We start from the raw sequence: 49,856 nt of genomic DNA, 5'->3' as shown, positions 1-49,856 counted from the left end.
CCGCTGAGGAGATCCTCGACTCCCTCGCCCGATATATCCAACGTATTTCAGGCGCGGAACACTAGGGCTTCCGGATTGTGTGTCATGGGTACTCCTCTCAGGGGCCAGATGATCGTAAGAACTTGCCGCCTCACCCACAAGAGGACCTGTCAACGGTCTGGTTTCGTCCTGCATTCGGAGCGCTCCGAGGGAGAGAACAGCTGTGATCGCGGGCCGCCGGTCGGCGATATCGGGTGATCAGAACTCGATGTTCAGGTTCTCGCTGATCGGTCGCGCCTGGCAGGCCAGGATGTAGCCGTCGGCGATGTCTTCCTCGTCGAGGACGGATGTGTTGCCCAGGCCGACCTTGCCCGCTCTCAGCGTGCAGACGCAGGAGCCGCATTCGCCCTCGCGGCACGAGAACGGCACATTCAGCCCTTCGGACAGCAGCACATCGACCAAGCTCGCTGCCCGCGGCCAGCGCAACTCGTGCTCCACTCCGTCGAGGCCGACCGAGACGGTCGCCGAGACGGTCGCCGTGTCGGCGCCGGTCCCGGTGAACACGACCTCGGCGAAAGTGTCCCCCGACAGTGAGGTGAAGGCTTCGGCGTGCACACGGTTGCGGGCAAGGCCTGAGCGGGTGGTCGCGTCGTGGACAGCCTCTTCCGCTTCTCCCAGCACAAACAGCAGGACTACACCGCCCGCGTCGCCGAGACTCCGGACGAGCTGGGGGTGCTTCTCGGATCGCTCGTCGATGCCGGTGCCGACGTCTTCGACGCCAATAGCCGGCGCTTCGACCTGCCGGCGTTCGAGGGCAGTGACCTGTCGCCGGCCGGATGGGCCAAGAAGCTCACCGGCGCCCATCCGGAGCTGCGTGCCGCACACCTGCCCGCCCGCTGCGTCGACTGGAGGTGGACTGCGTGGCAATATCGCGGCGAACGAGCTACTCGGCCGGTTTCGAGCGTTGCGACAACATCGCCATCCGGCGGCGGTGATCTTTCGCTACGAGGTGATCCGCTGGCGGAAACCGCCGAGTCCCGGCCGGAACCGGGTGCTGACGACACGGCTGACGCGCGGTCCCCGTTCACCGACGGCTAATCATCAGCAATTGACTGTCGCCGTCATATCATGCCTCCATGACATCCAGCGAAACACAGTACGAGGGGCCGCTGCATCAACTGGCACGTCGCGCGTGGCAGGCGATGCTGATCATCGGCTCGGCGTCGGTGGTCGTCGGTGTCCTGGTTCTGCTCTGGCCGGGACCGACGATCGTGGTCCTGGCCATCCTGTTCGGTATCTACCTGCTGGTTTCGGGCATCTTCCAGCTGGTCGCGGCGTTCGGCAGTCATGTGTCGAGCGGTTGGCGGGTCATGCTGATCGTCAGCGCCGTGCTGTCGTTCATCCTGGCCTTCTTCGCACTGCGCCATCTCGGCGACGCTGTGCTCCTGATGGCCCTGTGGATCGGTATCGGCTGGATGTTCCGCGGCGTTGCGGTACTGGTCGCCGGCGCCGACGTGCCCTCGGGCACCCCCGGGCGCGGCTGGAATATCTTTTTCGGCATCGTGCTGCTGATCGGTGGCGGGATGTTGATCGTCTGGCCGTTCAACTCGGTCGCGGTGCTGACCCTGGTGGCCGGCTGGTGGTTGATCTTCATGGGCATCGTGGAGGTCGTCAGCGCTTTCCACGTGCGCAGCGGGGCGAAGAATACGCCGAGCGCCATATGAGTTCACGCCGAACTCCCCTCCGGATATGAACTCTTGCGCCGGGTCGGCTCGCGGCGGTGCCCACAAGGGCTACCTACCGGAGCGCGCGGTGACCCGGATCGAACGGTGACTTGAATCCTGTCCGGTCGGTGCGCTTTCATGGGTACGGAAGGTGTTGATCAGCGAGTATCCGGATATCGAGTCCGGGAGGAGGCGCGGTCGTGCGCGTCGCGCCTCGAGCAAGCCTCGACTCTCAGCAGTGTCGCCGGAGCTGGGAGTGCCCAACCAGGCGTCGAGGCCCCGCGATCGTCATACGCGCGGGTGCACGGTGAGGTAGCGGGCCCGGCCTGTGGAAAAACGGCGAGCCGACAGCACTCCGTTCCGGAGGTTGATGATGACCAGCAGGTTCGACGGGCATATCGCACTCGATATTCGTGATTCGGTCGCCGATTGGGCGCCCTTCATCGAGCCCGGGGCGCCGCCGGGCGCGCCGAACGTTCTGTATCTCGTGTGGGACGATATCGGGATCGGCACCTGGGACTGCTACGGCGGTCTGGTCGAGATGCCGAATATGAAACGTATCGCCGACCGCGGCGTCCAGTTCACGCAGTTTCACACCACCGCCCTGTGTTCACCCAGCCGTGCCTCGCTGCTGACCGGGCGGAACGCTACCTCGGTCGGTATGGCGACCATCGAAGAATTCACCGACGGGTTCCCGAGCATGTGTGGCCGGATACCGGACGACACCGCGTTGTGCTCGGAGGTCCTGGCCGAGCGCGGGTGGAACACCTACGCGGTCGGGAAATGGCATCTGACCCCGCTCGAGGAGGGAAACCTCGCGGCGTCGAAGCGGCATTGGCCGCTGGGGCGCGGGTTCGAGCGGTTCTACGGTTTCCTCGGTGGCGAGGCCGATCAGTGGTTCCCGAATCTGGTCTACGACAATCACCCGATCTCGCAGCCCTACGCGCCGGAAGACGGCTATCACCTGTCGAAGGATCTGGCCGACAGAACGATCGAGTTCATTCGCGACGCGAAGGTGATCGCACCCGACAAACCGTGGTTCACCTATCTGTGCCCGGGAGCCGGTCACGCGCCGCACCATGTAGCGCGGGAATGGGCCGACAAATACCGCGGCCGATTCGATATGGGCTACGAGAAGTATCGCGAAATCGTGCTGGAGAACCAGAAACGCATGGGCCTGGTTCCGGCGAACACCGAACTGTCGCCCATGAACCCGTATACGGCGGAGAAGAGTGCGGAGGGCATACCGTGGCCGGCGCAGGACACGGTGCGGGAATGGGATTCACTGTCGGAGGACGAGAAGCAGCTGTTCGGCCGGCAGGCGGAAGTGTTCGCGGGGTACCTGTCCTACACCGATGCGCAGATCGGACGGCTCCTCGACTATCTCGAGGAGAGTGGTCAGCTGGACAATACGATCATCGTCGCTTTCTCGGACAACGGCGCGAGTGGCGAGGGAGGCCCGAACGGGTCCGCCAACGAGATGAAATTCTTCAACGGCTATATCGATACGATCGAGGACAGCCTGGCCAAGCTCGGCGAGCTGGGTTCGCCGACCACCTACAATCACTACAGCATCGGGTGGGCGATGGCGTTCAATACGCCGTACAAACTGTACAAACGGTATGCCTCGCACGAAGGCGGTATCGCCGACCCATGCCTCATGTCGTGGCCGGCCGGGATAGCTGCCCGCGGCGAGTTGCGCCACCGATACGTCAACGTCTGCGATATCACCCCCACCGTCTACGAGCTGCTGGGTATCACGCCCCCGGACACGGTGAAGAATGTGGTGCAGCGTCCTTTGGAGGGGGTCAGTTTCCGGGGGTTGCTCGATAACGCGGATGCCGATGTCGGCAAGCACACCCAGTTCTATTCGATGCTCGGCACACGCGGCATCTGGTATCGCGGGTGGTTCGCCGACGCGGTACACGCCGCGTGCCCCTCCGGTTGGGGACATTTCGACGCCGACCGCTGGGAGTTGTTCCATATCGAGGAGGACCGCAGCCAGATACACGATCTGGCCGAGGTTCACCCCGAGAAGCTGGAGGAGATGAAAGCGCTGTGGTTCTCGGAGGCACGGAAGTACAGCGGAATGCCACTCAACGATCTCGACATAGTCTCCACGATGATGCGCGATCGCCCGTCGTTCGCCAAGAGCCGGGACCGCGCTGTCTATTACCCCGGCCTCGCGGAGGTGGGGCCGGGTGCGGCTCTCGAGATCCGCGGCCGGTCGTTCGCGTTGCTCGCGGAGATGACCGTCACCGGCGGTGATGCGCAGGGGGTGCTGTTCGCCCACGGCGGGCGGCTCGGTGGGCACGCCTTGTTCGTCCAGGACGGTCGCCTGCAGTACGTCTACAACTTCCTCGGTGAAGAGGAACAGGCAATCATCTCCGACCGCCCGGCACCGCTCGGCGATCACATCTTCGGGATTCGTTACGAACGACGCGGAACCCGGCCCGACAATTTCACGCCGACCGGTGAAGCCACCCTCTACATCGACGAGGATCCGGTGGGTTCACTCGACGATATGCGGATCCAGCCCACCGTGTTCTCCGGTGTGGGAGAAGGGGTCCGCGTGGGCCGGGACAGCGGACAATCGGTTACCGGTCGCTATCGGTCGCCGTTCCCGTTCACCGGAGGAACCGTGCATCAGGTCATCGAAGATGTGACGGGCAAGCCGTACCACGACCTGGAGATGGCGGCGGCCGCCGCGTTCTCGCGCGATTGAGGCGACCTCCCATGACCACCGAAACCGACGCCGCAGCGCGCCGCGGCATGGTCCGGATCTCCGGCGGGGATTTCGCGATGGGATCGAACGACTTCTTCCCCGAGGAGCGGCCGGTGCGCCGGGTGCGAGTGGACGCGTTCTGGATCGATGCGCATCCGGTGACCAACGCCGCGTTCCGTCGCTTCGTGAAGCAGACCGGATACGTCACCGTCGCTGAACGAACTCCCGCAGCCGAGGACTATCCCGATGCGAGCCGGCAGAATCTGACCCCCGGTGGGCTGGTGTTCAGGCCCACCGGGGGGCCGGTCCCGATGGACGATTGGCGCCGGTGGTGGCGGTATGTCCCAGGTGCGTGCTGGCGCCACCCCCGCGGGCCCGGCAGCACGCTGGACAGGCGCGACCGCCACCCCGTTACCCAGATCGCCTACGGCGACGCCGCGGCATACGCGGCGTGGGCCGGCAAACAACTACCGACGGAAGCCGAATGGGAGTACGCGGCTCGCGGTGGACTGGACTCGGCCACCTACACCTGGGGTGACGAGTTCGAACCCACCGGCCGGCGCATGGCCAATGTGTGGGTCGGTGCCTTCCCCTGGCAATTCCACCCCGGCCGGGGGCAAGCGGGTACCCCCGGCACCACGGCGGTCGGCACCTACTCACCCAATGGCTACGGGCTGTCCGATATGACCGGCAACGTGTGGGAGTGGACCGTCGACAATATCCGTGCGCATCGCCCGGCCACGACCTGCTGCGCCCCGCGTAGCCCCCTCATCGATGATCCCGAACCGGATACAGCGCAGCGGTTTCCGCGCCATGTGGTCAAGGGCGGCTCGTACCTGTGCGCCGCCAACTATTGCCTGCGCTACCGACCCGCTGCCCGGCAGAGTCAGACGGTGGACACGGCCACATGTCACCTCGGCTTCCGCTGCGTCGTGCCCGATACGGATTCGTGATCGACTCCGGTCGTCGGCGACCGGACGCGACGGACACCGGCGGTGTACGCGCGCCGGCGGCGTGCGCGCCCGGCTCATCGCGCGGGCGAGCGCACGGCCGCGCTCATCATCCCCTACATCGCGGCGTTGCAGCCGGCGAACTGGTCGCTGCCTGTCCTGCGCGCCGATATCACTCCGGCGGCCGAGGCCGGTGCGGAGGCGACGGCGATCGTCGCCGCGCAAACCGGAGGTAGTCGCTCGCGCGCACCGAAATGGGCGGTACGGCTGATACGTCGGTTGTTACCCGCCCTTACCCCATTCGATCCGGACCGCTATCTGAATGTCCACTTCACCAAGGTGGCCGATCAGACCGAACTGATGCTCGACGGCTGGATCGCGGAGGGGGAGTCCCTCGGGTTGCCGGTGGCTCGGCTGCGCAGGCTCCGGACCGATTTCGCGGCCGGGGTCGCGCCGTGACCTCCGCGGCCGACGGCATCCTGGCTACGTTCGCCTCGTGCCGGCCGCTGTTCAGGGCGTTGGGCGACGACCGGCGGCAGGCGATCATCGCGCTGCTCGTGAAGGCGGATCGGGCCGATTTCGATGCCGGACGGCACTCGATATGGGGCACTAGCGCAGAACGTCTCATATGTAGCAGACTGGTCGGACACAGGACGCCCCGCGGTACGGCATCCGTGGCGGAGCTCGAGGAGATGGCGCATCGATGGTCCACGACGAAAGTGACCGACCGGCAGTCCCGAGTGTCGCCGCCGGTATCGATATCGAGCGGGTCACCTCCTGGTTCGCCGAACACATCCCAGTGGCCGTGCCACCCCTGCGGTTCGAGCTGATCACCGGCGGCCGGTCCAATCTCACCTACCGTGTCCACGACGAGTCCGGCGCTCGCTGGGTGCTGCGCCGGCCGCCCACCGGACACGTGCTCGCCTCCGCGCACGATGTCGTCCGTGAGTTCCGGATCCTCGACCTGCTCGCCGGCAGCCCGGTTCCCGTCCCCCCGGTCCTGGGTTGCTGCACCGACCACGCCGTGACCGGCGCCGATTTCTACGTCATGGAGAACGTGGACGGAATCGTTCCCGACGACCCCGCGACCGCCGCCGCGATCCCCCAGGAGATACGCGACGCCGCCTCCCGCAATATCGTCGATACGCTCGCCGCCGTCCACGGCGTCGACACCACCACCGGGCCACTTGCCGAGCAGCGGCGACCCGGTAGCTATCTGGAACGCCAGCTGCGCCGCTGGCACCGTCAGCTCACCGCCGGTGGCGTCGGACCCGGGCCCCTCCGGGAGGTCCATGACCTCCTCGCCCGGCGGATGCCGGACGAGCGCTGGACCGGGATCACCCACGGCGACTTCCGCCCGGGCAACCTGCTGATCGGGCCCGACGGAACCGTCCGGGCAGTTCTGGACTGGGAGCTGTGGTCCGTCGGCGATGTCCTGGCCGATATCGGCTGGCTCACCGCCGCCTGGACCTCGGCCGAACCGTTCGGCTGGGCTCCCGACCCCGCCGAGGGCTACCTCGATATCGACACGGTGCTCGCACGCTACGCCGATGCCACCGGCCGGGCACTCGACGACCTGCCCTACTACCAGGCATTCGCGCTGTGGCGGCTGGCAGCCATCGCGGAGGGCGTGGCGGCGCGTTTCCGCGCCGGAGTGATGGGTGAACAGGACATCGACGTGACGGAGATGTCGGAGCGACCCGCCCGGCTCGCCGAATCCGCCCGCGCGGTACTCATCGGCTGAACATACACATCCAACAAGTTTCACCTGCGTGCTCCCGCCCCGGCGGATGAACCCGTAGGGCGGCGTCCGGCATGTTCCGGTTCAGAATCCGGCGTGGAGTCGCGCCCACTCGATATCCCATTGATCCAGTTGACGTAATCGGATGCGGCGGGCGGCTATCGCTGCCGGAACGCTGTAGAGCAGGATCTGACCACTCCAGGTGAATACGGCGATGAGGGTGGCGTCGAACAGGACCGACGATTCACTCGGAGGTGCCGTGGTGTGCGCGCCGGCGCGGTCCACCCAGATCTCGACGACCTCACCTCGGCGGTAGCCTGCCGGGGCGTAGACGGCGCCGGTGTGGTGTGTACCCGCGGCGGTCCAGGCGGCCGCGGTGGTGGGGCAGAGGTCGTATTCGCTGGGGAAGGGTGCGGATTCTCGAAGAGTTGCGGGCACGCGGTACCGCCCGGCTGCCTGTTCGGCGGCGGACTCGCTCAGTGCTCCGTGCGCGTGGATCCCGACCGCGGTGGCTATCGGGACGGCCCAGCCGGTAACGAGCAGCGCGCCACATACGAGCCAACCGATGAGGCGATCTCCGGGACGCGACAACGGACTTTCGCGCCATGGGCGCAGGCGCCACAGCCGCGTCGCGGCGGTGGGATATCTGCTCGGTTGAGGGACCATTCGTTCTATCCGGATGGGTGCAGGGTCGGTGCTGTTCCCTTCGACTATCCCAGGATCTGCTCCGGTTACCTGTACTGAAAGCCTGTGATACGCATCATGTATCGCCGATGCGGTCGCTGGAACCAGCAGGCGCGGACAAGGAGAATCCTCCGATGCTCAGTGGAGGACGTCCGCGATCTTGCGGGCGGTGACCTTCGCGAGGTCGACGAAGAATGGAACCCGTTCGTCGATCATCAGCTCGACAGGTCCGCGCAGCCCGAGGGCGAACCGGACCTGTCCCGGTTCATCACCGATTGGTACGCCGATGGTCCGGAATCCGCGCACGAGCTCTTCGTCGTTGAACGCGTAACCACGTTCGCGCGTATGGGCGAGTTCCTTTCCGAGCTCCACCGGCCCGGAAATCGAACGTGCGGTGCCACTGTCGTACGGCAACCAGGTCAACTCTTCCTCGCTGGTCTGCGCCCAGGCCAGAAGCGCTTTACCGAGTGCGCTCGCATGCAGGGGGAGTCGGAGTCCCTGTAGCTCGTGCCCATCCGCTTCGCGCCAACTGCTGGTTCCCAGCAGCACGGCATCGTTACCGTGCCGCGTCGCGATGGAAGCTTTCGCGCCGGTGATCGTCGCCAGCTCTTCGAGGCGTGGTTCAGCGAGGTGGATGCGGTGCTGCCGATAGGCGAGCTGACCGTATTCGGCCAGCGTGGTCCCTAACCGGTACCGGCTGGGCGAGTCCACCTTGTCCAGGAAGCCTGCCTCGACGAGTGCGGAGAGCAGGCGATGAGTAGTGCTCACCGGCAGGTCCAGCTGCCGGGCGATCGCGGAGACACCGAGGTTTTCGCCGTTGCGGAAGCAGGCGAGGACGGACAGAGCGCGCGTGACGGACTGGAGTCGGCCATTGGCTGAGGAAGTGGGCTCCACGTGCTGACGCTAACACGGGACGCGGCCAGCTCGGTCATAGAATTTTCCGGATTGTGGAAAGTGTGGATTCATTCGGATGTGACCACGCGACTTCCAGCTATGACCTCTATCTGGGAAATGTCGCCAATTCCGCTTCCAGAGGCGAACAAACATGCCCTCAGCTCTCCCGTCAAGCTTTCCGGTCATAGGAAAAGTAAGGGTGGGCGCCTCTACGGATGCCGCCTAGCTTCCTTAAGCACCCCGCCATCTCTGGACTAGGAGCCAACACGATGCGTCCCCACCGCCGCCTATCTCGAGTGCGCGCTGCTCTCGCAATCCTCCCCGTCGTTGCGTTGGTTGCCGCCGCGTGCGGCTCCGGTGGAGATAGTGCGGACGGATCCGTAGCGGGCGGCGAACCCACCTTCGTTCTCAAGGTCACCGACGAAGGCAACTCCGGTCCGCTCGCGGTGGCCAAGCGAGACGGTACTTTCGACGAAGCGCTCGCCCCGTTGGGCGCGAAGGTCGAGTGGGTCAACGCTCCGCCTTCGTTCAGCGCGAACCTCAAGTTGTTCAACGCCGGCGAGCTCGATGTCTCCGGTGGTGCCTACAGCCCGGTCGTCGGAGCGCTCTCGAAGGATGTCGGTGTTCGAATTATCGCGGTCGCCGATCCGGTGGATCAGGATCAGGCCGGCATCATCGCCTCACCGGACTCGGGTATCAGAGAGGTCGAGGACCTCGTCGGCAAGCGAATCGCCGTCAATCCGGCGGGGAAGGGAGAGTACATCACGCTGAAGGCGCTGGAGCAGGCAGGGATTCCATTCGACCAGGTCGAGCGGGTGCCGCTACAGATATCGGACGCCGCCTCCGCCTTCTCCACCGGGCAGGTCGACGCGTGGGCGTCGTTCAATGATCCGTACGCGGAAGCCAAGGCCCGCGGGGCCATCGAGATCGCGACCGAGGCCACCGTCGGCTCCACGGACAATACGATCGTCGCGTTCCGCACCGAGGTGCTCGACGCGCGGCCCGACGTCGCCGCGAAGTACCTCGAGACGCTGCAGCAACTGGTCGAGCGTCAGCGGGCCGATCCCGCGGATTTCGAGAACGTGTTCGAGAAGGCCGGGCCGAGAGCGCTGTCCGGTGAACGGCTCGAGCGTGCGATCGACCTCGGGCGCCGGGCGACGGTGCCGCACTACCCGACTGCCGAGGACACAGCCGACCTGCAAGGAGTTGCGGATCTTTTCTACCAGAACGGTGTGATCACCCGGGCCGTCACCGCGGCGGACGTCTTCTACCCGCTCGAGGAGAAACTCGCCGCCGCCGGGAACCGGCCCGCACCGACCACGGGGAAATGAGATGGCGATCGTGACGCCACCGCGCGCGAAAGGTGCACCCGATCAGAGCATCGGGGAACCCGACCTGGAGGTGCCGCGATACCGGGCCGGCCGTCGCCGGCCCCGGTGGGCGTCGATCCCGCTGCGCTTTCTCGTGCCCGCCCTGCTCGTTGCGGTGTGGTGGATCGGCTCGGCAGCCGGTGTGATTCCCGAGGAGATCCTCGCCGGGCCCCCGAAGGTGTGGACGGCTTTCTCGGAGTTGTACCAGACCGGACAGCTCGTCGACTTCTCGATCGCCTCGTTCAATCGCGCCGCTCTCGGAGTGTTGTTCGGGGTCGTGACGGGGCTGATCCTCGGTGCCGTCTCCGGGTTGTCCAGCCTCGGTGAGGAGCTCGTGGACTCCACGATGCAGATCAACCGAGCAGTTCCGTTCCTCGCGTTGGTTCCCCTCTTCATCGCCTGGTTCGGTATCGACGAGACGTTCAAGGTGCTGTTGATCGCGTTTGCCACTGTCGGGCCCATGTACGCCTACACCTACCTCGGCGTCCGCAACGTAGATCGCAAGATGGTCGAAGCGGCGCGGAGCTTCGGATCGACAGGCCCGCGACTGGTGTTCGAGGTGATCCTCCCCTCGGCACTTCCCGGGGTGCTGATGGCGCTGCGGATATGCCTTTCCATCGCGATCACCGGCCTGATCGCGGCGGAGCAGGTGGGAACCAGGGAAGGGATCGGATATCTGGTGACCCTCGCACAGGAGTACAACCGCACCGACTACATGGTGCTCTGCGTAGTGCTGTACGCGTTGCTGGGCTTGATCTTCGACGGTGTGGTCCGGATCATCGAACGGTTCGCGATGCCGTGGCGCGGGCAAGTGGCTGCCCGATGAGCCCTGAAGCACCTTTACCTCCGTTATCCACCCGCACCCAGAGCCCCGCGTCGGCAACCGCCCGCCGAGCGGGCGAACCGATTGCGGTGTCGATCACCGGTCTGCACAAGAAGTTCGGTGACAACACCGTTCTCGACGGGATCGACCTGGAGATCCGCCGTGGCGAGTTCGTCGTCCTCCTCGGGCCGTCCGGGACCGGGAAGACCACCCTGCTGCGGCTGCTGACCGGTCTCGAGAAGCCGGACGGCGGAAAGATTCTCGTACCGTCCCGCCGGACAACCGTCTACCAGGAGCCGCGACTGATCCCGTCGAAGCGGGTGCTCGGCAACGTCACCATCGGACAACGCCGCACCGCCGAGACGAAGGAGCGCGCGACCCGCGCGCTGGCCGAGGTCAACCTCGAAGGTAAGGCGCGCCAGTGGCCGGCGACTCTGTCGGGTGGCGAGGCACAGCGGGTGGCGCTGGCCCGGGCACTGGTTCGCGAACCCGAACTGCTGCTGCTCGACGAGCCGTTCGCGGCTCTCGACGCGCTGACCCGACTACAGATGCAGGATCTGGTCGGTGACCTCGTCGCGCGGCACCGGCCGGCGGTCCTACTGGTGACCCACGACGTCGACGAGGCGGTCCGGCTGGCCGACCGGGTACTGATCCTCAACGAGGGCCGGTTCGCCGTCGATACCGATATCGACCTTGCCCGCCCCCGGGACCGCACCGATCCGGAGTCGCTGCGCTACCGCGCGGATTTCTTGGCCGAGCTGGGTGTCGGCCGCACACCTTCCCCCACGACCACCTGAAGGAGCACGCGATGACCGCTGCAACCCACACTGTCCTCGACACTCTCTGGTACACGCGTTGCCCCGTGCCCACCGCGAGCGGCTTGGCCCACAGTCTCGGCTGGCTGAGCGAGACCGCCGCCGAGGCGGGGATCGGTCTGGGAGTGTTGCAGGATGCCGGTCCCGAACTGGCGCCGCGGCACTTCGACCATCGGCTACTGGGCCTGATCCGCGAGGGCGGCAATGTGCCCGCACTCGCGGCACGGGCCGAGGGCTCACCCACCCGACTGATCGGCCTGACCTGGATCGACGAAGCGCAAGCGATCCTGGTGGCACCCGATTCGCCCGCTTCCGGACCGAGTGATCTGGCCGGGCTGCGGATCGCGGTCCCCGCGTGGGCGCAGGACCGGGCACGCAGCTTTCCCCGGGCGATGGCTCTGCACGGGTTCGCGAACGCGCTCGTACTCGGTGGGCTCACCTTCGTGGATGTCCGGCCCGTCGAGGTCGCGGTCGAGCGCAATCCGCAGGTGCGGGGCGAGGACGCTGCCGGCCGGAGAGTCACCACCTGGGGTGTGGAGGCGCTGCTTGCCGGTGACGTCGATGCGATCTACGTCAAGGGCGCTCGCGCTCAGGAGGTAGCTCGCGAGCACGGCCTGCGTATCGCAGTGGACCTGGATGCCACCGAGTCGAAGCGCTCACGCGTCAACAATGGAACCCCGCGCCCGATCACAGTGCACGCAGACCTGCTGGAGTCGCGCCCCGATTTGGTCGTCGGGTTCCTCACACAGACGCTGCGGGCCGCGAACTGGGCAGCAGACAACCTCGACGAGGTCCGCACCGTACTGGCTCGGGAGACCTTCTCCGGCGCGGCGGGAGTCGAGGCCGCGTACGGCGACACATTCCACCGTGGCCTGCACCCGACGCTGTCCGACGAGCGGATCGAACTGCTCGACGTTCAGAAACAGTTCCTCTACACCCACGGCTTCCTCGCCACCGACTTCGATCTCGCATCGTGGGTCGCCCCGGAGCCGCTGCAGCAGGCGAGCGCGCGGCTCGCCGCCGAGCGAGAGGTGTCGTCGTGACCGAGTTCCGCTGGGAGCTGCCGACTCGCGGGGACGGGCGCCATGTCGACTCCGTCTCCGCACACCGCGGCGGATTCGAGTTCCTCGATCAGGTCGTCCTCGCCGCCGAACTGTCCGGACTCGACGGTGTCCTCGCCCCGTACGATCCGGAGGGGGAGGAGTCGTGGGTGGTCGCCGGCTCGGCCCTGCGGCAGACTCGACACCTGCGGGTCGGCGTCGAATTCCATCCCGCCTTCGGGACACCTGTGTACGCAGCCAAGGTGTCGGCAACCCTGCAACGACTCTCGAACGGCCGGCTCGACTGGCGGTTGCGCGTCGAAACCGGTGCCGCCGACGCCGCGGCTCGCGGTGACCGGGTCACCGGCGCCGATCGCTACCGGCGGGCAGCCGAATTCCTCACCGTCGCACGTGGCGTGTGGAATGAGGAACAGGTGCTGCCCGGACGGTTCGGCGGTACCGGTTTCGAGTTCGCCGGCGAATACTACGACGTCATCGACGGCGGATTCCGTGGCATCCTGTCGGGTCTGCCATTTCCCATCGTGCACCTGTCCGGCAATTCGCTCGAGGTGATAGAACTGTCGGCCGAGCATGGCGACGTACACGTGTTCGACGAGACCATCGACGGTGTCGATGATGCGGTGGCGTCCTTGCGGGATGCGGCGAGCAGGTCCGGGCGCAACGTGCGCGCGGGACTTGCCTTGCCGGTCATCGCCCGTGAGACCGAGGACGAGGCGTGGGCGCGCGTACTGCGCCAGTGGCGCGAGGTCCATCCGGAGGCAGACGATGCCGAGATCCGGGCGCTCGCACTCGACGGCTCCCGCTGGTCGGGCTTCGACCGCATCGGCTACAACCGTTCGATCGGCCTGGTCGGTAGTTATGAACAGGTGGCGCAGGCGCTTTCGGACTACCGTTCGCGCGGCATCGAGTTGTTCGAACTGACCGGGCACCCGCATATCGAGGAATTGCACCGAGCAGGAGAACACCTGCTGCACCTCGCCGACCCTGCCGGCCGCACCCTCGTAGGACAGGAGAACCAGGCGTGAGCACGGACTTCTATTGGCGCATCGGTATGGAGGGAGACCATGCGTCGTTGCGCACCCCACGGCGCTACAACCGTGGGCACGCCGGTGGCCACCGGCCGGGCAATATCGCGCCCGCGATCCGCGGCGGCAGGTTGGACGGATACAGCTACATCGACCATATGGCCGCGGTGGTGAAGGCGTCGGAGTCCGCAGGATTCGTCGGTGGGCTGTTGCCCTCCTTCCCGATCACCGAGGACCCGTGGGCCACCACGTCCGCGCTCGCCCGGGAAAGCGATACCTACCGCTTCATGGTGGCGTTCCAACCCGGCTTCCTGCACCCGCTACAGGCCGCCCGGATGTCCGCGAGTCTGCAACGTGCCACTGGGGGACGCCTGGTCTACAACATCATCAGTGGCGGCGGTGGAGCGCCGCAGTTGTGGTGGGGCGACAAGGTGCAGCACGACGACCGCTATGCGCGAACCTCGGAGTTCCTCGACGTTCTGCGCGGAGTGTGGGAGGGCACACCCTTCGACTACGACGGGCGATTCTTCGAGACCGCGGGCGCGGCGCTGCCGCCGCTGCTGGCGGGCCAGCCTTTCCCCGAGGTGTACTTCTCCGGGTCGTCCGGTGCTGCGGTGGACGCCGCGGGCAGACACTCCGACTACTACTTGTCGTGGCTCGAACCGTTCGACGACCTACGGGTGAAGTTCGACGGCGTCCGTGCACATTCCGCGAAGTCGGGCCGCGCACCGAAGTTCGCGGTCCGGATCGACATTGTCGCCAGGCATACCGAAGAGGCCGCGTGGGCAGAGATCGAGAAGGGCTGGGCATCCGTAGACCGCGCGGCAGCCGACCGGGCCGCCCAGGGCGACTCCGTCGGCGCGGCCCGTATCAAAGGCTGGGTGCCGCAGCACATCACCGGTTTCCGCGACCTCGAAGTCCAACCCAACGTGTGGTGCGGATTCAGCCTCATCCGCGGCGGGCCGGCGTTCGGGCTCGTGGGCAGCTACGAGCAGATCGCCGAACGCCTCGACCAATTGACCGACCTCGGCGTGGACGCGTTCATCCTCGCCGGAAATCCCCACCTCGAAGAGGCTTACCGCGTGGGCGAAGAAGTGCTGCCGCTCCTACAGCGCACCACTCCCACCCGGGTCCGCACCCTTTCCACCCGTTAGGAGAGCAATCATGACCAGCACCGAAACCCGCGTCACCCCCACGATCGAGGCTTTCGTCGACGACGCTCGCCGCGCAGCCGATACTGCGTTCCGCGTGTTCCGCGAGACCGGCACCGTTTCTGCCAACGGCACCGTGAACTTCGTCGAGCGGGTCCCCGGGGAAGAACTGGCCCTCGCTCTCAACGAGCCGGGCCCGTGGGCGCAGGACCGGAACGCGAAGCCGATCCTCGCGACATTCGACGGAGAGGTACTGGCCGGCGACGGTCCGGCCGGATTCGTCACCGGTTACGCCGAGGTGTTCCGCAAGCATCCCGAGATCACCTCGATCGTGCACGTACATACGCCGTGGCTGGGCGGGTGGGCACAGACCCACCGCACACTGCGCATCACGTACGCGGCCTCGCAGCGCCTGACCCTCTCACGTGACATCCCCGCACATATCGACCGCAGCCGGGCACCCGGCGATTTCATCCTCGACCGCCTCGTCGACGACCCGGATCTCGTCGCGATCTTCGAGGCCAACGGCGGCGTCAACGTGATCGGCCGGTCGGGCCTGCTCGACCTCGCCAAATTCGTGGTCCTGCTCGAAGAAGGCGCCCAGTACCAGGCACTCGGTGAACTCGTCGGCGGCTCTGTCGACTTCGACCCGACGAACCTCGTGGCGCAGTGGGGTCGCAGTGGATTGCTCGACGAGGCCCGCCGCCGCGGTCTCGTCTGACATATAGCCGAAAAGGAGCTCTCCCATGACTATTCGTATCGGCTACTTCCCGAACAACAACTCCTTGTTCGTGCTGCGCCACAACGGCCTGCTCGAACGCCACCTTCCCGACGTCGAATGGGTGGATCTGCGCGAGCTACCGGCCCCGCCTCGGGCCGATCCCCGCACGGGGCTGCCGACGCTGCACTCGGACTGGTTGTTCGAGGAAGGTGGATACGATTTCATCGGCACCGGGTTCACCCCGCCGATCACCGGCCTGGGGCAGGAACGCGACCTGGTGTATGTCGGGATCTCCGGCCCTCGTATCGAGAACGGGCGGTTGGTGAGCCTCGCCAACTCCGGTATCCGTACCGTCGCTGATCTGCGCGGCAAGCGGGTCGGGATCGCGCACGGTTCATGGCAGACCACGCTGGCCCTGCTCGCTCTCGACCGTGAGGGGCAGCGCTGGTCCGATATCGTCCCGGTCGATATCGACGTGAACAAGGGTGGTGCCGCCCTGCTGCGTGGCGATATCGATGCCTGGGTCGGCGCCTACCCTGCGTTGGCGGAGGTCGAGGCCACCGCGCAGGTACACACGCTCGTCGACACCGACGGTCTCTTCAGCCACCCGTCGCTGTGGTTCGTCCGGCGCGAGTTCGCCGAGAATCACCGCCGGGAACTCGAAGCGATCATCACCGCCCTGCAGGAATCGGACGCGTGGATCGTCGCCGACCCGCGCGCAGCAGCGCGTTTCTTCGTCGACGACGCGCGGCGGCGCGGCGGCACCGCGGATCTCGATCGCTGGGAAGCCGCGTTGCGTGGACGACCTTTCGGGGTCAACCCGGTCACCGATGAATTTCTCGACGAACAGCAGCGTTCCGCGGACCTGTTGCACGCCAACGGTCTGCTGCCCCGAACGGTCGACGTCCGCGCCGCGGTTCTGCCGTGGATCGGCGAAGTCGTCGAGGCACATCGGTCGGTCACATCGGGCTGAGACTCGCCCAGTTTCCACCCGGAGCAGGCCGTAGGCGGAGCAGATGGGGGGCTGGTGGGGTCGAGGGCAAGAGCGGCTGTCCACCGCGAGGCATCGAGCGATGCCGGGATCCGCCGACGGCTCCTGGTCCGAACCTCGGCCAAGTCCGAACAATGCCCGAGCAGCGAAAGGGGAACGCCGGCGCTCCTTACCGACCGGCCGGGCCGCTCCCTGAAACAGGTGGAAAAACCTGTACTGTATGTGGTCGGCGGACAGCCCGGTGCCGGAAAATCGACACTGGTAAACAGTATTCGCGATCGACCGTCCGATATGGGTGGCGCGGCATTGATTCAGGCCGACGAGCTGGAAAAATTCTATCCAGAATATTCACGCCTTTATCAGGAAAACGATTTCACGGCACACGACTATCTGTATCCGACGCCAGAGGATCGCAATCGTTTTCGGCGTCATCCCTCGATCTCTGACAGTTCCTGTCGTTCGACTTCTCGCCCGTGGCGGCGCTACCGAGGTTGCGTGTGGATATCGGCGTCAGGAGGCATGAACTGCTGCATGGTGTGGACGGCGCCCCCTGGTGTTGCCGGCGGAATCGGGAGAGAAGTACACGATCGGTCTCCGCAGTTCGGTTCTGTCGCTGGAGTATCCGCTGGATCCACTCGGCGTGGGCAACAGCGAGTCAGTAGGGTCCGTCCTGTGGCCCTGCTTGTGCACCTGACACCGGAGAAGAACGCTCGGCGGATCCGTCGCGCGGGCATCGCTGCGGGCGGACCCCGACGCGGAGTGTTCTGTATGCCGGTGACGCCGTCTTATATGCTCTCGCATCAGTGGCTGCGGGAGCTTCGGCGCGGCGGGCAGCGGCTGATCGTCGCGGTGGATTTCCGAATCCCGGACGACGAACCGGTTCTCGTCGGACACTACCGCGCCCCCGAGACAGAAATGCCGGTAGCCGAGGCTGTTTCGGTCATCCTTCACGCGGAGGACGCGCGCGGGTACGAGATCGTGGTACCTCGCTCGATCGCACCCGCCGAACTGCATCGGATTCGGCATGTGCGGCAGGTGACGGGTTGGCGGTATCGCCCCGATGCGCACGGTCAGCGGCCCTGCGCGTGTCCGGCTTGTCTGGGACGTGGTGAGTTCAAGGCCGCCGACCTACGTCGCCGGTTCACCACAGACCCTTCGGAGCCCACGAAACCTCAACTGCTGGCGCAACTGCGCGAAGCGGACAATGACGACGATCTGATCGACGCACTGTACGGCTTGGGCAGTAAGAGCCGCGGCGATGTCACCGATATCGCCCACCTTGTCGACCATCCCAACCCGGACGTTCGATACGCGCTCGCCTCGGCGCTGCACAGATACCGCGGGGGCGAGGCTCGTCGACTCCTGGAACGCCTTTTCACCGACCCCGATCTCGAAGTGCGTGACGCGGCGCGGACGTGACCATCGCCATCAACAGCTCTGACCGCCGAATCCGGCCGGGCGCGAGGTATTGCCGCAATGGGGAGCAGGGTGACGATTCGTTCACCCATCCCGACGACCTCGCCGGAATCCGCAGTACCCGGCTGCCGGACCTGGAGTCGCCGGCCGGTGCGAGCGCCGAGAAGCCGGCGGATATGGCACTGGAACAGCACCCCGGTCAGCGAGAACGCGGTCGAGGAGGTCCGCAGGCTCAAGGCCGGAGGCGATGGCGTCATGGAGGTCGGTGGCGCGAGCCTCGCGGCCTCGCTGATGCCATCCGGGCTCATCGACGAGTACCAGCTGTTCCTCTCGCCCGTGGTGCTCGGCGGCGGCACACCGTTGTTCCCATCACTGGACAAGCGCATCCAGCTCCGATTGGCCGAGACGAGGCACTTCGACAGCGTGGTGATGCTGCGCTACCTCGCCGACTGAGGTCCGGTCGACCGGAGTGGCCCGCGCTCGAGCGCGGGCCGTCACCGCGGCGATGCGATCGTCGACGTCGAGCGTGGTGAACGCGTGCACCGGGTGCGTCTCGACGGTCGCGTCGGACCTCTGCTGTCGGCGAGATCGGTTCGGCGGGCGTCGGCGGCATCCAGTTCGCCGTGTCCTGGCACCTTCGGCCCGAGCGCGCGGGTTCGTCGATTCCCGGAGGGTGTCGCCGGGGGAACCTGGGTGGGTCTCGGCTGAATTCCATCGGTGAGGCGCGGGTTCGGTAGTCGGCCGGAGCCCGGGCTCAGGGGCGGTCGACGTCGGGGAGGATGGTCTCGGGCTTGAAGATCACCTTGTAGTGGTAACGGCTGACGTTGGCGTCTTCGAGCTGTTCCACGAAGTAGCTCACGTTGTCCGAGAGTCCGAGGAAGTGCTTCTTGTATTCGTCATCACCGGTCTTACAAGTAACCTCGAGCTGGCTGTTCTCGTCCTTGATCGAGCATTTGCCCTCGATGGACAGCAGATACTTGTCGGTGATTCCGTTGAAGAACACCACGCGGCGGTTGATCTTGAACTGGTCGGATTCTTTGGACAGGTTCTTGGACACCACGTCGGCGTCACTCGAGCACCCGGTCAGTGCGATGACGCCCGCGGACAGAGCCGCAGCAGCGGCGATGAGCTTCTTCGTCATTCCCTGCCTCTACCTCGGCGGTGGTGAACCCCCGCAACGATGGTCACCTCACGATCGAGAGGCTCGGACAACGACTCGAGCGTGAACTGGAGTGGCAGAACCTCTGTGGGTGAGGGTGATCGGTGCTGATTCTACCTTCGGTGTGGCCGGCGCCGTCGGGTGCGAGAATCGCCCGATGGATGACTACACCACCCACAAGCAGCGCGCCGAGGCACTACTCAGTGGCCTCACCACCGGGGAGACGACCAGCGGAGCGGAGCGGCGGAACGTGATCGCTCAGGCGCAGGCACATGCTGCCCTCGCACAGGCGGAAGCCCAGCGGGAGACCGCGGAGGCCCTACGCGCACTCGGGGCGTTGTCGGCAGGAAGCGCAGTCTGAACGAAGCAGAGGCCCGCAACGGGAATCGCGACCCCAGCAGATCCGGCGGGACCGCGGGCCGGCCTCGCGGGACGAGTGTGCTCACTCCGGTTCTCATATACCCGTCGGACAGGCCGTCGATATTCGTTCGGCGGTGGGGATCAGGTTGTCGGCCAGGCGACTTCGTCGATCGAGAGCCATGGTGCCCTCGCGACGACAGTGGGGGTCATATCGGTAATCGCCTTCGTTCTACGGTGAAGATGGGATTGGTCGGCATAGCCGGCCTCGACGGCGGCTTCCGCAGGTGAGCGCCCTGCCGCTAGGAGATGGGCGGCATGGTCGAAGCGGACGAGTTCGGCCGCATGCTTGGGCGAGACCCCGATATAGGTCCGGAAGCGCGACCAGAGTCGCTGGCGGGTCCAGCCGGTCTCCGTGGCAAGGGTCTCGATGCGGAGCCGGCCTCTGGTGCGGACGGTCTGATCCCAGGCGTACGTGATCTCGGGTGCTACACCGAATCCGCGAGGTACCCGGCTTCGAAGGAAAGCGGCCGCGATTGCGAACCGGTCGTCCCACGACGGCGTCGAACGGAGTCGCTCGGTCAAGATGGCAGTGCGGCTGCCCCACAGTTCCGGCAACGGTGTCACGGTGCCGCCGATGATGTCGGTGTCTCGGAGAATCGCTGCGGCGATGACGGGGGACACACGGATCTGCAGGACGTCGCCGGCCCCGGCGCTGGTGATGCGTAAGGCGCCGGCGCGGAGGCCGACGACCGCGTTCCCCGTGACCGGGTGCCCGTGAACGTCGTAGACGACTCCGTGCTCGCTGAGATCGAACAGGAGCGTGATCAAGGGATGCGGGATCATCGTGATGTCGACGGGGGCAACGTCGTGGTAACGGAAACCCGCCATCCGGACTCCCGGATCCGGTAGTCGGACCGGGACGGCGACATCGACCCGACTCCAGTCCAATCGGCCGGTTGCGGTCATACATTCCAGGCTAGCCGGAGTGGGCTGACGTGACATTCGTCCAATACGGCGCGACGAGCCCGCGACGAAGCTGAAGGTATGAGCGAATCGAGTCCCACCCGGACAGGCGATGACATGACAGTCCGCGGAGTGCACGTCGTCATCGACGGAAACCCGGCGGCACCGCCCTTGCTACTCATCCACGGCTCGGGCGCGACCGGTTCGATGTGGGCACCGGTGGTGCCGTCGCTCGCCACGAAGTACCGGGTGATCACGATCGACCTTCCGGGATGCGGCCGGTCCGAGCCGGCGTCGACGTACGCCGTTCCGCAGCAGGCGGATCGGACGGCGGCGGTGTTGGACGAGCTCGGCGCCCGAAATCTGAAGGTGGTCGGTCACTCCAGCGGCGGGTACGTCGCTACCGCCCTCGTGGAGCGGCGTCCAGACCTGGTCGGCGAGCTGGTCCTGGTCAGCACGGGGCCGGGTCACGCAGCGCTGCTCCCCGAGCCGGCGATCATCCGGGCCCTCACTTCGCCGCCCTTCGGTCCGCTCGTGTGGGCGATCCGTACCGACTCGATGATCCGCCGCGGACTGGCGGCGACCGCGGCGGCCCCGATCACGGTGCCCGACGGGGCTGCGGCCGACCTGCGAAGGACGTCTTATCGCGCGTTCCGCGCGATTCTCGCCGCCAACGGCGACTATATCGCCGCGCGGACCGTACCCCAGCGCCTCGTCGACGCCGGAAAACCCCTCCTCGTGATCTTCGGGGATTCCGACCCTCGTTGGGACCCGGCATCGGCGCGCCAGTACGAGGCGGTGCCCGGTGCCGAGCTGGAGTACCTTCGCGGAGTCGGGCATCTCGCGATGCTCGAGGACGCCGACGCCCTCGCCCGCTCGATTCTCGACAGCGCACTCTAGGTCGTCACGAACGTCCTGGTAAGCGCTTGTTGTCGCGGGTGCGGCGGGCGCCGTTGCGGATGACGTCGTTCAGCGTCGGTGCAGGTGCTCGTGGTAGCCGTCCAGCGTGCTCGAACGCTGCAGGTTGCCAGGTACCGTTGGGCGGTGAACCCAGCTGATGCACGATGCCTCGAAGACGGCGATCTCGAGACCCGCGAGGAAAATCTGCGGCTCCTGCTCGTGCGAGCTGCGCACGGCGACACCTCCGCCAAGGAAGCACTGTGCACGCTCGTCCGCGACTATCCCGACTATCACCGGTCGCTCTACAGCCGGGCGTTGAACCGGGCGGCGGTCTTCGGCGACGACACTCTGAAGGCACCGCTACTCGCGTCACTGGCCGACACTCGGTACAACTGCCAGGCATGGGCCGCGATGGGCTGCGCGGCACTCGGCTTCCGCGACGCGGTTCCCGGCTTGGTCGCGATGCTGGACCACCCACAGGAGATGGCTCGAGAGCAAGCAGTGATCGCTCTGGGCACACTCGGCGACGAATCGATCGTCCCGGCGCTCACGCCCGCGCTGCAGGACTCGATCGGCGGAATGCGCGAACGTGCCGCCGAGGCCCTCGGCAGGATCGGCGGCGATGCCGCCCTGGCTGCACTATGGGACGAATTCGAGAACCGCCGGTACTACCGGATCGGCTATATCGCCAGCGCGCTGGCCAAATTTGCCCCGGACGTCATCTCGAGGTTGTGTGAGGCAGCCGATAGCGACGACCCGGACCAGCGATACTGGGCGGCTGTCGCGCTCGGTTCGACCGGCGACGATCGTGCCGTGCCCACACTGGAACGGCTGATGGCCCACGACCGGGGCTCGACCGTTTTCGACGGCATGGTGAGCGTCGCCGCGAAGAAGGGCCTGCGCACGCTGCGACGAATCCAAGCCGCAATCGCAGCCCGCGAATCCTGAAAGTGCTTCTGTCGCAGGCCGGTACGGTCTATCCCCAGACACGCCGTGTCGCGGGCATATCGGCGTTCCCGGGTGTGCAGCGGTCCGCGCTGCGGCCGCGCTTCCTCCGGTGGTGGCTGCGGGCGGCGACCGAGCGCCCCGAGTCGCCGCGCCGCGCCGATGGCCTGCCAGGCCGCCCCGAGACCGAGGCGGGCGTCGTTCGGCGCGGTCGACTGGAGTGCTCGAAGGATCTCGAAGATGTCGCCGTCGAGATCCACTGTGCCGGAGACGAACGCACGTGCCAAGCCGAGTTCGCCAGGTGCCCAGACCAGGTGGCGCAGCGCATCCTCGGACCGCACGCGCATCGTGCCGGGGCTTTCACCATGGGGTCGGATCGTGCTGCCGTCCCAGAATTCGAGCCCCACCGCAGGGCGCGGGCCCAAGGTGGCGCGCAGCAGCGGTTCGAACGCGGCGGCGATCGTAGCCTTGTCACCCATCCGACCACTATGGCCCGCGTCGCACTGCTGGTGTGGCAACGACGCGGGCCATAGTGCCGCGGGAGAAGGATACGGCGACCACAGGTGAAAGCGCAGTTCGCCCATCATGGGAGCTGGTCGGCCGATTCCCGGTCCAGGACCGTTTATTCTGGGCTGCCGTGTCCGGGTTCAGTCCACGAGGGACGGAAGGACCAGATCGCGGTAGCGCTGCTTCATCGTCTCGATTACTTCCCGGCCGTCGCCGGCCCAGATCGCGGCATTGAAAATCTCGACCTCGACGTCGCCGCGGTAACCGGCGGCGCGAACCCACTGACCGATAGTCGCGAAGTCGATGACGCCGTCGCCCATCATGCCCCGCGACAGCAGCGGATCGGCGGTCATCGGGTTCAGCCAGTCGCACACCTGATACGAGCTGATCCGTCCGGATGCACCGGCCTGTGCGATCTGTTCCTCCAGGGCGGGATCCCACCAGATATGGAAGGTGTCGACCACGACACCCACGGTCTCCGCCGGATACGGCTGCGCCATCGACAAGGCCTGTGCCAGTGTGGAAATCACCGCACGGTCGGCACAGAACATCGGGTGCAGCGGCTCCAGGGCGAGGCGGACACCGCGCTCGGCCGCATAGGGGACCAGCAGTGCGAGCCGCTCGTGCACCCGCTCCCGCGCGGCGACGAGGCCTTGGTCCGGCATTCCGCCCACCACCATCACGAGTTCCGGCGTGGCCAGTGTCGCCGCGTCGTCGATGGCACGGCGGTTGTCGTCGAGTGCCGCCTGCCCGTCGCCCGGTTCGGTCAGGAAGCCGCCGCGGCACAGACTGGAGACACGCAACCCCGCATCGGCGACGATCTTCGCCGCGGTGGCGACACCGATCTCGTCGACCCGATCGCGCCACAGGCCGATCGCGCCGAGCCCCGCACGGGCAGCACCGTCCACCGCCTCGGCGAGGGTCCACATCTTCGTCGTTGCCGTGTTCAGCGACAGCGACCGGTAGGGATCGGCCAGGTCGAATGGTATTCGCTGTGCCGCAGCCGATGTCATGAGACCGATCCGTTCAGTTCGAGGTAGATCCGCATGCGGTGCGCGGCCAGTTCCGGGTCCGACAACAGTCCCGCCTTGTCCGCGAGCCGGAACAATTCGGCCAGATGAGGAACCGATCGGCCCGTGGACAGCCCTGCCACCATCGAGAAGCCCGGTTGCTTATCGTTGAGCCACGACAAGAACGCGATACCTGTCTTGTAGTAATACGTCGGCGCGGCGAAGATATGACGACCGAGTTCCTGTGTGGCGCTCAGGATCGCCGACGCACCCACCACATTTCCGCTGTCGAGTTCCTGTAGTGCGGTGGACGCGGCCGGGTAGATCGCCGCGAATATACCCAGCAGTGCATCCGAATGCCCGTGCTCGTCACCGATTATCAGCTCGGGATAGTTGAAATCGTCTCCCGTATACAGCCGTACCCCGTCGGGCAGCGCGCGTCGCAGTGCGACCTCGTGTGCTGCGTCGAGCAGTGAGACCTTGACTCCGTCGATCTTCGATCTGTTGTTCTCGATGAGCGAGCGGAAGGTCTCGGTGGCGGTATCGATATCAGCGTTGCCCCAATATCCGTGCAGCGCGGGATCGAACATGGTGCCGAGCCAGTGCAGGATCACCGGTCGATCCACGCTTGCCAGCAGTTTCTCGTAGACGTACAGGTAGTCGGCGGCCGAACGGGCGACCTGTACGAGTGCCCGGGAGGCCATCAGAATCACCTGCGCTCCGGCGTCGGACACCACGTCGATCTGTTCGCGATAGGCATCGACGATCCTGGCGAGTCCGGCCGATCCGGAGGGGAGTCCGGCGAGGTCGAGCTGATCGGTTCCGGCTCCGCAGGCGAGCCTGCCGCCGACCGATGCCGCCTCGGCGCCGGATCGCTGGATCAATTCCACTGTCGCTTGCCAGTCGAGGCCCATTCCGCGCTGTGCGGTGTCCATGGCATCGGCGACACCGAGCCCGTAGGACCACAATCCGTGCCGGTAGGCCAGGGTCGCGTCCCAGTCGACAGCTGCGGGCGCACCCGGTGTGTTGTCCGCCGTCGCACGCGGAATCACGTGCGCGGCTGCGAAAGCCACGCGCGAGGTGATCGGTCGGGTCGGCCGCTTCCACGCGCCCGGCGCACCGAGAACATACCGCTCGGACCGGCCGTCGATGGGCAGGACGACCGACACACCCGTGGACGTCGCGGTCACAGCGTGACCTCCGGGATCTCGATCCGACGGCCCTCGGCGGAGCTGCGCAGGCCCAGTTCGGCCAGCTGAACACCGCGTGCGGCGGAGAGCAGCCCGTAGCGGTGCGGCCGTTCGTTCACCACATCGGTCAGGAACTCCTCCCACTGCAACTTGAATCCGTTGTCCAGATCCGCGTTCGCGGGCACTTCCAACCATTGATCACGGAACGGCTCGGTGACCGGGAGATCCGGATTCCAGACCGGCTTGGGCGTATGCGAGCGATGCTGCGCGACGCATGTGCGCAAGCCGGCGACGGCAGAGCCGTGCGTTCCGTCGATCTGGAACTCGACGAGCTCATCGCGGTACACGCGCACGGCCCACGACGAGTTGATCTGTGCGATAACGCCGCCCTCCATCTCGAAGATCCCATACGCGGCATCGTCGGCGGTGGCCGGATACGGCTTGCCCTGTTCGTCCCATCGTGTGGGGATGTGGGTGGTCGCCTTCGCGGTTACCGCCTCGACCTTGCCGAGCAGGCCCTCGAGCACGTAATTCCAGTGACAGAACATGTCGACGACGATGCCGCCGCCGTCTTCGGCCCGGTAGTTCCAGCTGGGGCGCTGGGCGGGTTGGCCGTCGCCCTCGAAGACCCAATAGCCGAATTCGCCGCGCAGCGAGAGGATCCGGCCGAAGAAGCCTTCGTCGACGAGCCTGCGCAACTTCACCAGGCCGGGCAGGTAGAGCTTGTCGTGCACGACTCCCGCGGTGACGCCGGCGTTCGCGGCTACCCTGGCGAGCTCGACGGCCTCGGCCAGCGTTTCGGCGGTCGGCTTCTCGGTGAAGATATGTTTACCCGCCTTCATCGCCGCCGCGAGCGCCTCGGCGCGACGTGAGGTGACCTGCGCGTCGAAGTAGATATCGATGGACGGATCGGCGAGGACGGCGGCGGCGTCGGTGCTCCACTCGGCGATGCCGTGTTGTTCGGCGAGTTCGGCGAGTTTGGCGCCATTGCGGCCGACCAGGATCGGCTCGACCGGAACGCGGGTGCCGTCCGGGAGCAGCACCCCACCGGCGTCGCGGATCGGCAGGATCGATCGCATCAGATGCTGGCGGTAGCCCATGCGACCGGTGACGCCGTTCATGGCGATGCGGAGCGTGCGCGGAGGAGTGGAATCGGGCATTGGTATGTGCCTCTTCTGATTTGCGTGGCCGACGACCGCAGAACGGGTCGTGGACGGTGCGGAGGGACCCGCACACGGCGAGTGGACAAGTCAGCGTCGGAATGCGCTTTCCAAGCTATGCTAGTCGCGAAGTCCGGTCAACCCCCACGCCTACCGAGAGAACGAGGCACGAAGCCATGGCGGCTGTGAGATTGCAAGACGTCGCGACCCGGGCGGGCGTCTCCCTGGCGACCGCGTCCCGCGTGCTCAACGGCTCGTCACGGGTTCCCGGCGAAGGCGTCGCCGACCGGGTTCGTGCCGCGGCCGCTGAATTGGGATATGTGGCAAATGCCCAGGCCCAGGCACTCGCGCGGTCGTCGACCGGGCTCATCGGACTCGTCGTGCACGATATCGCCGATCCCTACTTCTCCTCGATCGTGCAGGGTGTCCAGGCGGCGGCGCGCAGGGCGGGCAAGCTCGTCCTGCTGGCGAGTACGCGACGCGATTTCGATATCGAACGCGAATCCGTGAGTACCTTCATCTCGCACCGCGCCGATGCGATCATCCTGGCGGGTTCGCGCCAGAGCGGGGATCTCGACCGCGATCTCGAGAAGGAATGCGCGCTGTATCTGGACAACGGCGGCAAGGTGGTCGTGATAGGGCAGCCGCTGTCCTTCGGTGCCGCCGTGGAGCCCGAAAACTATTCGGCATCAGCGGAATTGGCGTCCGCGCTGCTCGGGCAGGGGCACCGGGACTTCGCCGTCATCGGCGGACCGGGCAATATCAGGACCGCTGTCGACCGGCGCAACGGCTTTGTCGAAGCTCTCGCGACGCAGGGCGTGACACCGCTGGTGGAGATCGCGGGGGACTTCTCTCGTGACGGTGGTTTCAGTGCCGCTCGTCGCCTTTCCGCCGCGCTGGATCTGCATTCCGGAGAGGCCGGCGATGTCACGCCCTGCGTTTTCGCCGTGAGCGACGTGATGGCCATCGGAGCGATCGCGGCGTGGCGTGAGCTCGGCCTCGCGGTCCCCGGCGATGTCTGCGTCGCCGGGTTCGACGATATTCCGACGCTGCGTGACCATGTGCCCGGTCTTTCGACCGTAGCGCTGTCGCTGGTCGATATCGGCGAGCGCGCCGTTGCGCTCGCGCTCGACGACTCCGCCACGGCCTCGCGGATCCACGAATTCGTGCCCGGACGGGTGATTCTGCGCGAGAGCAGCGTTCTGCGATAGGGCTGACCTGCGACAATCCGAAACCCTTGACACTGTGGGTCCGGTCACACTAGCCTCGATCCCAGCTTCGGAAAGCGCATTCCCAGCGGGTGCAGTGCGAACCCCGCTCCACTACTAGCTTTAGGACTCCAGATGGCGGTAGTCACGTCCGTCGAGGTCAGTTCCTCCGCACCGAAAGCGACGCAACCCGTTCGCACTCGGCCCCGGAAGCTTCCATCTCTCTCGAATATGTGGTCGACCATGTGGCGGCCGCTCGCCCTGGTGGCGGTGCTCGTCGCCGCATGGTGGGCCGTCACCGAGTTCGAGCTCGTCGAGCCCTACATTCTGCCGTCGCCGGCGGATACCTGGCGCACCGCCGCCGACAACTCGACGTATCTGCTCCAGAACACTTGGGTGACGACCTACGAAACAGTGGTCGGCTTCGTGATCGCCGCGCTGATCGGCGAAGCCGTCGCACTGGTGATGATCTACTCACGCGGTATCGAGCGGACGATGTACCCGCTCATCCTCTTCGCGCAGGTCATCCCCAAGATCGCCATCGCACCGCTGTTCATCGTGTGGCTGGGGTTCGGCACCAGCCCCAAGATCCTCGTCGCCGTACTGATGGCGTTCTTCCCGATCGTCATCGCCGGTATGGCCGGGCTGCGCTCGGTGGATCCCGAGATCCTCGAGCTCACCTCCACCATGGGCGCTAGCAATTGGAAAACGTTCGTGAAGGTGCGTTTTCCGGCCTCATTGCCACAGCTGATGTCCGGCCTCAAGATCGCCGCCACCCTCGCGGTCACCGGCGCCGTCGTCGGCGAATTCGTCGGCGCGAACGAGGGGCTCGGCTACGTGATTCTGCAAGCCAACGGAAATATCGACACCGCGATGCTGTTCGCCGCCCTGATCATCATGTCCATGCTGGGCATCATCCTGTTCGCGATCATCGAAATCGCCGAGCAGTTCCTCATTCCATGGCACGCCTCCCGTCGATCCACGGCCTCGGTCGTCGGCGCGGCATGAGCATGTCGAACAATCGCATTCGCGCCACAGCTGGAGAACTCGCATGAAATTCGGAATTCGCACACTCACGACGATCGGCGCCGCCGCCTTGGCGTCGGCCCTGGTATTGACCGGTTGCGGGGGCGGTGGCAGCGACGCGAAGGATCCCGGCACCGACGGGAAGACCACCGCGGTGTCGCTGATGCTCAACTGGTACCCGTACGGCGAGCACGCCCCGTTCTATTACGGGGTGCAAGAGGGAATATTCGCCAAGCACGGCATCGATCTGAAGATCTCGGCCGGACAGGGCTCGACAAAAACCGCGCAGGCCACCGGTTCGCAGCAGACCGATTTCGGCTGGGCCGATGCTCCGGCCGTCCTCAGCAATATCGATAAGGGCGTCAAGATCAAGAGCGTCGGCGTCTTCCTCCAGACCACGCCATCCGCCGTGCAGGTATTCGCCGATTCGAATATCCGGACACCGGCCGATCTGGCGGGTAAGACCATTGCGGTCTCCGCGGGTGACGCTCCGACCACGACTTTCCCGGTCTATCTCGACAAGGCGGGCGTTCCCGCGGATCAGGTCACCCAGCAGAGCCTCGACTCGGCGGGCAAAATGTCGGCGATGCTGTCCGGTCGCGTCGACGGGCTTATCGGATTCGCACACGACCAGGGCCCCACCATCGCGAACAAAAGCGGCAAAGAGGTCCGCTACCTGCGGTATTCGGATCAGGGCTTGAGCTTCTTCAGTAACGGACTGATCGCGAATCAGGCCACCATCCAATCCTCGCCCGAGCTGGTACAGGCCATGGTGGATGCGACGAGCGAGGCCTTCGCCGCCGCGGTCGCGAAGCCGGAGGCGGCGGTCGCCGCGATGGAAGGTAAGGATCCGCAACTGCCGCCGCAGCAGGTACTGCTGCAGCAGTGGCAGCAGACCATCCCGCTACTCAGCACACCGGAGACCGCGGGTAAGGCGCCGGGAACCAATTCGGAAGCCGATTGGCGCGCCACCGTCGATGTCCTCAGCAGTGCGAAGCTCCTCGACAAGGCCGAGGACCCGGCCAAGTACTGGGACTCGAACTTCACCCCCACCAGCAAGCCGTGACCGGAGCAGGTGACGATATGAGCACATCCACCGACACCATCGTCCGCACCGATACCGCGGTCGCGGTAGACGACCTGACCGTGCGGTTCTCATCGAAGCGCGGCGAGGTCACCGCACTGCACAATGTCGACTTGCAGGTCCGTCGAGGCGAATTCGTGTCGATCGTCGGCCCGTCGGGTTGCGGCAAATCGACGCTACTGAAGGTCGTCGCCGGTCTCACCGATCCGAGCGGGGGCAGCGTCGAACTCGGCGGCGCCCCCGTGCGTGGGCCACGGCGCAATATCGGCTACGTATTCCAGCGTGCCGCACTGCTGGAATGGCGGACCGTACGCAAGAACATCCTGCTCCAAGCCGAGATGCGCGGTATGAACAAACGGGCGGCTGCGGCCGAATGCGCGCGTCTCATCGAGATGACCGGACTCAGCGGATTCGAGAACGCCCTGCCGCACGAACTCTCCGGCGGTATGCAGCAACGGGTTTCGCTGTGCCGGGCGCTGCTGCACGAACCGGAAGTGCTGCTGATGGACGAGCCGTTCGGCGCACTCGACGCGCTCACCAGGGAACGGATGAACGTCGAGCTGCATCGGATCTGGCGGGAAACGGGCACAACGGTACTGCTGGTCACCCATTCGGTGGCCGAGGCCGTATACCTCGCCAACCGGGTGGTCGTGATGAGCCCGAGGCCGGGCAGGATTATCGAATTGCTCGACGTCGACCTGCCCGCGCACCGGAATTACGCCACGACGATGGAGACACCGGAATTCATCACAGTCGCCAACCGGATCCGCGACCTGCTCGGCTCGGTGGCGCAAGCGGACTGATACTCGATCCCCGCCGACTCGCTGACAGGAAATCAACCGCGTGAGGGTTCTGGTCGCCCCGGACAAGTTCAAAGGAAGCCTCGCCGCGTCCGAGGTGGCCGACCGGCTGGCGGAGGGCTTGGCGGCGGCGGGGGTCGACAGTGACAGAATACCGCTGGCCGACGGCGGTGACGGGAGTGTCGACGCCGCGGTAGCGGCCGGTTTCGCGCCGCATCCGGTGACGGTGGCCGGGGCGGCGGGAGCGCCGAGATGCGGACTGATCGCCGTCGGTGACGGTGCCGCCGTGGTCGAGGTCGCCAATACCTGCGGCCTCACCACCCTTCCGGCCGGCCGCATGCTGCCGCTGGATGCGAGCAGTCTCGGTATGGGACAAGCGATGTCGCAAGCGTTGCGATACCGGCCGCGGCGATTGGTTCTTGCCCTCGGTGGCAGTGCCAGCACCGACGGCGGGATGGGACTGCTCGCAGCGCTCGGCTTCACCTTCGCCGATGCGAGGGGAAGACCACTGCGAGCGTGCGGACGGAATTCGGGGCGAGTCCACACCGTGGACTCGTCGCGGGCGGCGAGGCCGACCGGGGTCGAGATCGTGGTCGCCGGCGATGTCACCAATCCCTTGCTCGGACCCGACGGTGCCGCGGCGGTGTACGGGCCGCAGAAGGGGGCCACCGCGGCCGAGGTGCGGTTTCTCGACGCCGGCCTGAACAACCTCGTCCGGGCGTTCGCCCGCAGCGGCTACCCGGACGCGATGGCTGTCGCGGCCACAGCCGGAGCGGGCAGCGCGGGCGGAATCGGGTTCGCCGCGTTACTGCTCGGCGGCAAGTTCGTGTCAGGTGCGGAGTACTTTCTCGACCTGCTCGAGTTCGATCGGCACCTGCCCGGTGCCGACCTGGTGGTCACCGGGGAGGGGAGTATCGATGAGCAGACAGCGAACGGCAAACTGCCCACGGTTCTGGCCCGCCGCTCCCACCCTGTTCCGGTCATCGCCGTCGCCGGCCGGAGCACGCTGTCCCGAGAACAATGGGGCCCGGCGGGATTCACGGATATCTATTCTCTCGGCGACTACACCGACAGGGATACCGCCGGCGACCCTGAACTGACCCGGCAGTTGCTGACCCGGATCGGCCGGCAGATCGGCCGCACCATGGCCGCGGCGCCATGAACACGCCCATCTGTCGCGCGAATCTGGCGAATCTCTGACCCATTCGTACCTGGCGTGGCGACAGCCGTCTCCTCGCTCGACGCTGACATCGACGAAACGGATCTATTTCCCCACGCGTGGTGACCCACCTCGGGGTTCGTCGAGAGCAGGTCGGCGAGGCCGGACATGGATCCCACCCCCCGCTCCAGGACACCTGGCCGTTGTGGTGGGCATAACCGAAATGCCCGTTGCGATCACCGTGAACCGAAGCGGTGACCGTTGCGGCTCCGGCTGATTGACTGCGGTGAGGTGTGATCTGTCACTGCGCGTGAGCGCGTCTAGCTAGGAACGACGATGAAAAAGACATTGGCACGGGGGCTGACAGCTCTGGCCGGCGCGGCCCTCATGCTCGGAACCGCTGCGTGTGGCAGTTCAGCGGATATAGCCGGCCCGCCCGGTGACGTCTCCGACCCGAAGAATCCCGTCTATTTCAAGTACGCCGACAACCCGAGCTTCGATCTCGTCTATCTTGCCGACAAGCTCGGATACTTCGACGACGCGGGCATCAAGCCGAAGTATGTGGGTCCCGTGGACGGCAATCAGCTCATTCCGCTCACCGACACCGGTGACCTCGACTTCGCCACCCGGATGGCCTCGCTCACCATATCGGCGATCAACGGGGGTGCCGACTTGAAGATCGTCGCGGCATCCAACCAGACCCTGCCGGACGCGCCGCATATGAATTACTTCGTGCGCAAGGACTCCGGGATCACCGCGACCTCCCTCGATGAACTCGAGGGAAAAACGATCGCGATGAACGGGTTCGGTGCCTGCGCGGAGTATGTCACCAAACAGTATCTGACCAGCAAGGGCGTAGACGTCGACAAGGTCAACTGGGTGCCGACCCCGGACGCCCAGTCGGAACAGGCGGTGGAGACCGGCGCCGCCGATCTCTCCATCATCCATGCCCCGTTCTCGGGGCACGCCCTCAACAATCCCGATCTGGTCAGTCTCTTCAGCGATTTCGATCTCGACGGCGGCGCGAGCGGCAGCCAGCCGTACACCGGCAACGGAAAGTTCATCCGGCGATTCCCGGCGCAGACGGAGGAATTGGTCGGAATCCTCGGTAAGACCCAGAGCTGGGTGAACCGGAATCCGGACCAGGCCCGGCAGTACATCGCCGACCGTATCGGGCAGAACGTGCAGGACATCACCCGATACGCCTACGTCAACAACGCGATCATCGACCGCAAACAGATCCAGTACTGGATCGACACACTCGAGAAGTTCGGTCAGGTACCGGAGGATTCGCTGACCGCCGACGACGTCGCGACGAACCAGTACAACCCCTATGCCGAGAGCGACGCGTTGCTGGAAACCCAGGCGGAGAACCAGGTCGATCTGACCGTGGGCGAGAAATGACGTTGTCCGAGACTCGGATCACCGACGACGCGGACGCACGTACCGATCACGCCCCGGCCGACAAGATCGTGGCCCGTCGGGTGGGCAAGACCTTCCCGGCCCGCAAGGTCGGCCGGGTCGCGACCAACGAACTCACGGTACTGCGCGATTTCGAGCTGGCCGTCCCGGAAGGCGAGTTCCTCGCACTCCTCGGGCCGAGCGGTTGTGGAAAGTCGACCTTCCTCAACATCCTCGCTGGTCTGGAGACTCTTTCGGACGGCGAGGTACTCGTCGGTGGTGAGCCGCTGACGGGGGTGAACAGAGATATCGGCGTAGTGTTCCAGGGCTATGCTCTCTATCCCTGGCGTTCGGTCCTGACCAATGTCGAGGCCGGCCTGGAGATTCGCGGCGTATCGAAGTCCGAACGCCGGCGTATCGCCACGGAACTGCTGGAGAAGGTCGGGCTGGGCGAGTTCCTGCACAGCTACCCGCACCAACTCTCCGGCGGTATGCGCCAGCGGGTCGCGATCGTCCGCGCACTGGCCTACGACCCGAGTGTGCTGGTGATGGACGAACCGTTCGCCGCACTCGACGCCAACACCCGCGAACTACTCCAACTGGAGCTGCTGCGGATCTGGGGCCTGAGCCACGATGAAGGTGCCCAGCGCAAGACGGTCCTGTTCGTCACCCATTCGATCGACGAGGCGGTCTTCCTCGCCGACCGGGTGGCGATCATGACCGCGCGGCCGGGCCGGGTGAAGGCGCTCGTCGATATCGATCTGCCCCGCCCGCGCACGGAGGAGATCCGCAACTCACCGGAGTTCGTCGGTATCCGCCGAACCGTGGCCGAGATCCTGCGCGACGAGGTGCGTGATGTCGCCTGATGCACGTACCTCGGCCACCCCGCACATCGTGGACGAGCCGGCCGACAGCGATGTGAAACGTCAGGAGAGGGTGGATACCTCGACTGAATCCGCACGTGTGCCCCGAGCGCGGTCCCGGTTCCGCTGGACCCCGGGGCTCGTCGTCAATTCCGCCCTCGGGTGGGCGGGGTTCATTCTGATCTGGTATGTCCTGATCTGGGCCGGTCTCGTCCGCGAGCACTACCTGCCGCCGCCGCACGAGGTCGTGCGGGCATTGGTAGAGGGACTCCTTCCCGACGGCAACATCCAGAAGCACGTCTGGCCCAGCATTCGTCGTTCGCTGGTCGGATTCGGTCTCGGAATCGTCGTCGGCGTGCCGCTCGGTGTGGCGATCGGCTGGTTCAAACCGTTCGAGCGCGTCATCGACTCGGTACTGCAGTTCTTCCGGCAACTGTCGGCGCTGGCGCTGTTTCCTGTTTTCCTGCTGTTCTTCGGCCTGGGCGAACCCTCGAAATACGCGATCGTGACCTGGGCGGTGGTCTGGCCCATCCTGCTCACCACCATCTCCGCGGTGAAGGATGTGGAGAAGCTGCAGATCGACGCGGCGAAGAGTATGGGTGCCGACCAGTGGTTCATCTTCACAAAGGTTGTCCTACCGGCATCGATCCCACGCATATTCCCCGGAATCCGGCTGGGTGGCGCCTACGCGATCACCGTGCTGGTGGCGGCGGAGATGGTGGGCGCTCCGGCCGGACTCGGCATCTTCACCCTCACCATGCAGCAGACGTTCCGGATCCCGGAGATGTACGCCGGCATTGTGCTGCTCGGACTCCTGGGCCTCATCATGAACTACCTGTTGGTGCTGGTGGAACGGCGGCTCACCGGCTGGCAGGAAGGCATCACCAATGGCTGAGATCCACGCACCCGCCGCCCGCGCACGTGCGCTGCGGTGGACCGGGGCCGCTGTGTTGCTGATCCTCACTCTGCTGGTGCCGGCACAAAAGGCATCGGCCCATATCCGGGCGGACCAGGGCAGCGTGCCCACCCGAGGCGGCTGGGGCACAGCGACATTCCAGGTCCCGACCGAATCCCAGAGCGCGTCCACCACCCGTCTGGACTTCACGTTCACCGGCGCGACGGAGTTCACCTCGCTGCGCACCCAACCTGTCGCGGGCTGGACGGCGCAGATCGAACGAGGCGACGGCGGCACCGTGAAACGGGTCGTGTGGAAGGCCGATGATCCGTCATACGCGCTGGCGCCGGACGAGTTCGGAGCGTTCACGATCTCCGCCGGGCCTTGGCCGGAGGCGGAGTCGGTATCGATCCCGGTGGCACAGCACTATTCCGACGGTGCGATCGTCGAGTGGAACGAGCGGGCCCTGGACGAGCACGCCGAGCTCGCCCATCCGGCACCGGTGGTACGACTCGGCGCTGCCGACGGTGCGGACGAGCACGGTGGCGCGGTAGCGGAAGCCGAGCACGCGGCGCACGCCGAAAGTGACGACGGTACGGGGGTGGCCACGGGAATTTCGGTGGTGTCGCTGCTGGTCGCCGTCGCCGCGCTGGCGTATGCCGGGGTGGTGCACCGGCGCCTGCGTTCGCACTGACTCGAACTACGGTGACGATTCCGAACCACCCCCGGCGCCGGAGAGCCTGCGCCGGCCTCGCGTGTCTCCTGGCTGTCGTGGCCCTACAGTTGCTGGGCGCGGCATCGGCCGCGGCCCACGCCAACCTGGTGGCCACGGTTCCGGCGCAGGCAGCGATACTCGACACGCCGCCGGATTCGATCGCCTTCACGCTGGACCAGCCGGTGCGGTTCGTGGCGGGTAGCGTCCATCTGATCGACGCGGCGAACAACCAGGTGCCGCTAGGGAGTCCGGAGACGTCCGGCGATCGCACCCAACTACGGGTTCCCGTGCGCGGTACACTGCGCGACGGAACCTATCTGGCGACCGTACGGGCTGTTTCGGCGGACACCCATGTGGTGGCGTACTCCATCCGGTTCGTGGTCGGCGATGCGGATCCCGGAGGCCTCGCTGTCGACACGGTCGAATACGGACAGGCGGGCGGTCGCTGGACGACGGTGATCCAGGCGGCGCGGGTACTGGGCTACCTGGGCGCGGTACTGTCGTTCGGTCTGCTGATCGCGTTGACGTGCACCGGCCGCGAGAATATCCGTGACAGTGCCGGCACCGTCCGGCGGTTCACCGCGACGGCCGTGCTCGGGTCTGCGCTCATCGTCGTCGGCGCATTGGTGAATTTGGCTGCGCAGGGTCCGTATTCGCAGGGTGTGGACGATTGGTCGGCATTGCCGCGCCTCGCCGGGATCGGGGACACCCTGTCCTCGCCCCTCGGTGTGCGGCTGCTGGTCCGGCTCGTCACGGCTGTGTTGCTCGGCATCTGGGTGTTGTGGCGGTCCGCGCCGTGGCGCCCCACGGCGGTACCTCTCCTGGCAGGTACTGTCATCGGCTACACCTTCGCCGCCGGTGGACACGCCGCAGCGGGGTCGGACGCGGCATTCGCGATCGTCTCCACCACCGCACATGTACTGGCGATGGCGATCTGGGTGGGCGGAGTCGTGGCCCTGCTGCTCGGCGGACGGCGGCCGGTACTGCGGGAGCGTTGGGCCACGGTGGCGGTCGCGTGCCTCGCAGTGGTGCTCACCACGGGTGTCTACCAGGCGGTGCGCCGAATATATCCGCTGGATTCGCTGTGGCACACCAGGTATGGGCTTGTCCTTCTCGCCAAGGTCGCCGGTGTCACCGCCCTCGTGGCGGCGGCGTTCTGGGCCGCGCGGTGGTTGCGGGGCCGGGCGGGTGGACGATGGGCCGTCCGAGTCGAATTGGCGGCCGCAGTGGCGGTGCTCGTGCTGACCACTGTCCTGGCATCGTCGGTACCGGCACGCGACGACTACGGCCCCGCTCTGGCGGTGACCGCGCAGCTCGAACAGGGCGGCCTGGATGTGCGTCTGGACACCACCCGTCGAGGACCGGTCGTCATCAGCCTGGAGCCCGATGACGCCGCACGCGAGCGCCTCGACGCCCTCAGCGCAACGCTGTCGTCCGAGGCGGCCGGAATCGCCCGTCTGCCGGTCGATCTCGCGGAGCACGACGGCGTTTGGACCAGTGCGAATGTGATCATCCCGGTCCCGGCCGAATGGACACTGTCGATCGTCGTCGACGACGGAACGAGTCCCGTGGTCACGGCAGTGAGGTACGTGGTGTGGTGAGACGAGCATGCTGGCTCTTGGTCGTATTCGCGTTTCTGGGCGTACCGGCCTGCGCTCCGGAGGTGCGGGTGGACACATCCGGACACGTGGGAGACGGTGTCCTCACTGTCCTGGTGGGTGATGGGCCGCACCGGCAGATCCTGGAGTACGCGGCCGAGCGAACCGGGAGCCGTCTGAGCATACGTATCGAGAGCGCGGGAGCGGATGCGAACCGGCGGGTCGCGCACGGCACGGCCGATGCCGCGTATTTCCAGCATATTCCGGCATTCGAGGGCCGGACGGCACAGGACGGGATCACCGACCTCGCGATACTCGCGCGTGTGCACGTGGTGCCCTACGGGCTGTACTCGCGGACGTACACTTCCCTCGATCAGATCCCGCACTTCGGTTCCGTTCTGGTCCCCTCGGGACAGGCGCCGCTGGCACGCAGCCTCTATCTCCTCCAGCATGCCCGACTGCTGACCTTGAACAAGGAATTCGGCGGTACCTCGCTCGCGGACCTTACTGTCACGGATGCGAATGTGATGGATTCACAACGGCATCTGACCATCACACAAGCCGATCCGGAACAATTCCCGGAAGTAATCGGTGCCGTGGATGCCGTCATCATGAACCCGGTAACCGCGCAGGAGAACGGGTTCGCCCCGGCAACACCACTGCTGCGCGAACCCGCGCCCCGCAACCCCTACACCAACGTGCTGGTCGGCAGAGCCGGGAATGCGGCCGATCCGCGGCTGGTGACGCTCGCGCGGCAACTCGAGAGCCCGGAGGTCGCCGACTACATCGATGCCGAGTTCGCAGGCTCGGTAATCGCGGCCAATCCGCGCCGGATCGATCCCCCGGTGCCCACATCACCCGACACCGAACCCGGTGAACCTGCTCACCGGACGCCGCCCCCTCGGCCTTGACGAACCCGTGCTCGAAGTCGTTGTCCTCGCCCGGCTCCGGCCGCGGCACAGTCACCGGATAGCTCTGCCGGCCGAAGAAGTGGAACAGGCGCGGCGTCCCCACCCCGCGCCGGGGCGGTGAGATGCTCCGGTCGCTCGCGTCGACGATGTTTCGCCGAGGGTGTTTTCTTCGGTCAGGAGGTAGCGGGAGGTGCCTCGGGAGCCTCTTCTCGACCAAGGGATCGGGGACGAGGTCCGGTGCGAAGGGTACGAGGGAATTGCTGCCCGCTTGCCTTCTGCCGCCGGAATCGGCAGGGTGACCGATCGTGCAGTGCGCCGGTTTCGGATGGCCGCGCGAGCACGATCGGGTGGAGGGTTTTGTGGTGTTGACGGCGAAGCAGCCGGTTCTGGTCGAGGTGTCGGAGGGGGCGCCGCAGCGTCGTCGCAGATCGTGGCCGGCGCCGCTGGCGGCGGTGCTGGGCGGTGCTGTGCTGCTGGGCTGGCGTGCGGCCGAGTACGGCAATTGGATAGTCGATGACGCGGGTATCACCTTCGCGTACGCGCGCAGTGCCGCCGAGGGGCTGGGCCCGGTACTGCAGCCCGGCGCCGCGCCGGTTGAAGGGTTCTCGAACCCGACCTGGCTTTTCGTGCTGATGGTGGGCGAATGGTGTGGCCTTTTCGACCGGGGTGCCCTCTTCGGCATTCCCGACTATGTCCTCTATCCGAAGGCGGTCGCGCTGATCTGCTGCATGGGGATCCTCGCCACGTGCTACGCCGCCGCCCGACGGGTATCACGGTGGCCCGCACTGGCGACCTTCGCGACAGGCGCTACTTTGGCCGCGATCCCGTCTTTCGTGATCTGGTGCTTTTCCGGCCTGGAGAACGCGTTGTTCGCGTCGGCGGTATGCGTTCTGGCTGTCCATTTGTTTCTGGCGGTGCTGGATGAGCGGTTGTGGACGCCGGCGGTGGCGGTGACAGCCGGTGCGCTGGCGGCGTTTGCCGCGTTGACCCGCCCCGACGGTCTGATCTACCTGGCCGCGTACCCCGTGGTTTCGGTGATCCTGGTGCGGCGCGCGACGTTGCCCGCTGCTCTCCGATGTGGGGTGTATGCGGGACTCGCGTTCGCGATTCCCTTCGGGACCTATCTGCTGTGGCGGATCATCGAGTTCGGCAGGGTCGTTCCGAACACCGCAGTCGCCAAACATCAGGCGCCGCCGACCGTGTACGACTTGGCCAGGGCGGGGGAATTGGTGCAGTACGCGGGCGTACCCGCGGTGATCGCGGCCGTCGCGGTGGTCGGGCTTGCGCTGTGGCCGCCGAGTAGGTGGCGTGACGGCGCTGTCGCGCTGTTGGTGCCGCTGGTATCAGCGGTGATCGCCTATTGCGTCCTGGAGCCGGACTGGATGGCGCAGTTCCGGTTCGCCACCCCGGTGTGGACTCTGGGTGCGGTCGTTCTCGTGCTTTCCACCGGGCAGTTGCTGGCGAGGCTGCGCAAACACGGCCGGGTTCTGGTCGCGGTGGCACTGATCGGTGCCTTGATCCCGTCCGGCAGTGCGTTCGCTGAAGCATCCGGGACCTACCGCGCCGATGAGGATGTGCCCGTGTGCTGGATCGCGCTGCGGTTCGGGCGCTTGTTCAACGGCTACGCGGACATCCTCGGTATACAACACGGCACATTGCTCACACCCGATATGGGTGGAAGTTCGCTGACCTCGCGGTTGCAGGTGATCGACATGGCCGGGCTCACTCATGCCCGGATGGCGGACATCATCGCCGGCACGGACCGCACCACCTTCGGAGACTATGTGTTCGAGGAGCTCGAGCCCACCTTTGTGCACTCGCACGGGCCCTGGATGGAGAACAACATCACCTTCGATGCCCGCATCACACGCGACTACTACGTGTTGCAGCGATCCCAGGATCCCGCTGTGCCGGATGAGGACTGGGTCCGCAAAGATGTTGTGCGCGACGGGGACCAACTCCGAGAACTTCGCGACTACGCGGGTACTGCCATCCCACCTCTCGTGGACGAGCAGGTGACGGAGGGCTGCGGACCGACGCTGCGTCCGGGGCAGACCCTCGAAGGGTGACCTGCTCCTCAAAATGATGTCGGCCGACCAGGACAGCCGGGACCGGTCGGCCGCGGCTCAGTGGCTCGACATGCCTCGCTGGCTCGCCCGCAACGCGGACGACGAACCGGCGCCCGAGGTACGAGCCGACGCCCTCGCCTCCAACGAGTCGTTCTCCTGCTGGACGAAACCCGCACCGACCCGGGGCTTTGCGCCGGGATCGTCGAGTTCCTGCTGTCCTACCACCGCGCCTGCTGCCGTCCCCCAAACCCGGTGAACAGATCCGCTATACCCCTTGGCCGTCCTGGAGCCCGCGGCCGTCCTGTCATTGCCTCCGGGCAGTAGTGGTGACTGTCCGCTGCCCGGGATGCGTGCCGAACCGGTGCCCAACATCGACGCCGCACTCACCGCGATACCGAACGTCACGATCCAGCAGGTCTGGGAACAACTCCTCGACCAGCACCACGCCTACGTCTCCTACGTGCCCTAACCGCCGATGCCATGTCGAAGTGTGCGCAGGATAGATGAACGGATTCGGTCTAGGCTCGTCGATATGGCACCGGCCCCGGACAATACCCCGCCTGCCCGTAACGGCGCTGGTTTGACGGCCCTGCTGCTCGGTATCTTCGCGTTCGCGTTCGCCTTCATCCCTTTCGCGAGCGAGATTCTTACCGCACCGGCCGGGCTGGCCGCGATGGCAGCGGGTTTCATCGGCTGGGATCGGGTCGACCGCGGCATCGCGACCAATCGGGCCGATGCGCTGATCGGCGGCGTGCTGGGAGCCGTCGCGCTGATGATGACGCTGCTGGTCTACGCGGCGACGAGCTGGGCAGGCTGATCCATCGCGAGGGCCCGGGTTCAGCGTCCGCGAGGGCCCGGGTTCAGCGTCACCGTTCGCGCACCGGCCACTGCTGCCCTCGTTCTCCATGCAGCTCGGAATCCGCGACCCGTACGTCGGGGCATCAGGCCCCGCCCTACCGATACCGCTGTCCGGCTGGAGATTCCGGTAGCGCTGACCCCGTGCGTAGCATGGCGGGAATCGAAGGGTCTGTGGCGGAGGTCGCTGACCGAGTGGGTGCCGAGGCCGCGGCGGCGCGTATCGCCGCGGTGGAACACAGCGATCCCCGTCGCACCGCGGCCGAACTCGTCCGCCGCGTCCGAGCTCTCCGCAGATCGCTGGCCACGGGCGAGGACAGCGGCCTGGACCCGGCGGTGTTGCCGATGATCCACAGGTTTCGGCGGGTCCTTGTGTCGGCTCGGACACACAGTGGATGTCGGTGCGCGAACAGACCGTTCGGGTCCGAGGCCGAAGAATTGTGGGCACTGAGCAACGATCGCCATTCGGAGGATTCCATGTCGAGATTCACAACCATGATCAATGCGACCGCCGTCGCGATCACCGCTGCCGCTGTTGTCGGGCTGTCCGTGCTCCCGGCGGCGACGGCAGATCCGGCGCCGCCTGCTCCGGCCACCTCGGCACAGGTGCCCGTGAAAACGCAAGGATGGCTGAAGATCTACGCCGGGCAGGCGCCGCACGGCACCAATGCTGTCGAGCTCACTGCGGTCACCGACCCGGCGGTCGGGCTGCGGGTGACCGACGGTGACGGTCGCTCGCTCTACCGGTTCGACAAGGACACCGCCATACCGTCGCAGTCGAACTGCAACGGCGACTGTGCCGTTACGTGGCCGCCACTGCTGGTGAGCCGGGGGCGAGGGCTCTATATCGTGGGTATCGACCCGGGGCGGGTCGGATTCATCGAGCGGGCGAACGGTTCGTGCCAGATCACCGTCGGCGGATGGCCGGTGTACTACTTCTCGAAGGACCAGCAGCCGGGAGATCTGCGGGGTCAGGGTGTCGGCGGCACCTGGTTCGCTGTCGCGCCCACCGGTGGTAAGGCACTCGCGAAGTAGGCTTTCAGCGGGCGGAGCGAACCAGCTCCGCCCGGTCGACCACGGTGATACGGCCTCGGGTCAGAGCCAGGATATTGCGTTGTTGCAGGTCGCGCAGCACCTTGTTCGCCGTGGCCCTGGTGGTTCCCGCCATGGACGCCAGATCTTCCTGATTGAGCCGGATCTCCGCGATGGAACTCGATCCTCCGTAGATGTGGGCAAGGTCGATCAGACGTCGCACGACCCGGGTTTCGACCGGTAGATACAATGCCTCGAGTACCTGAGCGGAGAGCCGCCGCACCTGGGCGGCCAACGTATCGATCATGACCCGGTCGATCTCCGGGTAACTCTGACGCAGCGCCGTCAACTGTGCGCGACCGAACGTCAACGTCTCGACATTCTCGACCGCTTCGACGGTCGCGGTACGGCGAGAGCTGCTGTCGAGCACGGCCAGTTCGCCGAACGAATAGCCGGGGCCGAGCATGGTCAGCGTCGCGATGTCCCCGGACGGGGTGGCGACCCGGACGATGAGCCGGCCGGACTTGATCAAATGCAGACAGTCGCCGGGGTCGCCTTCGTGGCAGAGGATTTCCCGGCGTTTGTAGCGGCGCGGTGTGCACGAGGCGAGAATCTCGCGCCGCTCCGTGTCGGGCAGGCCGCGGAGTATCTCGAAATCGGTGGTCACCGTATTCCATCCAGTACATAGCAGGTCACCGGTTCGCTCCGGCCTCGGACAGTCACTGTGCCACGGCTGCGCACCTGCGCGCGTGAGCCGAGGTGCGCGTAGGTCAGCGAACCGATGACCACGGTCCCGGGCTCCGCCAAACTCTCCAGCCGAGCGGCGAGGTTCGTCGTATCACCGATCGCGGTGTAGTTGCGCATCTGCTGCGCGCCGATATTGCCGACCAGCGCCGGACCGGTATTCACCCCGACCCGGAAACGCGGCCAATCGGGATGCGGAATCGCTGTTTCGGCGACTACCCGCTGGAGCGCGAGCCCCGCGCAAGCCGCCCGCAGCGCATGATCCGGCTGGTGGGCCGGCGCGTTGAACACGGCCATGACCGCGTCGCCGACGAACTGGACGACCGTCCCGCCACAGTCCAGAATCGTCGGCACGATCACGCCGTAATACGTGTTCAGCATGTGCACCACTGCTTCCGGGGTCGAGGACTCGGAAAACGGCGTGAACCCCGACAGGTCGGCCATGAGCACACTGACCTCGGCGATCCGGCCGCCGAGTCCGGCCTGTGACGGGTCGGCGATCAGCGCGGTCGCTACTGTGGGCGACATGTAGGACCGGAACAGTCCGTCGATCTGCTGATACAGGCGGGCATTCTCCAGCATGACCGATGTCCGGTCGGCGAACGATCGCAACATCGCGATCTCGGTATCGCTGAAGCGGCCCCTCGCACGTCGCGCCTCGAGCATTCCGGCCAGGCTTCCCTTGACGACCAGCGGGAACGCCGACGACTGCAGATCGGCGGGCCCACCGTCGGCGAAGATCAGTTCGCGGCCGCGGACCAGCCCCAGCCGGAATCGATCCCGTTCGAACGCCTCCGAAACGAGGTGCAGCACCTCGTCGAGCAGTTCCTGTTCGCCGCGAATCACATTCGACCGCTCACCGATCGCCGCCAGCAGACCCAGCCGGCGGACCTGCTCCCGCTCGCTACCCAGCGCGTGGGCGCCCTGCTGCAACACCGCGACCTGACGTTCGGTGAGCCCGAACCGCCTGGACAACCGGGCCCCGACTGCTCCCAACGGCTCGGTCGAGGCGACGCCGCCCTCGGCGCGCGCACGCAGCGCGTCGACCATCTCGTTCAGGGCGTGCGTGTAGTCGCGCTCCAGCCCGGCCATGGTCTGGTGCAGGGTGACGCTGTCGAAGAGTCCGAGAGCCGAACCCTCGCGCCGGAATTGCACGTGTGCGCTACTGGAGATGAGCACGAAGGCAGCGAGCATCAGCACATGCCATTCCCACCACGAGGTATGCCAACTGCGACTGAAACCCACGGCGAAAAGCGCCTCCGCCAGCAGTACGAAGGCGGTGAGCACACTGAGCAGCACCACGCCCCGCCGACGCGCGTACTGGCGACCGTAGCGAAATGCCGCGGCGAGATAGCACGCCGACCCGACGAAGGCCACACCGACCAGCGGTCCCTTGGCCTCCGCCGGATCGGGCGCGTGATGCAGCGGCGGAAACTGTGCCATCGAGACCACTGCCCACACGACGAGTAGCAGCGTCGGGAGTGCGGACAGCATCCAGGCGTACCGATGCAACCGGGCGGCCGCAGCAGGCCCGAATTCCACCGACGACGCGAGGGCGGCGATACCACCGAGTCCCAGCCCGACGGGTACCGAATAGACGAAGCCGGCGTTCGGCGTCAGCAGAATCACGCCGGGCGTCGCCAATGCGTGCAATCCGAGGAAACCCGCGCTGAACTGGAACACCAGTGATACCAGGATCAACCGGGCGTCCCGGCGCATCCGGGCGGCCCGGAACAACATCACGCCCAATGCCATCGCGATGGCGGCGGTAGTGAGCACCAACCAGAAATGTGTCCCGTGGTGTTCGTAGTCCATGTCGAGTTCGGGACGGGATACCAGCAGCCACAACCCGAGCGCCGGTAGTGCGACATGTCCCAGCCAGAGCAGAACCTTGACCTTCGACACCACCGGAACGCTACCGCGCGGCTCGCCCGAGAGAAACAAGAACAGCTGATCGGGTCGGCGCCACTGCGGCGCCCGGCGGCTCTATCGAGGGCCGTCCCCACAGGACCGCGGAGCTCGGTGCCGCAGCAGAGCCCGTCCGACCCGCGGTCTGCCCGTCCCGCACACGCGATGTTCTCACCAGTGCCGGACGTCGCCGCCCACGCGCGCGATGGTTCACCGCAGGACAGTGATGGTCGTGAGGTACTCGTCCTCGCGGATGCCCCGCATCCGCTCTTCTCGCAGGGCCTTCTGCACTGCTGCGGCGCGCTCGAACCGCTCGGTGCCGGCCTCGGTGTAGCGAAATGACGTCACCCAGCCCATCGGACGCCCGCTCAGCTATCACGGGTGCGCCGACCGGCCGCTACCCATTTGTGGTGTCGTTTCACCGTGCGGTCGAAGATCCAGGAGATCTCTTTCCCGGTACGCCGGTCGAAGGCGAGCCCGCTCATATGTGTGGGGTCGTGAAAAGCCGTCCACATCGGGGAGTCGATGACACACAGCGGGTCCGGGCGATCGGGTGGGTTCGGCGGCAGCAGCGCCCAGATTCCCTCCAATGCCCGGCGGAAGGTCTCTCCGATGAAGTAGATGAATCGCACGCCGACTTCGAAGTTCTCCTCCGAGACCATATCGTCGAAGTCCGAAAAGCGGCGCAGCATCTCGTGTTCGACTATCAGCAGCCCTTCGCGGGTCCAGAGGTGGCCGTCGAGTTCGGGAACATCGGCGTCGACGAACTCGCCCTCTATAGCGTCCTGTTGCATCCGTAGCCAGGTCTGAAAGTTTTCGTCGTTTTGGATTTGCTGGTACTCCAGCGTGTCCCGGACTGTTGTCGGTTCACCTGTTGAGGGCATCGGTTCTCCATTTCCGCATCGCTGCGAGCTTATTTCATGGTCGATGCGGGGCGAAGCCGTGGCACTTCGGACTACACGACAGTCTGCGCGACCCGAACAGTGACGCCCGGGTGTACGAGGCACTGCCCGACCGGGAAGACCCATCTGTCTGCAGCCGCGGAGCTGGTCCGGATGGTCGAGGAACATCGATCGTGCCCCGCGGCGGCGGTCTGGCGTCGGGCGTGAGCGTCGTCGCGGGAGTGCGCGCAGTCAGTGCCCGGCCTGATGTTCGTATTGATCGGACTCATGGCGCAGGACTTCCGCACGCGCTCGTCCCGGCCCGACCATCTCCCGCGCAGATGAATGGTCATCGGCGTACAGGCAGGTTTGCTTTGCCCATTCGTATGCGTAGAGCGCCCGCCGTAGCCAATGTGAGGGACTGTCCTCGACGGAACCGTTCGGATGCGGATCATCCATAACGAGCGCTTCCATCGCGGCATCGTAGCCGTCGGGGTCCACTGTGATCCGTCGATCGTCCATCGCCATCCTTCTCGATAGTGGGCCATGAGCCGGCCGGCAGCAGATGCAGAGGCAACGGTTGACGGGCCGGCAATTACTGGATTGCGAACCAGACCGGCGATCACAGCAGAGGGCTGTAGAGAACTATGAGCGTCGCCCGCTCCTGGATCCGTACCCGCATCCGTTCGCGATGTCACACCAGTTTCAGAGATGTGCATCGCTGGTGCACCGGTTGGATGACCCGGGATATACCTGCTTCTGTCGGCGCCTCCGGCTGCGTACACCCCTGTCGGCCCAACGACAGGCATCGGCGTCTCCAGAGGACACCGCCCCTCCGGCGAACCACTATCCCCGGCGGCGCCAGTGCGTCGGTGGTGCGTCGTGCAGCGATATAGTGAAGTCGGCAAGAGGTGAGCTCATGGTTCCGATCGCTAATCGAATTGCTCATCCGGCGATGCTCATCGGGCGCGGATTCGGCGATGAGCACTGACGACCCAGTGCGTACCCAGCGTGAGACGAGTTCGTTTCGCGTGGAGTTGGCTGCGGCCGGTTACCTGGATGCCGTGGAGATCGGCCGTGGTGGGTTCGGCGTGGTGTATCGCTGCCGGCAGCCCGAACTGGACCGGACCGTGGCGGTAAAGGCCCTGACCGCGGGGTTGGACGAGGACAATCGGGCCCGGTTTTTGCGGGAGCAGCAGGCGATGGGCCGCTCGACCGGTCATCCGAATATTGTCACCGTGCTGCAGGCGGGCACGCTCGAGGGTGGCTGCCCCTATTTGGTGATGCCCTACTACCCCTCGGGTTCTCTCGATACGTGGATCCGCCGAGATGGTCCGCTCTCGTCGGAAAATGTGCTGTGGATCGGATCGAAGATCGCCGGTGCGCTCGAGGCAGCTCACCGACTCGGGATCGTGCATCGGGATGTGAAGCCGGGAAATATTCTGCTCACCGACTTCGGTGAGCCCGCGTTGACCGATTTCGGCATCGCGCATATCGGTGGCGGGTTCGAGACCGCCGCGGGAACAGTGACCGGCTCTCCCGCGTTCACCGCACCCGAAGTGCTCGAGGGGCAGCCATCGACCCCGGAAGCCGACGTTTACGGGCTCGGAGCCACCCTGTTCTGCGCATTGACCGGCCACGCCGCTTTCGAACGGCGTAGCGGCGAGAACATGGTGACGCAGTTCCTGCGCATCACCACCCACCCCGTGCCGGACCTGCGGGAGAGCGGTATCGCCGACGATGTATCGGCTCTGGTGGAAAAGGCGATGAGCCGGGATCGCCGCGAACGGCCCTCCCCAGCCGAGCTGGGCGAAGCTATCCGTCGGATACAGCGACGCCGCGGGATTTCGACGGGCGAGTCGGCTCAGCTGCCCCGGCCCGGTCCAGAACGTTCGATTCCCCGGAGTTCGGCACGGGGTGGGCGGCAAGTGGCGGCGGCCGGCGGAAACAGCGGAGGCAATCTGCCGCTGGAGCTGACCGGTCTTGTCGATCGGCGTGCCGAGTTGGCCGAGATCAAGAGCCATCTGTCGAGGTCGCGTTCGGTCACGCTCGTCGGTACCGGTGGTGTGGGCAAGACGCGTGTGGCGTTGAAGGCCGCCTCCCAGGTTCAGCGTGATTTCGCCGATGGGGTCTGGGTGGTCGATCTGACCCCCGTATCCGATGCGGGGCTGCTGATCGACACAGTGGCGGCGACGATCGGTGTTCGAGACGATTCCACGAATTCGTTGCTCGAGACTCTGGTGCACTACCTGTGGTCCCGCGAAACGCTGCTCGTCCTGGACAACGCGGAACAGATCGTCGAGGCGGTCGCCGAGCTGACCGAGACGCTGTTGGCCTCCTGTCCGGGGGTGCGGACCATCGTCACCAGCCGCGAGCCGCTCAATATCGCCGGTGAAGTGATCCAGCGGGTGATGCCCTTGAAAGTCCCGGATCCCGATCATCAACCGTCGTTGAAGGGGCTGCCCCGCTTCGACGCGGTGACACTGTTCGCCGAGCGCGCCGCGGCGGTGGTACCGGGGTTCGAACTCAACGAGGACAATATGGTCGCGGTGACCAGGATTTGTGCCGGGTTGGACGGGGTGCCGCTGGCGATCGAGCTTGCCGCGGCGCGTATGCGCACGCTCTCGGCGGAGCAGATACTTTACCGGCTGACCGATCGGTACGAGCTGCTCACCGGTGCCTTCCGCACCGCGCCGGCACGGCAGCAATCGCTGAAGCTGTGCCTGGATTGGAGCTACGACCTGTGTTCGCAGACCGAACAGCGAGCGTGGGCCCACCTGTCGGTGTTCGCGGGTAGCTGTGGACTGGACGCGGTCGAGCAAGTGTGCAGTATCGACTCGGCTCCGGCCGAGATCATCGATGTGCTCGCCGGTTTGGTGGACAAGTCGATACTGACCCGGGAACAGTCAGGCCAGGTAGTGCGGTTCTCCATGCTGGAGACCCTGCGCGACTACGGTCGCTCCAAGCTGCGGGAATCCGGAGAGTACCTGGAGCTACGCCGGCGGCATCGTGCCTGGTATCGACGGCTGGCGCTGGACGCGGAGGCCGGCTGGATCGGCCGTGCGCAGCCCGGCTGGATCGCTCGACTCGAGCGTGAGCACCCCAATCTCCGAGAGGCTCTCGAATTCGCGCTGTCCGAGGAGACCGAGGAAGCGGCGGAGGCAGGCCTTCAGACGGCATCCGCGTTGTGGGAGTTCTGGGTGTTCCGGGGCTTCTACGGCGAGGGACGGTCCTGGATCGAACGGGTTCTCGCCCATCCCTGTGCTCGATCGATACCCGACCGGGTGAAAGCATTGCGCGTCGCCATCGACCTGGCGACGACACAGGGTGATTTCCGGTCCGCGGCATCGCTGCTACAGGAGGGTAGGGGACTGGTCGCCCGCGACCCGACGCCGATGTTGCAGGCGCAGATGAACCACGCCGCAGCAAGCCTGGCCCTGCTCAGTGGCGATCCCTCGCGTGCTGCCCCGCTGCTGGACGCTGCCATCGACGTCTACCGCTCGGATCTCACGAGCCATCTTCATATCCATGCCTTGACCGTGCAGGGCCTGACGTATGAAATGCGCGGCGATACGGCGAAGGCGATCGAGCACCAGCAGCGGTTGATCGATATCACCGAGCAGTGCGGAGGAGTGCTCTATCGCGCGCTCGCCCTGCGCAGCCTGGGTGTCGCCGAGTGGCGTCGCGGCAACACAGACCGTGCGCAGGAGTTGATGGAGGAAGCCTTGCGCGTCGACCGTCCGCTCAACAGTTATCTGGTATTGACCTTCTGCCTGGAAGCGTTGTCATGGATCGCCTGTCACCGCCACGAGGCCGAGCGGGCGGCGGTTCTCATGGGAGCGGCTCGCCACCTATGGCCGGCCGGAGGTAGTCGCGGCCGCGTCTTCGACACGCTGTCGCATTTCCACGAGGAGTGCGAGAATTCGGTACGAAATACTCTCGGCGACAATAGATTCAGTTCATCATTCGAGCGAGGACTAAAGATGAACGCTACCGTGGCGAGAGCATACGCACTGCGCGAAGAATCCGCTGGCACGACCGTCGGCCCGGAACCGACGCCCCGGTTGACCAAACGTGAACGGGAGGTCGCCGCTCTGGTCGCCCAGGGCCTCAGTAACCGGCAGATCGCCACCGAACTGGTCGTCTCACCACGCACTGCGCAGGGGCACGTCGAAAACATACTCACCAAACTGGGATTCACCTCCCGTGCCCAGATCGCAGCCTGGATAGTGGAGGAAACGGACGAAGGCTGAACCGGGCGAGTGAACCGTCTGTCAGCTCGCTGATATGGTCGGCGTAGCTCGGCGCGTTGACCGACCAAGCCCCTGATCGCGGATTCGTTGACGATCCAACTCGCGAGGTTGGTTCCGGTCACACCGGTGTCCGAATTCGGCTGGTATCTGGGATTTGCCTACTACAAGATCGCGGCGATCTTCGAGGGTA

At 65.9% G+C, this 49,856-nt stretch carries 47 protein-coding genes and 4 pseudogenes; 36 read left to right on the top strand and 15 right to left on the bottom strand.

Going from position 1 to position 49,856, the window contains the following annotated elements:
- Positions 1-237 precede the first annotated feature (237 nt).
- Positions 238-477, bottom strand: a complete 240-nt coding sequence (locus IEY68_RS36910) for a 2Fe-2S iron-sulfur cluster-binding protein (protein ID WP_308434955.1) — start codon at positions 475-477, stop codon at positions 238-240.
- A 162-nt stretch (positions 478-639) separates the two neighbouring features.
- Between IEY68_RS36910 and IEY68_RS36060 the strand changes: the two are divergent.
- The 6 genes and pseudogenes from IEY68_RS36060 to IEY68_RS08700 all read left to right on the top strand — a co-directional run.
- Positions 640-840: pseudogene (locus tag IEY68_RS36060) on the top strand (12-oxophytodienoate reductase); the annotation flags it as partial.
- Positions 841-1,115: 275 nt separating this feature from the next.
- Positions 1,116-1,703 carry an HdeD family acid-resistance protein gene (locus IEY68_RS08720; RefSeq protein WP_062996316.1) on the top strand — a complete coding sequence of 196 codons (588 nt, stop codon included), beginning with the start codon at positions 1,116-1,118 and terminating at the stop codon, positions 1,701-1,703.
- A 373-nt stretch (positions 1,704-2,076) separates the two neighbouring features.
- Positions 2,077-4,428 (top strand): arylsulfatase, encoded by a 2,352-nt coding sequence (locus IEY68_RS08715; RefSeq protein ID WP_189094145.1) that lies wholly within the window; start codon positions 2,077-2,079, stop codon positions 4,426-4,428.
- 11 nt (positions 4,429-4,439) lie between these two features.
- On the top strand, positions 4,440-5,381 hold the full coding sequence (locus tag IEY68_RS08710; RefSeq protein ID WP_062996320.1) for a formylglycine-generating enzyme family protein: 942 nt from the start codon (positions 4,440-4,442) through the stop codon (positions 5,379-5,381).
- Positions 5,382-5,423: 42 nt separating this feature from the next.
- Complete coding sequence (locus IEY68_RS08705; protein ID WP_062996322.1) at positions 5,424-5,837, top strand: hypothetical protein; 414 nt, start codon at positions 5,424-5,426, stop codon at positions 5,835-5,837.
- 244 nt (positions 5,838-6,081) lie between these two features.
- Entirely contained in the window at positions 6,082-7,122 is a 1,041-nt protein-coding gene (locus IEY68_RS08700) for a phosphotransferase family protein (protein ID WP_062996324.1), read from the top strand.
- Positions 7,123-7,203: 81 nt separating this feature from the next.
- On the opposite strand, the gene IEY68_RS08695 is transcribed toward IEY68_RS08700, so the two are convergent.
- Positions 7,204-7,785, bottom strand: a complete 582-nt coding sequence (locus IEY68_RS08695; RefSeq protein WP_062996325.1) for an Rv1733c family protein — start codon at positions 7,783-7,785, stop codon at positions 7,204-7,206.
- Between the two features lie 156 nt (positions 7,786-7,941).
- A complete protein-coding gene (locus IEY68_RS08690) occupies positions 7,942-8,697 on the bottom strand; it encodes an IclR family transcriptional regulator (RefSeq protein WP_062996328.1) in 756 nt (251 codons plus the stop codon).
- A 269-nt stretch (positions 8,698-8,966) separates the two neighbouring features.
- On the opposite strand from IEY68_RS08690, the gene IEY68_RS08685 reads away from it, so the two are divergent.
- The 11 genes and pseudogenes from IEY68_RS08685 to IEY68_RS08640 all read left to right on the top strand — a co-directional run.
- On the top strand, positions 8,967-10,028 hold the full coding sequence (locus tag IEY68_RS08685) for an NrtA/SsuA/CpmA family ABC transporter substrate-binding protein (RefSeq protein ID WP_062996330.1): 1,062 nt from the start codon (positions 8,967-8,969) through the stop codon (positions 10,026-10,028).
- Between the two features lies 1 nt (position 10,029).
- The gene (locus IEY68_RS08680) at positions 10,030-10,893 is read left to right on the top strand and encodes an ABC transporter permease (protein WP_189094144.1); all 864 of its coding nucleotides are present in this window, start codon (positions 10,030-10,032) and stop codon (positions 10,891-10,893) included.
- Positions 10,890-11,687 (top strand): ABC transporter ATP-binding protein, encoded by a 798-nt coding sequence (locus tag IEY68_RS08675; RefSeq protein WP_062996332.1) that lies wholly within the window; start codon positions 10,890-10,892, stop codon positions 11,685-11,687. The genes IEY68_RS08680 and IEY68_RS08675 overlap by 4 nt, the downstream gene beginning before the upstream one ends.
- A gap of 11 nt (positions 11,688-11,698) precedes the next feature.
- Positions 11,699-12,748, top strand: a complete 1,050-nt coding sequence (locus tag IEY68_RS08670) for an ABC transporter substrate-binding protein (RefSeq protein ID WP_062996334.1) — start codon at positions 11,699-11,701, stop codon at positions 12,746-12,748.
- On the top strand, positions 12,745-13,791 hold the full coding sequence (locus tag IEY68_RS08665) for an LLM class flavin-dependent oxidoreductase (RefSeq protein ID WP_062996336.1): 1,047 nt from the start codon (positions 12,745-12,747) through the stop codon (positions 13,789-13,791). The genes IEY68_RS08670 and IEY68_RS08665 overlap by 4 nt, the downstream gene beginning before the upstream one ends.
- Positions 13,788-14,945 (top strand): LLM class flavin-dependent oxidoreductase, encoded by a 1,158-nt coding sequence (locus IEY68_RS08660; protein WP_189094143.1) that lies wholly within the window; start codon positions 13,788-13,790, stop codon positions 14,943-14,945. Before IEY68_RS08665 ends, IEY68_RS08660 begins: the two co-directional genes overlap by 4 nt.
- A 10-nt stretch (positions 14,946-14,955) precedes the next feature.
- Positions 14,956-15,663: a class II aldolase/adducin family protein gene (locus IEY68_RS08655; protein ID WP_062996764.1), complete on the top strand. Its 708-nt coding sequence runs from the start codon at positions 14,956-14,958 to the stop codon at positions 15,661-15,663.
- Positions 15,664-15,688: 25 nt separating this feature from the next.
- On the top strand, positions 15,689-16,636 hold the full coding sequence (locus IEY68_RS08650; protein ID WP_062996340.1) for an ABC transporter substrate-binding protein: 948 nt from the start codon (positions 15,689-15,691) through the stop codon (positions 16,634-16,636).
- Between the two features lie 54 nt (positions 16,637-16,690).
- Positions 16,691-17,032, top strand: a pseudogene (locus IEY68_RS37050) (zeta toxin family protein); the annotation flags it as partial.
- 294 nt (positions 17,033-17,326) lie between these two features.
- On the top strand, positions 17,327-18,073 hold the full coding sequence (locus tag IEY68_RS36055; protein ID WP_063916198.1) for a HEAT repeat domain-containing protein: 747 nt from the start codon (positions 17,327-17,329) through the stop codon (positions 18,071-18,073).
- Positions 18,074-18,250: 177 nt separating this feature from the next.
- Positions 18,251-18,523, top strand: a pseudogene (locus IEY68_RS08640) (dihydrofolate reductase family protein); the annotation flags it as partial.
- 301 nt (positions 18,524-18,824) lie between these two features.
- Here IEY68_RS08640 and IEY68_RS08635 read toward each other — a convergent pair.
- Positions 18,825-19,211 carry a beta-sandwich lipoprotein gene (locus tag IEY68_RS08635; RefSeq protein ID WP_062996344.1) on the bottom strand — a complete coding sequence of 129 codons (387 nt, stop codon included), beginning with the start codon at positions 19,209-19,211 and terminating at the stop codon, positions 18,825-18,827.
- A 175-nt stretch (positions 19,212-19,386) separates the two neighbouring features.
- On the opposite strand from IEY68_RS08635, the gene IEY68_RS08630 reads away from it, so the two are divergent.
- The gene (locus tag IEY68_RS08630) at positions 19,387-19,590 is read left to right on the top strand and encodes a hypothetical protein (RefSeq protein ID WP_189094140.1); all 204 of its coding nucleotides are present in this window, start codon (positions 19,387-19,389) and stop codon (positions 19,588-19,590) included.
- A 140-nt stretch (positions 19,591-19,730) separates the two neighbouring features.
- Here IEY68_RS08630 and IEY68_RS08625 read toward each other — a convergent pair whose 3' ends face one another.
- Positions 19,731-20,555, bottom strand: coding sequence for a helix-turn-helix domain-containing protein (locus IEY68_RS08625; RefSeq protein ID WP_063916199.1), 825 nt, complete (start codon positions 20,553-20,555; stop codon positions 19,731-19,733).
- Between the two features lie 78 nt (positions 20,556-20,633).
- Here IEY68_RS08625 and IEY68_RS08620 point away from each other — a divergent pair, with 78 nt between their 5' ends.
- Both IEY68_RS08620 and IEY68_RS08615 read left to right on the top strand, forming a co-directional pair.
- The gene (locus IEY68_RS08620; protein ID WP_062996348.1) at positions 20,634-21,452 is read left to right on the top strand and encodes an alpha/beta fold hydrolase; all 819 of its coding nucleotides are present in this window, start codon (positions 20,634-20,636) and stop codon (positions 21,450-21,452) included.
- 144 nt (positions 21,453-21,596) lie between these two features.
- Positions 21,597-22,400, top strand: coding sequence for a HEAT repeat domain-containing protein (locus IEY68_RS08615; RefSeq protein ID WP_062996350.1), 804 nt, complete (start codon positions 21,597-21,599; stop codon positions 22,398-22,400).
- 644 nt (positions 22,401-23,044) lie between these two features.
- Here IEY68_RS08615 and IEY68_RS08610 read toward each other — a convergent pair.
- From IEY68_RS08610 to IEY68_RS08600, 3 genes are read right to left on the bottom strand one after another with little or no spacing between them, the layout of a single operon-like run.
- A complete protein-coding gene (locus tag IEY68_RS08610; protein WP_062996354.1) occupies positions 23,045-23,917 on the bottom strand; it encodes a sugar phosphate isomerase/epimerase family protein in 873 nt (290 codons plus the stop codon).
- Positions 23,914-25,104 carry a dihydrodipicolinate synthase family protein gene (locus tag IEY68_RS08605; protein WP_062996355.1) on the bottom strand — a complete coding sequence of 397 codons (1,191 nt, stop codon included), beginning with the start codon at positions 25,102-25,104 and terminating at the stop codon, positions 23,914-23,916. Before IEY68_RS08605 ends, IEY68_RS08610 begins: the two co-directional genes overlap by 4 nt.
- A complete protein-coding gene (locus IEY68_RS08600; RefSeq protein WP_062996357.1) occupies positions 25,101-26,264 on the bottom strand; it encodes a Gfo/Idh/MocA family protein in 1,164 nt (387 codons plus the stop codon). Before IEY68_RS08600 ends, IEY68_RS08605 begins: the two co-directional genes overlap by 4 nt.
- Before the next feature lie 176 nt (positions 26,265-26,440).
- On the opposite strand from IEY68_RS08600, the gene IEY68_RS08595 reads away from it, so the two are divergent.
- The 12 genes from IEY68_RS08595 to IEY68_RS08540 all read left to right on the top strand — a co-directional run bounded on the left by IEY68_RS08595 (position 26,441) and on the right by IEY68_RS08540 (position 39,993).
- The gene (locus IEY68_RS08595; RefSeq protein ID WP_062996359.1) at positions 26,441-27,475 is read left to right on the top strand and encodes a LacI family DNA-binding transcriptional regulator; all 1,035 of its coding nucleotides are present in this window, start codon (positions 26,441-26,443) and stop codon (positions 27,473-27,475) included.
- A gap of 228 nt (positions 27,476-27,703) precedes the next feature.
- A complete protein-coding gene (locus tag IEY68_RS08590; RefSeq protein WP_229718671.1) occupies positions 27,704-28,480 on the top strand; it encodes an ABC transporter permease in 777 nt (258 codons plus the stop codon).
- Between the two features lie 43 nt (positions 28,481-28,523).
- Positions 28,524-29,564: an ABC transporter substrate-binding protein gene (locus tag IEY68_RS08585; RefSeq protein WP_062996363.1), complete on the top strand. Its 1,041-nt coding sequence runs from the start codon at positions 28,524-28,526 to the stop codon at positions 29,562-29,564.
- Between the two features lie 17 nt (positions 29,565-29,581).
- Positions 29,582-30,385, top strand: coding sequence for an ABC transporter ATP-binding protein (locus IEY68_RS08580; protein WP_062996768.1), 804 nt, complete (start codon positions 29,582-29,584; stop codon positions 30,383-30,385).
- Between the two features lie 40 nt (positions 30,386-30,425).
- On the top strand, positions 30,426-31,544 hold the full coding sequence (locus IEY68_RS08575; RefSeq protein WP_062996365.1) for a glycerate kinase: 1,119 nt from the start codon (positions 30,426-30,428) through the stop codon (positions 31,542-31,544).
- Positions 31,545-31,877: 333 nt separating this feature from the next.
- A complete protein-coding gene (locus tag IEY68_RS08570) occupies positions 31,878-32,945 on the top strand; it encodes an ABC transporter substrate-binding protein (protein WP_062996367.1) in 1,068 nt (355 codons plus the stop codon).
- Entirely contained in the window at positions 32,942-33,808 is an 867-nt protein-coding gene (locus IEY68_RS08565) for an ABC transporter ATP-binding protein (protein WP_062996369.1), read from the top strand. Before IEY68_RS08570 ends, IEY68_RS08565 begins: the two co-directional genes overlap by 4 nt.
- Positions 33,798-34,700 (top strand): ABC transporter permease, encoded by a 903-nt coding sequence (locus tag IEY68_RS08560; RefSeq protein ID WP_189094139.1) that lies wholly within the window; start codon positions 33,798-33,800, stop codon positions 34,698-34,700. Before IEY68_RS08565 ends, IEY68_RS08560 begins: the two co-directional genes overlap by 11 nt.
- Positions 34,693-35,394 (top strand): YcnI family copper-binding membrane protein, encoded by a 702-nt coding sequence (locus IEY68_RS08555; RefSeq protein ID WP_062996371.1) that lies wholly within the window; start codon positions 34,693-34,695, stop codon positions 35,392-35,394. Before IEY68_RS08560 ends, IEY68_RS08555 begins: the two co-directional genes overlap by 8 nt.
- Before the next feature lie 77 nt (positions 35,395-35,471).
- The gene (locus IEY68_RS08550) at positions 35,472-37,016 is read left to right on the top strand and encodes a copper resistance CopC/CopD family protein (protein WP_062996373.1); all 1,545 of its coding nucleotides are present in this window, start codon (positions 35,472-35,474) and stop codon (positions 37,014-37,016) included.
- Positions 37,010-37,924, top strand: a complete 915-nt coding sequence (locus IEY68_RS08545) for a MetQ/NlpA family ABC transporter substrate-binding protein (protein ID WP_189094138.1) — start codon at positions 37,010-37,012, stop codon at positions 37,922-37,924. The genes IEY68_RS08550 and IEY68_RS08545 overlap by 7 nt, the downstream gene beginning before the upstream one ends.
- A 359-nt stretch (positions 37,925-38,283) precedes the next feature.
- Positions 38,284-39,993: a hypothetical protein gene (locus tag IEY68_RS08540; RefSeq protein ID WP_229718670.1), complete on the top strand. Its 1,710-nt coding sequence runs from the start codon at positions 38,284-38,286 to the stop codon at positions 39,991-39,993.
- A gap of 57 nt (positions 39,994-40,050) precedes the next feature.
- Here IEY68_RS08540 and IEY68_RS08535 read toward each other — a convergent pair whose 3' ends face one another.
- Entirely contained in the window at positions 40,051-40,218 is a 168-nt protein-coding gene (locus tag IEY68_RS08535; RefSeq protein ID WP_189094137.1) for a hypothetical protein, read from the bottom strand.
- Positions 40,219-40,267: 49 nt separating this feature from the next.
- Between IEY68_RS08535 and IEY68_RS08530 the strand changes: the two genes are divergently transcribed.
- The 3 genes from IEY68_RS08530 (at position 40,268) to IEY68_RS08520 (ending at position 41,883) form a co-directional block, all read left to right on the top strand.
- Entirely contained in the window at positions 40,268-40,462 is a 195-nt protein-coding gene (locus tag IEY68_RS08530) for a hypothetical protein (protein ID WP_189094136.1), read from the top strand.
- A 63-nt stretch (positions 40,463-40,525) separates the two neighbouring features.
- Positions 40,526-40,810 (top strand): hypothetical protein, encoded by a 285-nt coding sequence (locus IEY68_RS08525; protein WP_062996377.1) that lies wholly within the window; start codon positions 40,526-40,528, stop codon positions 40,808-40,810.
- 515 nt (positions 40,811-41,325) lie between these two features.
- Positions 41,326-41,883 (top strand): hypothetical protein, encoded by a 558-nt coding sequence (locus IEY68_RS08520; RefSeq protein ID WP_062996774.1) that lies wholly within the window; start codon positions 41,326-41,328, stop codon positions 41,881-41,883.
- 4 nt (positions 41,884-41,887) lie between these two features.
- On the opposite strand, the gene IEY68_RS08515 is transcribed toward IEY68_RS08520, so the two are convergent.
- The 5 genes from IEY68_RS08515 to IEY68_RS08495 form a co-directional block, all read right to left on the bottom strand.
- Entirely contained in the window at positions 41,888-42,547 is a 660-nt protein-coding gene (locus tag IEY68_RS08515) for a Crp/Fnr family transcriptional regulator (protein ID WP_062996380.1), read from the bottom strand.
- On the bottom strand, positions 42,544-44,529 hold the full coding sequence (locus IEY68_RS08510; protein ID WP_062996382.1) for an adenylate/guanylate cyclase domain-containing protein: 1,986 nt from the start codon (positions 44,527-44,529) through the stop codon (positions 42,544-42,546). Before IEY68_RS08510 ends, IEY68_RS08515 begins: the two co-directional genes overlap by 4 nt.
- 213 nt (positions 44,530-44,742) lie before the next feature.
- Positions 44,743-44,880 carry a hypothetical protein gene (locus IEY68_RS08505; protein WP_189094135.1) on the bottom strand — a complete coding sequence of 46 codons (138 nt, stop codon included), beginning with the start codon at positions 44,878-44,880 and terminating at the stop codon, positions 44,743-44,745.
- Positions 44,881-44,900: 20 nt separating this feature from the next.
- Complete coding sequence (locus IEY68_RS08500) at positions 44,901-45,416, bottom strand: hypothetical protein (RefSeq protein WP_189094134.1); 516 nt, start codon at positions 45,414-45,416, stop codon at positions 44,901-44,903.
- 249 nt (positions 45,417-45,665) lie between these two features.
- On the bottom strand, positions 45,666-45,935 hold the full coding sequence (locus IEY68_RS08495; RefSeq protein WP_189094133.1) for a hypothetical protein: 270 nt from the start codon (positions 45,933-45,935) through the stop codon (positions 45,666-45,668).
- A 458-nt stretch (positions 45,936-46,393) separates the two neighbouring features.
- Between IEY68_RS08495 and IEY68_RS08490 the strand changes: the two genes are divergently transcribed.
- Positions 46,394-49,666: a protein kinase domain-containing protein gene (locus IEY68_RS08490; protein WP_062996386.1), complete on the top strand. Its 3,273-nt coding sequence runs from the start codon at positions 46,394-46,396 to the stop codon at positions 49,664-49,666.
- 7 nt (positions 49,667-49,673) lie between these two features.
- Here IEY68_RS08490 and IEY68_RS37045 read toward each other — a convergent pair.
- Positions 49,674-49,794: pseudogene (locus IEY68_RS37045) on the bottom strand (SDR family oxidoreductase); the annotation flags it as partial.
- Positions 49,795-49,856 lie beyond the last annotated feature (62 nt).

The organism is Nocardia jinanensis, assembly GCF_014645735.1.
Classification (GTDB): domain Bacteria; phylum Actinomycetota; class Actinomycetes; order Mycobacteriales; family Mycobacteriaceae; genus Nocardia; species Nocardia jinanensis.
The sequence above is the reverse complement of the archived record's forward strand: the minus strand, read 5'-3'. Positions and strand labels throughout refer to the sequence as shown.

Excerpts from the sequence above, each read along its gene's own strand:
- IEY68_RS08720 (WP_062996316.1), top strand. The coding sequence starts at position 1,116 with ATGACATCCAGCGAAACACAGTACGAGGGGCCGCTGCATCAACTGGCA.
- IEY68_RS08715 (WP_189094145.1), top strand. The coding sequence starts at position 2,077 with ATGACCAGCAGGTTCGACGGGCATATCGCACTCGATATTCGTGATTCG.
- IEY68_RS08710 (WP_062996320.1), top strand. The coding sequence starts at position 4,440 with ATGACCACCGAAACCGACGCCGCAGCGCGCCGCGGCATGGTCCGGATC.
- IEY68_RS08700 (WP_062996324.1), top strand. The coding sequence starts at position 6,082 with ATGGTCCACGACGAAAGTGACCGACCGGCAGTCCCGAGTGTCGCCGCC.
- IEY68_RS08695 (WP_062996325.1), bottom strand. The coding sequence starts at position 7,785 with ATGGTCCCTCAACCGAGCAGATATCCCACCGCCGCGACGCGGCTGTGG.
- IEY68_RS08685 (WP_062996330.1), top strand. The coding sequence starts at position 8,967 with ATGCGTCCCCACCGCCGCCTATCTCGAGTGCGCGCTGCTCTCGCAATC.
- IEY68_RS08680 (WP_189094144.1), top strand. The coding sequence starts at position 10,030 with ATGGCGATCGTGACGCCACCGCGCGCGAAAGGTGCACCCGATCAGAGC.
- IEY68_RS08675 (WP_062996332.1), top strand. The coding sequence starts at position 10,890 with ATGAGCCCTGAAGCACCTTTACCTCCGTTATCCACCCGCACCCAGAGC.
- IEY68_RS08670 (WP_062996334.1), top strand. The coding sequence starts at position 11,699 with ATGACCGCTGCAACCCACACTGTCCTCGACACTCTCTGGTACACGCGT.
- IEY68_RS08655 (WP_062996764.1), top strand. The coding sequence starts at position 14,956 with ATGACCAGCACCGAAACCCGCGTCACCCCCACGATCGAGGCTTTCGTC.
- IEY68_RS08650 (WP_062996340.1), top strand. The coding sequence starts at position 15,689 with ATGACTATTCGTATCGGCTACTTCCCGAACAACAACTCCTTGTTCGTG.
- IEY68_RS08635 (WP_062996344.1), bottom strand. The coding sequence starts at position 19,211 with ATGACGAAGAAGCTCATCGCCGCTGCTGCGGCTCTGTCCGCGGGCGTC.
- IEY68_RS08630 (WP_189094140.1), top strand. The coding sequence starts at position 19,387 with ATGGATGACTACACCACCCACAAGCAGCGCGCCGAGGCACTACTCAGT.
- IEY68_RS08625 (WP_063916199.1), bottom strand. The coding sequence starts at position 20,555 with ATGACCGCAACCGGCCGATTGGACTGGAGTCGGGTCGATGTCGCCGTC.
- IEY68_RS08620 (WP_062996348.1), top strand. The coding sequence starts at position 20,634 with ATGAGCGAATCGAGTCCCACCCGGACAGGCGATGACATGACAGTCCGC.
- IEY68_RS08610 (WP_062996354.1), bottom strand. The coding sequence starts at position 23,917 with ATGACATCGGCTGCGGCACAGCGAATACCATTCGACCTGGCCGATCCC.
- IEY68_RS08600 (WP_062996357.1), bottom strand. The coding sequence starts at position 26,264 with ATGCCCGATTCCACTCCTCCGCGCACGCTCCGCATCGCCATGAACGGC.
- IEY68_RS08595 (WP_062996359.1), top strand. The coding sequence starts at position 26,441 with ATGGCGGCTGTGAGATTGCAAGACGTCGCGACCCGGGCGGGCGTCTCC.
- IEY68_RS08590 (WP_229718671.1), top strand. The coding sequence starts at position 27,704 with ATGTGGTCGACCATGTGGCGGCCGCTCGCCCTGGTGGCGGTGCTCGTC.
- IEY68_RS08585 (WP_062996363.1), top strand. The coding sequence starts at position 28,524 with ATGAAATTCGGAATTCGCACACTCACGACGATCGGCGCCGCCGCCTTG.
- IEY68_RS08580 (WP_062996768.1), top strand. The coding sequence starts at position 29,582 with ATGAGCACATCCACCGACACCATCGTCCGCACCGATACCGCGGTCGCG.
- IEY68_RS08570 (WP_062996367.1), top strand. The coding sequence starts at position 31,878 with ATGAAAAAGACATTGGCACGGGGGCTGACAGCTCTGGCCGGCGCGGCC.
- IEY68_RS08565 (WP_062996369.1), top strand. The coding sequence starts at position 32,942 with ATGACGTTGTCCGAGACTCGGATCACCGACGACGCGGACGCACGTACC.
- IEY68_RS08560 (WP_189094139.1), top strand. The coding sequence starts at position 33,798 with ATGTCGCCTGATGCACGTACCTCGGCCACCCCGCACATCGTGGACGAG.
- IEY68_RS08555 (WP_062996371.1), top strand. The coding sequence starts at position 34,693 with ATGGCTGAGATCCACGCACCCGCCGCCCGCGCACGTGCGCTGCGGTGG.
- IEY68_RS08525 (WP_062996377.1), top strand. The coding sequence starts at position 40,526 with ATGGCACCGGCCCCGGACAATACCCCGCCTGCCCGTAACGGCGCTGGT.
- IEY68_RS08520 (WP_062996774.1), top strand. The coding sequence starts at position 41,326 with ATGTCGAGATTCACAACCATGATCAATGCGACCGCCGTCGCGATCACC.
- IEY68_RS08500 (WP_189094134.1), bottom strand. The coding sequence starts at position 45,416 with ATGCCCTCAACAGGTGAACCGACAACAGTCCGGGACACGCTGGAGTAC.
- IEY68_RS08495 (WP_189094133.1), bottom strand. The coding sequence starts at position 45,935 with ATGGACGATCGACGGATCACAGTGGACCCCGACGGCTACGATGCCGCG.
- IEY68_RS08490 (WP_062996386.1), top strand. The coding sequence starts at position 46,394 with ATGAGCACTGACGACCCAGTGCGTACCCAGCGTGAGACGAGTTCGTTT.